50 protein-coding genes, 2 tRNA genes, 1 pseudogene and 1 CRISPR repeat array are annotated in these 49,472 nt (G+C 67.6%); of the genes and pseudogenes, 32 read left to right on the top strand and 21 right to left on the bottom strand.

Going from position 1 to position 49,472, the window contains the following annotated elements; all coding sequences use genetic code 11:
- Positions 1-62 precede the first annotated feature (62 nt).
- Positions 63-773 (bottom strand): response regulator transcription factor, encoded by a 711-nt coding sequence (locus FE811_RS11410; RefSeq protein ID WP_036757120.1) that lies wholly within the window; start codon positions 771-773, stop codon positions 63-65.
- 190 nt (positions 774-963) lie between these two features.
- On the opposite strand from FE811_RS11410, the gene FE811_RS11405 reads away from it, so the two are divergent.
- Genes FE811_RS11405 through FE811_RS11395 form a run of 3 tightly spaced genes read left to right on the top strand, consistent with a single transcriptional unit; the run spans position 964 to position 3,311 of the window.
- Positions 964-1,941 carry an ABC transporter substrate-binding protein gene (locus FE811_RS11405; RefSeq protein WP_116222014.1) on the top strand — a complete coding sequence of 326 codons (978 nt, stop codon included), beginning with the start codon at positions 964-966 and terminating at the stop codon, positions 1,939-1,941.
- Positions 1,942-1,948: 7 nt separating this feature from the next.
- Entirely contained in the window at positions 1,949-2,731 is a 783-nt protein-coding gene (locus tag FE811_RS11400) for an ABC transporter permease (protein ID WP_114535793.1), read from the top strand.
- Positions 2,721-3,311: an ATP-binding cassette domain-containing protein gene (locus tag FE811_RS11395; RefSeq protein ID WP_116222013.1), complete on the top strand. Its 591-nt coding sequence runs from the start codon at positions 2,721-2,723 to the stop codon at positions 3,309-3,311. Before FE811_RS11400 ends, FE811_RS11395 begins: the two co-directional genes overlap by 11 nt.
- Here FE811_RS11395 and FE811_RS11390 read toward each other — a convergent pair.
- The 6 genes from FE811_RS11390 to pqqA all read right to left on the bottom strand — a co-directional run bounded on the left by FE811_RS11390 (position 3,299) and on the right by pqqA (position 7,334).
- A complete protein-coding gene (locus tag FE811_RS11390; RefSeq protein WP_116222012.1) occupies positions 3,299-4,069 on the bottom strand; it encodes a quinoprotein dehydrogenase-associated SoxYZ-like carrier in 771 nt (256 codons plus the stop codon). The two genes, FE811_RS11395 and FE811_RS11390, sit on opposite strands and share 13 nt — an antisense overlap.
- Positions 4,066-5,202: a pyrroloquinoline quinone biosynthesis protein PqqE gene (gene pqqE, locus FE811_RS11385; RefSeq protein ID WP_052096009.1), complete on the bottom strand. Its 1,137-nt coding sequence runs from the start codon at positions 5,200-5,202 to the stop codon at positions 4,066-4,068. The genes FE811_RS11390 and pqqE overlap by 4 nt, the downstream gene beginning before the upstream one ends.
- The gene (gene pqqD / locus FE811_RS11380; RefSeq protein WP_036757092.1) at positions 5,199-5,498 is read right to left on the bottom strand and encodes a pyrroloquinoline quinone biosynthesis peptide chaperone PqqD; all 300 of its coding nucleotides are present in this window, start codon (positions 5,496-5,498) and stop codon (positions 5,199-5,201) included. Before pqqD ends, pqqE begins: the two co-directional genes overlap by 4 nt.
- Entirely contained in the window at positions 5,495-6,289 is a 795-nt protein-coding gene (gene pqqC, locus FE811_RS11375) for a pyrroloquinoline-quinone synthase PqqC (RefSeq protein WP_116222010.1), read from the bottom strand. Before pqqC ends, pqqD begins: the two co-directional genes overlap by 4 nt.
- On the bottom strand, positions 6,286-7,176 hold the full coding sequence (pqqB, locus tag FE811_RS11370; RefSeq protein ID WP_116222009.1) for a pyrroloquinoline quinone biosynthesis protein PqqB: 891 nt from the start codon (positions 7,174-7,176) through the stop codon (positions 6,286-6,288). The genes pqqC and pqqB overlap by 4 nt, the downstream gene beginning before the upstream one ends.
- Positions 7,177-7,241: 65 nt before the next feature.
- Entirely contained in the window at positions 7,242-7,334 is a 93-nt protein-coding gene (pqqA, locus tag FE811_RS11365; protein WP_036757082.1) for a pyrroloquinoline quinone precursor peptide PqqA, read from the bottom strand.
- Between the two features lie 138 nt (positions 7,335-7,472).
- On the opposite strand from pqqA, the gene FE811_RS11360 reads away from it, so the two are divergent.
- From FE811_RS11360 to FE811_RS11310, 11 genes are all read left to right on the top strand, one after another.
- Positions 7,473-8,528 carry a quinoprotein relay system zinc metallohydrolase 2 gene (locus FE811_RS11360; RefSeq protein ID WP_116222008.1) on the top strand — a complete coding sequence of 352 codons (1,056 nt, stop codon included), beginning with the start codon at positions 7,473-7,475 and terminating at the stop codon, positions 8,526-8,528.
- Between the two features lie 57 nt (positions 8,529-8,585).
- Positions 8,586-14,087 carry an alpha-2-macroglobulin family protein gene (locus FE811_RS11355; RefSeq protein WP_116222007.1) on the top strand — a complete coding sequence of 1,834 codons (5,502 nt, stop codon included), beginning with the start codon at positions 8,586-8,588 and terminating at the stop codon, positions 14,085-14,087.
- A 125-nt stretch (positions 14,088-14,212) separates the two neighbouring features.
- Positions 14,213-15,211, top strand: a complete 999-nt coding sequence (locus FE811_RS11350) for a GAF domain-containing protein (protein ID WP_036757076.1) — start codon at positions 14,213-14,215, stop codon at positions 15,209-15,211.
- A 106-nt stretch (positions 15,212-15,317) separates the two neighbouring features.
- Positions 15,318-16,844 (top strand): aldehyde dehydrogenase, encoded by a 1,527-nt coding sequence (adh, locus tag FE811_RS11345; RefSeq protein ID WP_072461760.1) that lies wholly within the window; start codon positions 15,318-15,320, stop codon positions 16,842-16,844.
- Positions 16,845-16,940: 96 nt separating this feature from the next.
- Complete coding sequence (adhP, locus tag FE811_RS11340) at positions 16,941-17,975, top strand: alcohol dehydrogenase AdhP (RefSeq protein WP_036757073.1); 1,035 nt, start codon at positions 16,941-16,943, stop codon at positions 17,973-17,975.
- Positions 17,976-17,977: 2 nt separating this feature from the next.
- Positions 17,978-18,334: a DUF779 domain-containing protein gene (locus FE811_RS11335; protein WP_116222006.1), complete on the top strand. Its 357-nt coding sequence runs from the start codon at positions 17,978-17,980 to the stop codon at positions 18,332-18,334.
- A gap of 663 nt (positions 18,335-18,997) precedes the next feature.
- Positions 18,998-19,855, top strand: coding sequence for a hypothetical protein (locus FE811_RS11330; protein ID WP_116222005.1), 858 nt, complete (start codon positions 18,998-19,000; stop codon positions 19,853-19,855).
- A gap of 172 nt (positions 19,856-20,027) precedes the next feature.
- Positions 20,028-21,209, top strand: coding sequence for a plasmid recombination protein (locus FE811_RS11325; protein WP_255469711.1), 1,182 nt, complete (start codon positions 20,028-20,030; stop codon positions 21,207-21,209).
- A gap of 104 nt (positions 21,210-21,313) precedes the next feature.
- On the top strand, positions 21,314-21,559 hold the full coding sequence (locus FE811_RS11320) for a type II toxin-antitoxin system ParD family antitoxin (protein ID WP_116222003.1): 246 nt from the start codon (positions 21,314-21,316) through the stop codon (positions 21,557-21,559).
- The gene (locus tag FE811_RS11315) at positions 21,556-21,843 is read left to right on the top strand and encodes a type II toxin-antitoxin system RelE/ParE family toxin (protein WP_116222002.1); all 288 of its coding nucleotides are present in this window, start codon (positions 21,556-21,558) and stop codon (positions 21,841-21,843) included. The genes FE811_RS11320 and FE811_RS11315 overlap by 4 nt, the downstream gene beginning before the upstream one ends.
- A 67-nt stretch (positions 21,844-21,910) precedes the next feature.
- On the top strand, positions 21,911-22,192 hold the full coding sequence (locus tag FE811_RS11310; protein WP_140847660.1) for a hypothetical protein: 282 nt from the start codon (positions 21,911-21,913) through the stop codon (positions 22,190-22,192).
- 219 nt (positions 22,193-22,411) lie between these two features.
- Here the strand turns inward: FE811_RS11310 and FE811_RS11305 are convergent, their stop codons facing one another.
- From FE811_RS11305 to FE811_RS11285, 5 genes are all read right to left on the bottom strand, one after another.
- The gene (locus FE811_RS11305; RefSeq protein WP_116222000.1) at positions 22,412-23,584 is read right to left on the bottom strand and encodes an ATP-binding protein; all 1,173 of its coding nucleotides are present in this window, start codon (positions 23,582-23,584) and stop codon (positions 22,412-22,414) included.
- A gap of 329 nt (positions 23,585-23,913) precedes the next feature.
- Positions 23,914-24,123 (bottom strand): hypothetical protein, encoded by a 210-nt coding sequence (locus tag FE811_RS11300; RefSeq protein WP_116221999.1) that lies wholly within the window; start codon positions 24,121-24,123, stop codon positions 23,914-23,916.
- Positions 24,123-24,629 carry a hypothetical protein gene (locus tag FE811_RS11295; protein WP_116221998.1) on the bottom strand — a complete coding sequence of 169 codons (507 nt, stop codon included), beginning with the start codon at positions 24,627-24,629 and terminating at the stop codon, positions 24,123-24,125. The genes FE811_RS11300 and FE811_RS11295 overlap by 1 nt, the downstream gene beginning before the upstream one ends.
- Complete coding sequence (locus FE811_RS11290; protein ID WP_116221997.1) at positions 24,626-24,808, bottom strand: hypothetical protein; 183 nt, start codon at positions 24,806-24,808, stop codon at positions 24,626-24,628. Before FE811_RS11290 ends, FE811_RS11295 begins: the two co-directional genes overlap by 4 nt.
- Positions 24,805-25,101: a zinc ribbon domain-containing protein gene (locus FE811_RS11285; RefSeq protein ID WP_244295167.1), complete on the bottom strand. Its 297-nt coding sequence runs from the start codon at positions 25,099-25,101 to the stop codon at positions 24,805-24,807. The genes FE811_RS11290 and FE811_RS11285 overlap by 4 nt, the downstream gene beginning before the upstream one ends.
- Before the next feature lie 133 nt (positions 25,102-25,234).
- Between FE811_RS11285 and FE811_RS11280 the strand changes: the two genes are divergently transcribed.
- The 11 genes and pseudogenes from FE811_RS11280 to FE811_RS11235 form a co-directional block, all read left to right on the top strand.
- Entirely contained in the window at positions 25,235-25,480 is a 246-nt protein-coding gene (locus FE811_RS11280; RefSeq protein WP_116221996.1) for a helix-turn-helix transcriptional regulator, read from the top strand.
- A gap of 43 nt (positions 25,481-25,523) precedes the next feature.
- Positions 25,524-25,712, top strand: a complete 189-nt coding sequence (locus tag FE811_RS11275; RefSeq protein ID WP_140847657.1) for a hypothetical protein — start codon at positions 25,524-25,526, stop codon at positions 25,710-25,712.
- Positions 25,713-25,846: 134 nt separating this feature from the next.
- Positions 25,847-25,999, top strand: coding sequence for a hypothetical protein (locus FE811_RS27435; RefSeq protein WP_166435531.1), 153 nt, complete (start codon positions 25,847-25,849; stop codon positions 25,997-25,999).
- Positions 26,000-26,049: 50 nt separating this feature from the next.
- Positions 26,050-28,278 carry a CRISPR-associated helicase Cas3' gene (gene cas3, locus FE811_RS11270; RefSeq protein ID WP_140847655.1) on the top strand — a complete coding sequence of 743 codons (2,229 nt, stop codon included), beginning with the start codon at positions 26,050-26,052 and terminating at the stop codon, positions 28,276-28,278.
- Positions 28,279-28,628: 350 nt separating this feature from the next.
- The gene (cas5c, locus tag FE811_RS11265) at positions 28,629-29,327 is read left to right on the top strand and encodes a type I-C CRISPR-associated protein Cas5c (protein ID WP_140847652.1); all 699 of its coding nucleotides are present in this window, start codon (positions 28,629-28,631) and stop codon (positions 29,325-29,327) included.
- A complete protein-coding gene (cas8c, locus tag FE811_RS11260; RefSeq protein WP_140847650.1) occupies positions 29,324-31,078 on the top strand; it encodes a type I-C CRISPR-associated protein Cas8c/Csd1 in 1,755 nt (584 codons plus the stop codon). The genes cas5c and cas8c overlap by 4 nt, the downstream gene beginning before the upstream one ends.
- Entirely contained in the window at positions 31,075-32,025 is a 951-nt protein-coding gene (gene cas7c, locus FE811_RS11255; RefSeq protein WP_140847647.1) for a type I-C CRISPR-associated protein Cas7/Csd2, read from the top strand. Before cas8c ends, cas7c begins: the two co-directional genes overlap by 4 nt.
- A gap of 2 nt (positions 32,026-32,027) precedes the next feature.
- On the top strand, positions 32,028-32,660 hold the full coding sequence (gene cas4 / locus FE811_RS11250; protein WP_140847644.1) for a CRISPR-associated protein Cas4: 633 nt from the start codon (positions 32,028-32,030) through the stop codon (positions 32,658-32,660).
- On the top strand, positions 32,657-33,691 hold the full coding sequence (gene cas1c, locus FE811_RS11245) for a type I-C CRISPR-associated endonuclease Cas1c (protein ID WP_140847641.1): 1,035 nt from the start codon (positions 32,657-32,659) through the stop codon (positions 33,689-33,691). The genes cas4 and cas1c overlap by 4 nt, the downstream gene beginning before the upstream one ends.
- Position 33,692: 1 nt before the next feature.
- Positions 33,693-33,983 carry a CRISPR-associated endonuclease Cas2 gene (cas2, locus tag FE811_RS11240; protein ID WP_140847637.1) on the top strand — a complete coding sequence of 97 codons (291 nt, stop codon included), beginning with the start codon at positions 33,693-33,695 and terminating at the stop codon, positions 33,981-33,983.
- A 189-nt stretch (positions 33,984-34,172) separates the two neighbouring features.
- A CRISPR array of direct repeats spans positions 34,173-37,071; the repeat unit is 32 nt; unit sequence GTCGCCCCCTTCGCGGGGGCGTGGATCGAAAC.
- A gap of 33 nt (positions 37,072-37,104) precedes the next feature.
- Positions 37,105-37,536, top strand: a pseudogene (locus FE811_RS11235) (IS5 family transposase); the annotation flags it as partial.
- 17 nt (positions 37,537-37,553) lie between these two features.
- Here the strand turns inward: FE811_RS11235 and FE811_RS11230 are convergent.
- Positions 37,554-38,342 carry a helix-turn-helix domain-containing protein gene (locus FE811_RS11230; protein ID WP_116221993.1) on the bottom strand — a complete coding sequence of 263 codons (789 nt, stop codon included), beginning with the start codon at positions 38,340-38,342 and terminating at the stop codon, positions 37,554-37,556.
- Between the two features lie 126 nt (positions 38,343-38,468).
- On the opposite strand from FE811_RS11230, the gene FE811_RS11225 reads away from it, so the two are divergent.
- Genes FE811_RS11225 through FE811_RS11215 form a run of 3 tightly spaced genes read left to right on the top strand, consistent with a single transcriptional unit; the run spans position 38,469 to position 40,072 of the window.
- Positions 38,469-38,711, top strand: a complete 243-nt coding sequence (locus FE811_RS11225) for a hypothetical protein (RefSeq protein ID WP_244295165.1) — start codon at positions 38,469-38,471, stop codon at positions 38,709-38,711.
- Between the two features lie 25 nt (positions 38,712-38,736).
- Positions 38,737-39,018, top strand: a complete 282-nt coding sequence (locus FE811_RS11220; protein WP_140847632.1) for a hypothetical protein — start codon at positions 38,737-38,739, stop codon at positions 39,016-39,018.
- On the top strand, positions 39,005-40,072 hold the full coding sequence (locus tag FE811_RS11215; RefSeq protein WP_244295163.1) for a tyrosine-type recombinase/integrase: 1,068 nt from the start codon (positions 39,005-39,007) through the stop codon (positions 40,070-40,072). Before FE811_RS11220 ends, FE811_RS11215 begins: the two co-directional genes overlap by 14 nt.
- A 74-nt stretch (positions 40,073-40,146) precedes the next feature.
- Here FE811_RS11215 and FE811_RS11210 read toward each other — a convergent pair.
- The 3 genes from FE811_RS11210 to FE811_RS11200 all read right to left on the bottom strand — a co-directional run bounded on the left by FE811_RS11210 (position 40,147) and on the right by FE811_RS11200 (position 41,933).
- Positions 40,147-40,220 (bottom strand) — tRNA-Cys (locus FE811_RS11210).
- Positions 40,221-40,321: 101 nt separating this feature from the next.
- Positions 40,322-41,584: a class I SAM-dependent methyltransferase gene (locus FE811_RS11205; RefSeq protein WP_116222428.1), complete on the bottom strand. Its 1,263-nt coding sequence runs from the start codon at positions 41,582-41,584 to the stop codon at positions 40,322-40,324.
- A gap of 274 nt (positions 41,585-41,858) precedes the next feature.
- Positions 41,859-41,933: transfer RNA gene (locus FE811_RS11200), tRNA-Gly, on the bottom strand.
- 199 nt (positions 41,934-42,132) lie between these two features.
- On the opposite strand from FE811_RS11200, the gene FE811_RS11195 reads away from it, so the two are divergent.
- Positions 42,133-42,753 carry a DUF5671 domain-containing protein gene (locus FE811_RS11195; RefSeq protein WP_116221990.1) on the top strand — a complete coding sequence of 207 codons (621 nt, stop codon included), beginning with the start codon at positions 42,133-42,135 and terminating at the stop codon, positions 42,751-42,753.
- Entirely contained in the window at positions 42,746-43,180 is a 435-nt protein-coding gene (locus FE811_RS11190; RefSeq protein ID WP_116221989.1) for a hypothetical protein, read from the top strand. The genes FE811_RS11195 and FE811_RS11190 overlap by 8 nt, the downstream gene beginning before the upstream one ends.
- On the opposite strand, the gene FE811_RS11185 is transcribed toward FE811_RS11190, so the two are convergent.
- Together FE811_RS11185 and FE811_RS11180 are read right to left on the bottom strand one after the other, a co-directional pair.
- Positions 43,177-43,632: a GNAT family N-acetyltransferase gene (locus FE811_RS11185; RefSeq protein WP_116221988.1), complete on the bottom strand. Its 456-nt coding sequence runs from the start codon at positions 43,630-43,632 to the stop codon at positions 43,177-43,179. The two genes, FE811_RS11190 and FE811_RS11185, sit on opposite strands and share 4 nt — an antisense overlap.
- Positions 43,633-43,690: 58 nt before the next feature.
- Positions 43,691-45,040 carry a condensation domain-containing protein gene (locus tag FE811_RS11180; RefSeq protein WP_116221987.1) on the bottom strand — a complete coding sequence of 450 codons (1,350 nt, stop codon included), beginning with the start codon at positions 45,038-45,040 and terminating at the stop codon, positions 43,691-43,693.
- 187 nt (positions 45,041-45,227) lie between these two features.
- On the opposite strand from FE811_RS11180, the gene FE811_RS11175 reads away from it, so the two are divergent.
- Complete coding sequence (locus FE811_RS11175) at positions 45,228-46,850, top strand: (2,3-dihydroxybenzoyl)adenylate synthase (RefSeq protein WP_116221986.1); 1,623 nt, start codon at positions 45,228-45,230, stop codon at positions 46,848-46,850.
- A gap of 8 nt (positions 46,851-46,858) precedes the next feature.
- Positions 46,859-47,104 carry a phosphopantetheine-binding protein gene (locus FE811_RS11170; protein ID WP_036757053.1) on the top strand — a complete coding sequence of 82 codons (246 nt, stop codon included), beginning with the start codon at positions 46,859-46,861 and terminating at the stop codon, positions 47,102-47,104.
- Here the strand turns inward: FE811_RS11170 and FE811_RS11165 are convergent.
- The 3 genes from FE811_RS11165 to FE811_RS11155 form a co-directional block, all read right to left on the bottom strand.
- Positions 47,101-47,871: an SDR family oxidoreductase gene (locus FE811_RS11165; RefSeq protein WP_072461732.1), complete on the bottom strand. Its 771-nt coding sequence runs from the start codon at positions 47,869-47,871 to the stop codon at positions 47,101-47,103. The two genes, FE811_RS11170 and FE811_RS11165, sit on opposite strands and share 4 nt — an antisense overlap.
- Entirely contained in the window at positions 47,862-48,518 is a 657-nt protein-coding gene (locus FE811_RS11160) for an isochorismatase family protein (RefSeq protein ID WP_116221985.1), read from the bottom strand. The genes FE811_RS11165 and FE811_RS11160 overlap by 10 nt, the downstream gene beginning before the upstream one ends.
- On the bottom strand, positions 48,518-49,472 hold a 955-nt coding region (locus FE811_RS11155; protein ID WP_140847627.1), incomplete at its 5' end, for an isochorismate synthase MenF. The genes FE811_RS11160 and FE811_RS11155, both read right to left, overlap by 1 nt.

Here is a 49,472-nt window from a genome sequence, read left to right as displayed (position 1 = left end):
CGGCGGCACGGCCGGCCGCGCCTCGGACCGCGCGCCGGGCCAGGGTTCGGGCGAGGCCGCGCTCATGCCGGTTCGAACAGCCTGACGCTATTGGCCAGCAGCACCGCCTGGGTGCGGCGGCGGGCGTTGATCTTGGACATGATCGCGGTGATGTGGGTCTTGACCGTCGCCTCGGCGATGGACAGCTCGTAGCTGATTTCCTTGTTCGCCTTGCCCTGGCAGATCAGCCGCAGGATCTTCATCTGCTGCGGCGTCAGCGTGGCGAAGCGGCGGGCCAGCTCGGCGCGGGCCGCGTCCTCGGCGCCGGCATGGTCGGGCTGGTAGCTGTCGGGCGTCACCCGCTCGCCCTCCCACATGCGGCGCAGGCTGTCCACCAGCGCCTCGCGGCCCAGCGACTTGCTGATATAGCCCTGCGCCCCCGCCGCCATCGCGGCCGAGATCATGGCGTTTTCCAGATCGGCCGAGATCATGGTGATCGGCACATCCGGGATCTGGCGGCGCAGCGTCACCAGCCCCTCGGCGCCCCTGGCATCGGGCAGGTTCAGGTCCAGGATCACCGCATCCGGCGCGCCCTGGTTGCGGATCTGTTCCAGCGCGGCGGCAAGGCTGCGGGCGGTGCGCACGTTCCTGAGCCCGAAGCTGATCTTCAGCGTCAGGGCCAGGGCGTCGCACATCAGCGGATGGTCGTCCACGATCAGGATCTCGCGGACGCGGTCGGCGGAAAGCCTTGGCGATGCGGCGCGGTCCTGCGACTGCATTTCGGCTGAGGCCATCGTTCTCCTCCCCAAGAAACGACAGGGGCCGGGGCCTTGGCGCTCCGGCCTTTATCCATCCATCTTAAGACCGCCGCCCGCCGGCGCAAGCCCGTTGGACGCCGGGGCGGGTTTCGGGCTACGACTTCGGTTGTATTGGCCGAAACCAAGGCACATGGCAATTTGACCGGGGCAAAGGGGGAAAATCACCATGCCGTTCAGCCGCAGAATCGCCCTGCTGGCGGGGGCCGCCGCCTTGGCCGGGCTGGCGCGGCCCGCCTTGGCCCAGACCCCCGCCATCCGCATCGGCACGCTGGAAAACGGCACCGTCACCTGGGAGATCGAGACGATCCGCAGGCGCGGCCTGGACACCGCCAACGGCTTTCGGCTGCAGCCGATGATCCTGGCCGGCAACCCCGCCACCCAGGTCGCCATGCAGGGGGCCGATGTCGATACCATCGTCTCGGACTGGCTGTGGGTGGCGCAGCAGCGGGCGCGCGGCACGGGCTTTCGCTTCCTGCCCTATTCCACCGCCGTGGGCGGCGTGATGGTGCCGGCGCAAAGCCCGGTGCGGGTGCTGGCCGACCTCAGGGGCAAGAAGATCGGCATCGCCGGCGGGCCGGTGGACAAGAGCTGGCTGATCCTGCGCGCCTGGTCGCGCGAGAAGCTGGGCGAGGATCTGGCCGACGTGACGCAGCAGGTCTTCGGCGCGCCGCCGATGATCCTGAACGCCGCCGAGACCGGCGAGGTCGATGCCGCGATCAACTTCTGGCATTTCCAGGCCCGGATGCAGGCGCGCGGCATGCGCGAGATCATCTCGGTCGAGACGGCGGCGGGCGACCTGGGCCTCGACCCCTCGACGCCGCTTCTGGGCTATGTGCTGCGCGACGACTGGATCGCGGCCAACCCGGCGCTGGCGGCGGGGCTGGCGCGCGCATCCCGCGCGGCCAAGGATCTGCTGGCCCAGGACGACGCCGCCTGGGACGAGCTGCGCCCGATCATGCAGGCCGGTGACGAGGCCGAGTTCCAGGCGCTGAAGGCCGGCTGGCGCGCCGGCATCCCCGCCCCCGGCCCGGTCGATGCCGCGAACGCGCAAAGGATGTTCGCCACCATGGCGGAACTGGGCGGCAACGAATTGACCGGCGGCCTTTCCGCCCTGCCCGAGGGCCTGTTCTGGTGGCCGGAGTAGCCCCGCCTTGACCGGAGCGCCGAAACCCCCTGCGTTGCGTCCGGGCCTGGTGCCGGGGGTGCTGTCGATCCTGGCCATGCTGCTGGTCTGGACCCTGGCCTCGCAGCTGACCGACCGGCCGCAGACCCTGCCCGCGCCCTGGGACGTCGCCGCGCGCATCATGCGCCTGGCCGCGACCGGAGAGCTGTGGTTCAACGCCGGGATGACGATGTTCCGCGTGGTCGCGAGCTTCGCGCTGGCCATGGCGGCGGGCATGGCGCTGGGGCTGTGGATGGGCCGCAGCCGCGGCGCCGACCAATGGCTGAACCCCGGCCTCATCATCCTGCTGAACGTGCCGGCGCTGGTGGTGATCGTGCTGTGCTATATCTGGATCGGGCTGAACGAGACCGCCGCCGTCCTGGCCGTCGCGCTGAACAAGATCCCGGTGGTCACGGTGATGATCCGCGAAGGCACGCGGGCGCTGCGCCCCGACCTGGACGACATGGCCCGCGCCTTTCGCATGCGGCCCTGGGCGCGGCTGCGCCATGTGGTGCTGCCGCAGCTGGCGCCGCATGTCGCCGCCTCGGCGCGGGCCGGGATCTCGCTGATCTGGAAGATCGTGCTGGTGGTCGAGTTCCTGGGTCGCTCGAACGGCGTCGGCTTCAAGATCCACCTGCTGTTTTCCAGCTTCGACGTGACCGGCGTGCTGGCCTGGGCGCTGGCCTTCGTCGCCGTCATGCTGGCCATCGACCTCATCCTGCTGCGGCCGTGGGAGAGCCGCGCCAACCGCTGGAGGCAGGATGCGGCTTGAGCTGGAGGCCAAGTCCTTCGGCCCGCGGCAGGTGCTGGGCCGGCTGGCGCTGTCGGTCGCGCGCGGCGAGCGGCTGGCGATCCTGGGCCCCTCGGGCATCGGCAAATCGACACTGCTGCGCATCCTGGCCGGGCTCGACGCGGACTATCGCGGCCGGCTGGAGGGCGCCGAGCGCCTTGCCGTGGTGTTCCAGGAGCCGGTGTTGCTGCCCTGGCGCGATGCGGTCGGCAACATCGCCATCCCGACCGGCTGCGACGCGGCCACGGCGCGGGACTGGCTGGCGCAGGTCGGGCTGGCGGGGCACGAGGCGAAGTTCCCGCGCCAGCTTTCGCTGGGCCAGCAGCGCCGGCTGGCGCTGGCCCGCGCCTTTGCCGCCGGGCCGGACATCCTGCTGATGGACGAGCCCTTCGCCTCGCTGGACGGGGACACGGCGGCGCGGATGCTGGCGCTGACCGATGCGCTGCTGGCCCGCACCGGCGCCGGGCTGGTGCTGGTCACGCATGACCCGGCCGAGGCAGCGGCGCTAGGCGCCCGCCCCCTGCATCTGGGCGGCGATCCGGCGCGGCTTCAGAAGGACTGATCCCAAACCCGGCCCTCGGTATCCTCGGCATGGACCGTCACCGGCCCCTCACCGGGCGCATGGGCAAAGCGGAATACCGGGTCTTCGGAAATCGAGATCCCGGCCTCCATGGTGAACAGCGGCGCCTCGCCCTGCCTGACCTCCAGCGTCTGGATGAACTCGGCCGGGATGGTCAGCAGCGTCACCTGGTCGCGTTGCAGGCCCGAGAAATTCGGGTGCCGGATCATCAGCGTGCCGACCTTTCTCCCGCCCTCCTCGGCCGCGCGAAAGCGCATCTCGCCCATGGTGGCGCGCACCTCGTCCATGCTTTTGCCGGCCGGGGCCGCGCAGCCGCCCGAGGCTTTCACGAAGCGGCCGGCCATGACCTTGCGCCCATCCGCCAGCGTGGCGATGGCGCGCAGGTCGGAATAATTGTCCACCCGCACCCGCACCTCGAAATCCAGCGGCATCAGCGCCTCGCCGAATGTGAACTCGGCCGCGACCGGCGCGGGATTGCCGTCCACCACCAGCGCCAGCGCCCGGATCGCCGGCGCGCCAGGCGGCTGGGTGATGCGCACCGGCACCAGCGCCGGGTTGTCGGCCCGCGGCGGCGCGTCGAGGTCGAAGACCGCCGGATCGACCGGCGGCTCCTCATCGGTGCCGATCACGGCAAGCCGCATGTCCTCCCACAGGGCCGAGGGCTGCATGGGATTGGCGACCTCGGCCGCCAGCGCCCCCGGCGCCAGCATCATCGCGGCAAGCAGGCAAGCCAGCCTCATCCCCGTTTCTCCCTTGTCATGCGGCGATAGACCAGCACGGTCGAATCGCTCGCCGCCTCGGCCTCGGCCGCCGCGCGCAACCGGGCGTGCAGGCTGGAGCGCGAACAGACCGGATCGGTCGCCCGCGCGTCGCCCGCCAGCGCCATCGCCTGGCAGCGGCAGCCGCCGAAGTCGATCTCGCGCCGCTCGCAGGAGGCGCAGGGCTCGGGCATCCAGCCGGTGCCGCGAAAGGCGTTGAAGGCCGCGCCGTCGTGCCAGATCCGGGCCAGCGGCACCGCGCGCACGTTCTCGAACGCCAGGCCCTTGATGGTCTGGGCGGCGTGGCAGGGCAGCACGGTGCCGTCGGGCGCCACGTTCAGCCCGGTCGAGCCCCAGCCGCCCATGCAGCTTTTCGGAAAGGCCGCCAGGTGGTCGGCGGGCACATAGTCGATGACCATGCGGCCTTGCAGGCGCAGGCGGGCGGCGTCCACCACCTCGCGCGCGCGGATCGCCTGGGCCTGGGTCGGCATCAGCGGCAGGCGGTTCAGCTCGGCCCAGCCGTGGAACTGCACCGTCGCCACCTCGATGCGGCGGCAGCCGAGCCGCTCGGCCAGGTCGATCATCTCGGGCAGGCGGTCCAGGTTCTGGCGATGCACCACCGCGTTCAGCGTCAGCGGAAAGCCGATGGCGCGGACCCATTCCGCCACCTGCATCTTGCGCGCGAAGCTGCCGCCATAGCCGCTGATCCAGTCGGCCATCTCGGCGTCGATGCCTTGCAGGGACAGCTGGACGTGATCGACCGCGCCGTCCAGCTCGCGCAGCCGCGACTCGGTCAGCCCGATGCCCGAGGTGATGAGGTTGACGTAAAGCCCGGCGTCGCGGGCCGCGGCGGCGATCTCGGCCAGGTCGCGGCGCGAGGCGGGCTCGCCGCCCGACAGATGCACCTGCAACACGCCCAGATCGGCGGCCTGGCGGAACACATCCGCCCATTCGGCCGCCTTCAGCTCGGCGCTGGCGCGGGTCAGCTCGACCGGGTTCGAGCAATAGGGGCAGGCCAGCGGGCAGCGATGCGTCAGTTCCGCCAGCATGGCCATGGGCAGGCCGACACGGACCGGGTTGCCGTCGATGTCGCGGGGGGCGGGATCGTCTCTCATGCCGCCTCCCCCTCCAGGAACACCATGCGCCGGTCGATCAGGCCGCGCAGGAACTCCTGCACGTCGCCTTCGATCTGCTCGGCCGGCGCGTCGTAGCGGGTGCAGAGCGTCTCGATCACCTCGGCCAGGCTGCGCCTGCCGTCCAGTTCCGACAGGATCGCATGGCCCACCGGGTCGAGCTGGATCACCCGCTCGGGCGCCAGCAGCACGCGGATGCCGCGCACGCGGTCGTCGTGAAGCCGCACCCCGCGCGGCAGATAGGGCACCGCGGCGCCGCTGATGCGATCCGCGCTCATGAGGCCCCCGCGGCCTCGGGGACCGGCTCGGGGATGGCCGCGTCCAGCAGCCCCTCGCCCGGACGCCAGGCGCCGGGGGGGATGTTGCCCTGCACATAGCCGTGCCACAGCGCATCGAGCTGCGCCCAAAGCACGTCGGTCTTGAAGACCAGCGCCGCCGCCGCCGCGTCCTGCCGTTCCAGCGTATCGGCACGGTCCAGCACGTAGTTCAGGCCGAACTCCACGTCCTTCGGCGCCTCGGCCAGCCGGTTGCGGAAATAGGCGAGGCTGGCGTCGTCGGCGAAATCGTAATGCTTCAGCAACCCCTCGATCCGCTCGGCGTGGATCCTGGGCGCGAACATCTCGGTCAGGCTGGCGGCCACGGCATCCAGCAGCGGCATGTCGCGCACGAAGCGGACATAGGCATCGACGGCAAAGCGGGTCGCCGGCATCACGCCCACGCCGCTGGCGACGTAATCGGGGTCGAGGCCGACGGCGCGGGCCAGCGCCAGCCAGCGCCGGATGCCGCCGCCCTGATCGACGCCGCCGTCGTGATCCTCGATGCGACTGCGCCAGATGCGGCGCAGCTGCGGGTCTTCGACGCGGGACAGGAAGGCCGCGTCCTTCATCGGGATGCGCGACTGGTATTGCCAGCGGTTGACGACCCAGGCCCGCACCTCGTCGGGCGTGCATTCCCCGCCGTGCAGGCGTTTGTGGAACGGGTGGCGGTCGTGATAGCGCTCGGCGCCGATGCGACGCAGGCGCTCGTGGAACTCGGCGCGGGTCTGGGCGCGGTGGTCGGCAAGTTTCATGGCGCGATCTCCATTCCGTCATGGCCGACCTGCCAGCCCGCCGCCTGCACCTGCGCACGCTCGGGGCTGGCCGGATCGACCAGCGGGTTCGAATTGTTCAGATGCACGTAGATGCGGGCACCCAGCGCCAGGTCGCGCAGCGCCTCCAGGCTGCCGCCGGGGCCCGAGACCGGCACATGGCCCATGCGCCGCCCGGTCTTGGCCCCAAGGCCCGCGCGCAGCATCTCGTCATCCGTCCACAGCGTGCCGTCGAAGAGCAGCGCATCCGCGCCGGCGATCCGGTCGCGCAGCCAGCCGGGGACCGAGGCGCAGCCGGGAATATAGAACACCCGCCGCCCGCCGGCGGCCAGTTCGACCCCCACGGTCTGCTCGCCCATCAGCTCGGTCTCGACCCGCTCGCCCTCCAGATAAAGCGGCACCTTGCCCGGCACGGCGAAAAGCCGCGCGACCAGGCCGGGCGCCAGGTCGAAGTCCTGCTCCAGCGCCACCGGGCGCCGGGCGACCAGCCGCGGGTCCAGCGCGGCCAGCATCGGGTTGGCGGCCAGCACGTCATGGATCGCGGGCGTGGCGAACAGGTCGAACCCCTGCCCCTCGCGCAGGGTCAGCAGACCGGCGACGTGGTCGATGTCGCCATTCGTCACCAGCACCGAGCGGATCGGTGAGCCGCGCAGCCCCCCAGGCCGCAGCGCCGGCGTCGCGGCCAGTTGCTGGCGCAGGTCGGGCGAGGCGTTGACCAGCGCCCAGTCCCGGCCATTCGCGGAAACGGCAATCCCGCTTTGGCTCATGGCGGGAATGCGTCCTGCGCGCGCGGCCTCGCAATTGCGGCAGCCACAGTTCCACTGCGGCACGCCGCCACCGGCGCCGCTGCCGAGAATCACGATACGCATGGGAAAGGCTCCGGCAGGCCCGGCCCCCGTCGGCCGGGGGCCGGGCCGGGGATATCGCCGGCGGGTTAGAACAGGACCGGCTCGTCCTCGGCCGGGGCATACATGTTGATTTCCATGCCGCAGGCGATTTCCCTCGGCGCGGGTTTGGTCCAGGCCATATAACCTCCTCCTCAAGACACCGCGGGAATGCGGCTGTTTCGATGCTAAGCCGACCGGGCCACCAGTCAACACGCCAAAGGTCGTAGATGGTCCCGGTCGCGGGCTTGTGTTAGCCTTGCGCCGCGAAAGGAAAGCGGATGTTCCATCTGGTCCTTGCCGCCTGCCTGGCGGCCCAGCCCGCCACCTGCCAGCCGCGCCTGCTGCCCGCCGGCGACGCCGCCACGCGCCAGGAATGCGAAGAGCGCGCCGCCCCCATCGCCCGCGACTGGCTGGCCCGGCATCCCGAACTGACGGGCGACGAGCCGCGCTGCGTCGAGACTGCCGAACTGCCCGCCCTGAGCGTGCAGGAGGTGGCGGCGGGCGTGCATGTGCATCAGGGCGCGATGGCGCAGATCTCAAGGCAGAACCGCGGGCGGATCGCCAACCTGTCCTTTGTCGTCGGCGATACCGTGGCGGTGATCGACGCCGGCGGCAGCCGCGCCGAGGCCGAGGCGCTTTACGCCACGATCCGCGGGATCACCGACAAGCCGGTCAGCCACCTGATCCTGACCCATATGCATCCCGACCACATCCTGGGTGCCGAGGTGTTTTCCGAGGCCGGCGCCACCATCGTCGCCGATGCCCGCCTGCCCGAGGCGGTGGCGCGGCGCGCGGAAAGCTGGATGCTGTCGACCCCGCGCCAGATCGGCGAGGATGCCTTTGCCGGCACGCGCATCGCCGGCGTGGACCAGACCGTCGCGGCGCCGCAGGTGCTGTCCTTGGGCGACCGGCAGCTGCGGCTGACGCCGGTGCCGCCGGCCCATACCGGCAGCGACATGACCGTGCTGGACGAGGAAACCGCCACGCTCTTCACCGGCGATCTGGTGTTTCTGGGCCTGACGCCCTCGCTCGACGGTTCGCTGGCCGGCTGGCTCGACTGGACCGGGCGCAAGCCCGACCCCGAGCCGGCGCTGATCGTGCCCGGCCATGGCCCGGTCGCGGAAAGCTGGGACGAGGCGGTGACGCCGACGCGGCAATACCTGACCGCGCTGCGCGACGCCACGCGCGAGGCGATCGGCGCCGGCCTGCCGCTGTCGCGGGCGATCCCGGCCATCGTCGCGGCGATGATGCCGGTATCCGAGGGCTGGGCCGATTTCCGCGACACCACGGCGCGCAATGCCGCCGCGGCCTATGCCGAGCTGGAATGGGAATAGATTGCCTCGCCCGCGCCCGGATGCCACAACTATGCCGAGCGCAGAAGGAGGAAGGCCATGGCACGTCCCGTCTGGCACGGTTTCATCGCGGCAGCCCTGGGCGGGCTTCTTATCGCGGGCGGCGCGCTGGCGCAGGACGACGCGCCCCTGCCCGAGCGGCGGCTGTCCCTGCAGGCCGATACCGACCTGCCCGGCGGCGACCTGGGCCCGATCTTCGACACCACGCTGCAAGCCTGCGTGCAGGCGTGCCTTGGCAACGACGACTGCCGCGCGCTGACCTATAACCAGCGCTCCCGCGCCTGCTTTCCCAAGGGCGGCGATGCGGGCGCGCCTTCGGCGTTCGCGGGCGCGATCTCGGGCCATGTCGCGACGGCTTCGGCCGAAACGCGGCTGCGCGCCGAATCGCGCGCCGCCGCCGCACCCTTCGTCAGCGCGCAGGACCGCGAGGCGGCCCGGACACAGGCGCGGCTGTTTCCCGCCATGCATCCGGCGCTGGGTCCGGGCGATGCTGGCGCCCAGGCCGCCGAGGCCGAACGGGCCGGCGACCTGGCCGGGGCGGCGCGGATCATGGCCTCGCTGGCGGCGCGCGACGACCGGGCCGAGGACTGGACCAACCTGGCGCGGCTGACGCTTTATGTCAGCGACCAGGACGACCGCGAGGCGTCGGCATCCATCGCCTCGATGGCGATCAACGGCTATCTGCGGGCGGGCGAGGATGCGGTGGCCGCCCGCGCGCTGTCCTGGCTGGCCATGGCGTGGGAACGGCTGGACCGCGGCCGCGACGCGCTGCCGGCGCTGCGGCTGGCGGCGCAGCTTTCGCCGGGCGACAATGCCATCGCCCAGGCGCTGGAGGAATCGCAGGCCCGCAACGGGCTGCGCGTCACCGACACCCAGGTCGAATCCGAAGGCCGGATGCCGCGGTTCTGCGCGGTGATGTCGCGCAGCCTGGCCGAGGGCACCGATTACGCGCAATTCCTGCGCCTGCCCGGCCGCGACCTGACCGTCGAGGCCGATGGCGACCGGCTGTGCGTGGCCGGGCTGACCCATGGGCAAGAGGTCGAGCTGACCCTGCGCGCCGGCCTGCCCTCGGCCGATGGCGAGACGCTGGCCCGCGACGTGACGCTGAAAGGCTATGTCCGCGACCGCGCGCCCTCGGTCCGCTTTCCCGGCCGCGCCTATGTGCTGCCCGCCTCGGGCGACCAGCGGCTGGCGATGGTCACGGTCAATGCCGAGATGATCGACCTGCGGCTCCTGCGGATTTCCGACCGCAACCTGATCCGCGCCATGGCCGAGGACATGTTCGCCAAGCCCCTGGACAGCTGGCAGGCCGATTATTTCGGCGACCGCATGGCGCGCGAGGTCTGGAAGGGCACGGCGCAGGTGGCACGGCCCATGGGGCAGGAGGTGCTGAACCAGGAACTGACCACCAGCCTTTCCATCCCGGCCGAGGCCGGCCCGCTGGAGCCCGGCATCTATATCGTCGAGGCCGGGATCCAGAACCAGGACATCTCGGATACCGGGCTGGCGACGCAATGGTTCGTGATCTCGGATTTCGGGATCTCGACCTTCTCGGGCGCGGACGGGCTGACCGTCGCGGTGCGCAGCCTGGCCGATACCGCCGCCAAGGCGGGGGCCGAGGTGGCGCTGGTCAGCCGCTCGAACGAGGTGCTGGCCAGGGCCGTGACCGACGACCAGGGCCTGGCGCATTTCGCGCCGGGGCTTGCCATGGGCCGCGACGGCGCGGCGCCGGCGCTGGTCACGGTGACGGAATGGCAGGGCGAGGGCGCCGAGCGCGCACCGCGCGACATGGCCTTCCTGTCGCTGTCGGACCCCGAGTTCGACCTGTCGGACCGCGGCGTCGAGGGCCAGCCCCCCGCGCCGCCCATCGACCTGTTCGTGACCACCGACCGCGGCGCCTATCGCGTGGGCGAGACGGTGAACGCCACCGTGCTGGCCCGCGATGCCGATGCCCGCGCGCTGGAAAACCTGCCGCTGACCGCGGTGATCCTGCGCCCCGACGGGGTCGAGGCCACCCGCATGCCCGCAAGGGACGCGGGCGCCGGCGGCAGCGTGGTCGCCTGGCAGATCCCCGGCAACGCCCCGCGCGGCACCTGGCGCCTGGAGCTGCGCGCCGAGGCCGACGGCCCGGCGCTGGCCACCGCGCGGATGCTGGTCGAGGATTTCCTGCCCGAACGCATCGACTTCACCCCGCGCCTGCCGGAAGGCCCGGCCCGCGCCGGCGCGACGCTGGAGCTGTCGCTTGACGCGCATTGGCTGTTCGGCGCCCCGGCCGCGAACCTGCCGGTCGAGGGGCAGTTGCGCCTGTCGCCGACCCGCAGCCTGAGCGGCTTCGACGGCTATGTCTTTGGCCGCCACGACGACGACAGCGCGCCGGTCACGGACAGCCTGCCCGCCGGCACAACCGATGCCCAGGGCCATTACCAGGCGCAGATCGACCTGCCGGAGGCCGCCCAGCTCGGCCCCCGTCCGGTCGAGGCCGAGGTGGTGCTGGACATCCGCGAAGGCGCCGGCCGCCCGGTCGAGCGCAGCGAGTCGCGCGTGGTCATGCCCGAGGCCCCGGTCGCGGGCATCCGCCCGCTGTTCGAGGGCGACACGGTATCCGAAAACAGCGAGGCGCGTTTCGCGCTGGTCGCGGTCGGCCCGGACCTGAAGCCGGCGGCCGAGCCGCTGCGCTGGGTGCTGAACCGCATCGACACCGATCACCAATGGTATTCGCTGGGCGGGCAATGGAACTGGGAGGTGATCACCAGCCGCACCCGCATCGCCGAAGGCGTGGCCGAGCCGGGCGAGGCCCCGGCCGAGATCGCCGCCCCGGTCGAATGGGGCCAATACGAGCTTGTGGCCGAGCCGGCATCGGGCCAGGGCGGGCAAAGCTCGGCGCAGTTCTATGCCGGCTGGGGCGCGGTCGCCAATGCGGGAACCGAGACGCCGGACCGGCTGCAGGTGGTGCTGGACAAGCCCGCCTATCGCAGCGGCGAGACGGCACGGGTCCGGGTCGAGGCGGCGAGCGACGGGCTGGGCCTGGTCTCGGTGCTGTCGAACCGGCTGGTCTCGATGCAGACCATGGCGCTGAAGGCGGGCGAGAACCAGATCGACCTGCCCGTGACCGACGATTGGGGCGCCGGGGTCTATGTCACCGTCAGCGCCATCCGCCCCCTGGGCGAGGCGCGGCCGGGCGACCGCCAGCCGGTGCGCGCCCTGGGCCTGGCCCATGCCGCCGTCGATCCCGGCGACCGCAAGCTGACGGCCAGCATCACAGCCCCGGCCGAAACCCGCCCGCGCGGCACCGTCCCGGTCACGCTGAAGGTCGAGGGCGCGGCGGGCGAGACGGTCCATGCCACCGTCGCCGCCGTCGACCAGGGTATCCTGAACCTCACCCGCTTCCAGCCGCCGGACCCGTCGCAGCATTACTTCGGCCAGCGCCGGCTGGGCGTGGCGCTGCGCGACCTTTACGGCCGGCTGATCCTGCCGACCGGGGCGCCGGACGGCGCGCTGCGCGAAGGGGGCGACGCCAGCCTTGCCGGCAATGCCGAGGCGCCGCCGCCGACCGAAAAGCTGATGAGCTGGTTTTCCGGCCCGGTGACGCTGGGCGCGGACGACACCGCCACCATCGAGGTGCCGGTGGGCGATTTCAACGGCGAGTTGCGGGTGATGGCCGTGGCCTGGTCGGAAAAGGGCGTGGGCCAGGCCGATGCCTCGGTGCTGGTGCGCGATCCGGTGGTGATGACCGTGACCGCCCCCGCCTTCCTTGCCCCGAACGACAGCGCCCGGCTGGGCCTGCGGCTGACCCATACCTCGGGGCCGGCCGGAGAGATGCGGCTGGCGCTGTCGCAGGTCGGCGGCGAGGGCGGGCTGACCTATTGGGTGGAGCCCCAGGTGCAGCTGGACGAAAAGGCCGAGGCGCAGGTGGACATCCCCGTCACCGCGACCGAGGCGCTTGGCACCGCCAACCTGCGGCTGGTGCTGACCACGCCCGATGGCGAGGAACTGACCAAGGACATCGCCGTCCCCGTCGCCCTGAACGAGGCCGACATCCAGCGCCAGGACCGGCTGGTCGTCGAGCCGGGGCAAAGCCTGGCCCTGCCCGCCAGCCTGACGCAGGGCCTGTTGCCCGGCGCCGAGGTGACGGCGGCGCTTGGCCCCTATGCCCGGCTGGACGTGGCCGGCGCGCTGATGCGGCTGGCGCGCTATCCCTATGGCTGCACCGAGCAGCTGGCCTCGGGCGCGATGCCGCTGATCTACCTGCCCGGCCTTGCCGCCGCCGAGGGGGTCGAGGGCGGCGATGCGGCCGAGCAGGTGGACAAGGCGATCACCCAGATCCTGACCCGGCAGGGCTCGAACGGCGGTTTCGGGCTGTGGTCGGCCGATTCGGGCGACCTGTGGCTGGAAGCCTATGTCACCGACTTCCTGTCGCGGGCGCGGGCGGCGGGGCACCAGGTACCCGAGACCGGCTTCCGCATGGCCATCGACAACCTGCGCAACCGCGCCAATTACGCCACCGAACCCGGCGCCGCCTCGGCCGAGGAAAACGCGGCGCTGGCCTATGCGCTGGCGGTGCTGGCGCGGGAGCGGGCAGCCACGGTGGGCGATTTGCGCTATTACGCCGATACCGCCGCCGGGTCGTTCTCGACGCCCATGGGCGCGGCCAGCCTGGGGGCGGCGCTGGCCTCATACGGCGACCAGGGGCGGGCGGACCGGATGTTTGCGCAGGCGCGCAACCTGCTGAACCTGGGCGCGCCCGAGCCCCATGCCTTCCGCGCCGATTACGGCACCCGGCTGCGCGACGCGACCGCCGTGCTGGCGCTGGCGGCCGAGGCGAGGACGCAGGCCGTCGATGCCACCGACCTGACCAGCCAGATCGCCGAGCGCATCGCGCAGGCCCAGCAGGACGGCCGCAGCCTGTCCACGCAGGAATCGGTCTGGACGGTGCTGGCGGCGCAGTCGCTGTTCGGCGCGGCCCCGCCCGCGACGCTGAACGGGGTGGCGCTGACCCAGCCGGTCGCCAGCCTGCCCGCCGATGCCAGCATCGCCAATACCGGCGAGGGCGCGCTGGAGGTAACGCTGACCGCGACCGGCAAGCCCTCGGGTCCGGTCGCGGCCGGGGGCAAGGGCTATGCCATCGCGCGGCGCTATTACAGCCTGCAGGGCGAGGCGCTGGACCCCGCGCAGCTGCCGCAGGGCACGCGCATGGTCGTGGTGCTGGAGATCGCGCCGCAATCCGAGGGCGGCGGCCGGCTGGTCGTCGCCGACCCGCTGCCCGCCGGGTGGGAGATCGACAACCCCAACCTGCTGCGCGCCGGCGACGTCTCGGCGCTGGACTGGCTGGAGGGCGAGACCGCGGCCGAGATGACCGAGTTCCGCGCCGACCGCTTTGCCGCGGCGCTGACCTGGACCTCGGCCGAAAGCTTCCGGCTGGCCTATATCGTCCGCGCGGTGACGCAGGGCGAGTTCCGCCACCCGGCCGCCAGCGTCGAGGACATGTATCGCCCCGAGTTCCGCGCCTGGTCGGACGGCGGCACCGTGACCGTCACGCCCTGAACCGTCGGCACCCCGGCCCCGAAGCGGCCGGGGTGTTTCGTCGCGGGCGCTTCACGAAAGCATTGCTTGCCCCGCAGCGCCGGGGCGGGCAATATCCCGCCATCGCGTAAGGAAGGGAGGACGCCTTGCCCGAGACCCGCCCGGCAACGCCCAGCGCAACCCGCCACGAAGATCGCGTGGTCCAGGCGTCGCAATCGCCCGGCGCCGTCACCCGGCTGGCGGCAAGCTGGCGCCGCTCGATGCTCAAGCACGGGCTGGACCCGACTCGCCCCCCCGACCCCCGCCGCCTGACCGAGCGCGAACTGTCCGAGCGGGTCGAGCGCATGGACCGCTTCATCGCCGTCGCCCGGCCGCAGCTGGACCAGCTGTTCCAGCTGGTCTGCCCGACCGGCTGCAACCTGCTGCTGACCGACGCGCAGGGCATCGTGCTGGAACACCGCGTGAGCCAGGGCGACGCCGCCACCTTCCGCGGCTGGGGGCTGTGGCGCGGCATGGACTGGTCCGAGGAGGTGCAGGGCACCAACGGCATCGGCACCTGCCTGGCCGAGGGGCGGCAGGTCACGATCCACCGCGACGAGCATTTCTATGCCCGCAACACCGGGCTGTCCTGCATGGACGCGCCGATCTGGGGCCCGGACGGGCGGCTGATCGCGGCGCTGGACATCAGCTCTGCCCGCGCCGACCATACCGAGCGGCTGAACGCGCTGATCGCGGCGCAGGTCGCGCATAGCGCGCGGGCGATCGAAGCCGCCTTCTTTCGCGTCTCGTTCCCCGGCGCGCGCATCGTCACCCCCGAGGCCGTGGGGACCGAGGACGGCACGCTCTTGCTCGCCGTGGACAAGGACGATCTGGCCATCGGCGCCAACCGCGCCGCCCGCCGCGCCTTCGGCCTTGAGAAAGAGGGGCAGTTGCGCCCGCGCCCGGCCTCGGACCTGCTGGGCCGGCAGGACGAGGCGACCGGCTTCGAGCGCGCCGAACGCGCCGCCGTGATTCGCGCCCTAGCCAGGGCCGAGGGCAATGTCTCGGCCGCCGCCCGCGCGCTGGGGGTGGGACGCGCCACGCTATACCGCCGCATGGCGCGGCTGGGCATCGACGAAAATCCCGGCAAACTGTCTCGCCCCTGAAACACATCGGCCCCGCGGCGCGAAACCCCGCGTTGACCCCAGGGGGCCTCAGGGCACAGGCTCTTGTGCAACCGGCTGGAGGAGCCGGGCTGACAGGAGGAACATCATGCCGAACGATCAGACGCATCCTTTCCGGGGCGTGAACGCGCTGCCCTTCGAGGAACGCTATGACAATTTCATCGGCGGCGAATGGGTGGCGCCCGTCTCGGGCAAGTATTTCACCAACACCACCCCGATCACCGGCGCCGAGATCGGCCAGATCGCGCGCTCGGAGGCCGGCGACATCGAACTGGCGCTGGACGCCGCCCATGCCGCCAAGGACAAATGGGGCGCGACCAGCCCGGCCGAGCGCGCCAACATCATGCTGAAGATCGCCGACCGGATGGAGCGGAACCTGGAGCTGCTGGCCACCGCCGAGACCTGGGACAACGGCAAGCCGATCCGCGAGACCATGGCCGCCGACCTGCCGCTGGCCATCGACCATTTCCGCTATTTCGCCGGCGTGCTGCGCGCGCAGGAAGGCTCGATCAGCCAGATCGACAACGACACCGTCGCCTATCACTTCCACGAGCCGCTGGGCGTGGTGGGCCAGATCATCCCCTGGAACTTCCCGCTGCTGATGGCCTGCTGGAAGCTGGCGCCCGCGATTGCCGCCGGCAATTGCGTGGTGCTGAAACCGGCCGAGCAGACCCCGGCCGGCATCATGGTCTGGGCCAACCTGATCGGCGACCTGCTGCCGCCGGGCGTGCTGAACATCGTCAACGGCTTCGGGCTCGAGGCCGGCAAGCCCCTGGCCTCCAGCAACCGCATCTCGAAGATCGCCTTCACCGGCGAGACGACGACCGGCCGCCTCATCATGCAATATGCCAGCGAGAACCTGATCCCGGTGACGCTGGAGCTGGGCGGCAAGTCGCCGAACATCTTCTTTGCCGACGTCGCGCGCGAGGATGACGATTTCTTCGACAAGGCGCTGGAAGGCTTTGCCATGTTCGCGCTGAACCAGGGCGAGGTCTGCACCTGCCCATCGCGCGTGCTGATCCAGGAATCGATCTATGACCGCTTCATGGAACGCGCCGTGCAGCGCGTGCAGGCGATCAAGCAGGGCGACCCGCGCGAAAGCGACACCATGATCGGCGCCCAGGCGTCGAGCGAGCAGAAGGAAAAGATCCTCAGCTATCTCGACATCGGCAGGAAGGAAGGCGCCGAGGTTCTGACCGGCGGCAAGGCGGCCGACCTGGGCGGCGAGCTGTCGGGCGGCTATTACATCGAGCCGACGATCTTCCGCGGCCACAACAAGATGCGCATCTTCCAGGAGGAAATCTTCGGCCCCGTGGTCTCGGTCACGACCTTCAAGGACGAGGCCGAGGCGCTGGAGATCGCCAACGACACGCTTTACGGCCTGGGCGCCGGGGTGTGGTCGCGCGACGCCAACACCTGCTACCGGATGGGCCGCGGCATCAAGGCCGGCCGGGTCTGGACCAACTGCTACCACGCCTATCCGGCCCATGCGGCCTTCGGCGGCTACAAGCAGTCGGGCATCGGGCGCGAGACGCACAAGATGATGCTGGACCACTATCAGCAGACCAAGAACATGCTGGTCAGCTATTCCCCCAAGAAGCTGGGCTTCTTCTGAGGGAATGGCCGGGCGCGAGTCACCCCGCGCCCGGCACACCCCTTTCCTTCCCCTCCCCTTTCCTCCCCCAAGAGCAACTGCAAGGAGTTCCCTCTCATGGCCAAGACCATGAAAGCCGCCGTCGTGCGCGCATTCGGCAAGCCGCTGACCATCGACGAGGTGCCGGTTCCCGAACCCGGACCCGGCATGATCCAGGTGAAGATCCAGGCATCCGGCGTCTGCCACACCGACCTGCACGCCGCCGAGGGCGACTGGCCGGTCAAGCCGAACCCGCCCTTCATTCCGGGGCACGAGGGCGTTGGCTTCGTCTCGGCCGTGGGCGCCGGGGTCAAGCACGTCAAGGAGGGCGACCGCGTCGGCGTGCCCTGGCTCTACACCGCCTGCGGCCATTGCCGCCATTGCCTGGGCGGCTGGGAGACGCTGTGCGAAAGCCAGCTCAACACCGGCTATTCGGTGAACGGCGGCTTTGCCGAATATGTCGTGGCCGATCCGAACTATGTCGGCCACCTGCCGAAGAACGTCGATTTCGTCGAGATCGCCCCGGTGCTTTGCGCGGGCGTCACGGTCTACAAGGGGCTGAAGGTCACCGATACCAAGCCCGGCGACTGGGTGGTGATCTCGGGCATCGGCGGGCTGGGCCACATGGCGGTGCAATATGCCAAGGCCATGGGGATGAACGTGGCCGCCGTGGACATCGACGACGAAAAGCTCGCGCTGGCTCGCAAGCTGGGCGCGACGGTGACGGTCAATGCCGCGACCGACCCCGACCCGGCCGCCGCGATCAAGCGCCAGACCGACGGCGGCGCACAGGGCGTGCTGGTCACCGCCGTGGGCCGCAAGGCGTTCGAGCAGGCCATCGGCATGGTCGCCCGCGGCGGCACCGTGGCGCTGAACGGCCTGCCGCCGGGCGACTTTCCGCTGGACATCTTCGGCATGGTGCTGAACGGCATCACCGTGCGCGGCTCGATCGTCGGCACCCGGCTGGACTTGCAGGAATCGCTGGATTTCGCCGGCGAGGGCAAGGTCAAGGCGACCGTGCATCGCGCCAAGCTCGAGGATATCAACGATATCTTCGGGCAGATGCACAAGGGCCAGATCGAGGGCCGCATGGTGCTGGACATGGCGGGCTGAACATGGAACCCGTCGCCAATCCCGAGGTGCTGGACCAGGTCGATGCCACCCCGGCCGCGCTGGCGCTTCTGGCCGAGATCGTCGCCGATCACGGGCCGGTGCTGTTCCACCAGTCCGGGGGCTGCTGCGACGGGTCTTCGCCCATGTGCTATCCGCAGGGCGATTTCCGCATCGGCCAGCATGACGTGAAGCTGGGCGAGATCGGCGGCATGCCGTTCTATATCTCGGCCAGCCAATACGAAACCTGGAAGCACACCCGCCTGGTCATCGACGTGGTGCCCGGCCGCGGCGGCATGTTCAGCCTGGACAACGGGCGCGAGCGGCGCTTCCTGGTGCGGTCCGAGATCTGCCGGCTCTGACCGCGGCGCGGGCGCACGGCCTCCCCCAAGCCGTCCGTGCGCCCGCCCTGCCCCCCTGCCGCTTGCGGCGAGGTCGGCAGCATGCAGGCACGCGCCCGCCCGTCCGGCGCCTGCGAATGTTCCATTCCTCCGGCCCAGGCCCGCCTTTTTCCGTCCCGGTCCCTGGGCGCTTGGCTGAAAGAAGGCGCGTTCGCGGCTGCGGAGGGGGCACCTTTCCGCAATGGCGGAAGGTGGCGCTTGCAGCAGCAAGAAAAACGCAAGAGCTTGAAAAGACTTGGAGGCGGGTACCGGAATCGAACCGGTCTTCACGGATTTGCAATCCTGCCCCGGTTGCTGAAAGCAAAGGCAATCCCTGTAAACGTATCTGCCTTGTTCACGGCCATGAATCAACGGCTTACGCTTTGACCGTAAACGGCCCGGCCGATGCAGCTGGCCGCAACCCTGTCTGTGATGGGGTGTCGGTATGAGCCACGAAGCGACGATCTGGGTGATCAGGGGCGCTACAATTGATGACGCGGGTGTCCCGCAGTTTTGCGGCTTGACCTCTGTGCAAAAGAAAACCGCCGGAGGAGCTGGCACTCCATCCGACGGCACTGTCAAAGGTCTTCTGTCCAAAGATTATGTTACAGCGCCTCGCCACGCAACCCCGTGGGGAGGTGCGGCATGAGCTGGAAGGTTGCGAATCTTTGCGCCGGGCGGCGCTTCGGCAGTCCGGTACGAAAGCAGATCATCATGTTTCTGGCCGACAAGGCCAGCGATGACGGGTCTGGCATCTGGTGTTCCAAGGGAACGATCCAGCGCCACACCGAGCTCGGCGAAACCACCGTCAAACGCACGATCAACGAGTTCCTGAACGAAGGCATCCTGATCGAGACCGGCCGCCGCGCCTGCAAGAACGGTTTCACCGTCGTCTATCGCATTTCCCTTGCCGCCGTCCGCACCCTGGAGGGCATTGCCGAACCCGATGATGAGACGGGGTCCACAGAGGACGGGGTCTTCCGTGAACCCGGAACGGGGTCCGCTGTGGACCCGGTACCCCGTCCACAGCGGACCCCAAACCATCCTGAAACCATCCATAAACCACCTTCGCGCGCGTGCGCGCGCGAGGCGGCGGCGGAATCTGTGGAGATATTGAAGGCCTATCCCGCCGACCGATGTCGCGACGAAACGGCCTGCCTGCATCACGTCGAGGCTGCGATGCAGGAGGTCGGGCATGAAAAGCTTCTCTCGGCTGTAAAGCGTTATGCGCTGGAGACCGCAGGCTATACGCGCTCAAAGGTCTGCTTCTCGGATAACTGGTTCAGGACGGGCCGCTGGCGCGATTACATCGAGGACGAGCCGGAACCGCCGCAGGTGCCCACTCCGGCGCATGCGGCAATAACTGCCGACTGGATCAAATCTCGTCATCCCCTGTGCCGGACCCTGAGCGTTGGACAAGTCCGCATAGCGCTGGACCTGGAGCTGGTTTCCCGCAGCGAAGTGCGCGCCGCAGGCTTCAGCGAGGGATTGCGTTATGTCTGATCGCTCAGGGAAGTCGATCTTCGCGCACAAGCAGACCTATTCGCGCAAGGGAAACAGCAAGAGCCGGTCCGTCAGCGAGATCTCGCATGAGGCAGAACGGCTGGCCGGGGCCTGCCCGCATGTCGGGAACCCGCAGCCGCCCTCCATCCTCGAAGGCATCCGGCCCTCGGAGGTGGTCGCCCTGATCGAACAGCGCATCGCCGAGCAGAACAAGCTGCTGCGTCAACTGCGCAAGGAGCAACCGGATCGCAAGGAGGCACTGCGGACCATCCGCTCGGACACGCATGTGATGATCGGCAGCGTGTTCAGCTTTCCCGATCCGGTCGAGGACATGGACCACGCTGAGTATCTGCGCTGGCGCAAAGACGTGATCGCCTTCGCCAAGGCCGATGCCGCGCGCAACGCGGCCGAGGTGCTGAGCATCGTCGAGCATCTCGATGAAGCCCACCCGCATGTGCATGTGCTGGCCGTGCCCCTATGTGCAGATGGCAATATGCGCATGGACGCCAAGCGCTGCCACGAGGGCCATCGCGAGCAGGCCCGGCACAAGGATCACGGCTGGTCCGGCTCGCCGTCTCGCAGCTACAAGCAGGCGATGCGCGGCTGGCAGGACCGCTATCATGCCGCGGTCGGCGCGAAGCATGGTCAGGCCCGGACGGGGCCGCGCCGCCGCCGTCTGGACCGCGCGGCGTGGAAGGCCGAACAAGAGCGGCTGAAGGCGCAGAAGGACGCAGAGATTGCCGTCGAACGTGCCGCAGAAGCCCGTCGCCTTGCCGATGAGGAAGAGCGCCGTCGCGACGCGGTCATGCAGGACACGGTCGCCAGCCGGCTTCAGGAGGCCGAGACGGTGCATGCCATCGCCACCGGCGGGCTGATCGCTGCCATCCGGCAGGTCGATCCCGACCCGGTGCTGATTGAGCGGCTGGAGACCCCCGGGCAGATGGGCAGCTGGACGAACCACGACGCGGATCGCAACCGCGAGATGTCCCTCGCGCTGGCGCCGGTGCTCAGCGACGGGTTGGAAGCCTTGCGCCGGCCACTGGCAGGACCGGGGTTGCTCGGAGGGCTCTCCGGCTTCCTGCGCGGCTTGGCCGGCTGGGTCAATCGCCTCGCCGATGCCAGTCCACGCTGGCTGACATGGCCGGAAACCGTGGCCTATGTGGCGCACGGTGCGAAGCAGGCGTTCGGCACGACTTACACGGCCTCGACCCTGGCGGAGGTGATCGAAGCCTCTCCGGCATGGCAATCCTTCACCGGCGAGGCGAGGGCGCGGCTGGACCAGGTGCGGGCGGTGCAAGCGCTGACGAATCCGCGCGACTCTCGACCAGACGCTTCATCGCAAAGGGGCATATGACAACATGCGCTTATGCCAATATGCCCATCCGGCAACCCAGAGCCGGCAATTGCGGCTGATACGATTTCTTGGTAATATCCGGTATCGACGCACAGGAGGCCCGCATGTCCCGCAACACTTCGGTTTCGCTTGGCGATCATTTCGTCAGCTTCATCGACGCGCAGGTGAAGGGCGGTCGCTATGGCTCGGCCAGCGACGTGGTGCGGGCGGGGCTGCGGCTTCTGGAGGAGCACGAGGCTAGGGTAAAGGCCCTCCAGGACGCCCTGATCGCCGGAGAGGACTCCGGCCGGGCGGAAGGCTTCGACCTCGAGCAGTTCATTGCTCGCAAGATGGCTGGTCGCAACGCATGAAGGCGCTGGCCTTCACCGTCGCGGCCACGGTCGATCTGGAGGAAGTCTGGGACTATACGGAACGCGAATGGGGCCTCACGCAAGCCCGGCGCTATGTGCAGGAGCTGCGCGACACCTGCCGCGCGTTGGCATCGGGTGAAAGGCGCGGCAGGAAAGTTGACGTTCGGCCGGGCTATCTGAAATGCCTGAGCGGATCGCATGCCATCTTCTTCCGGGATCTGGGCGATACGCTGGAGATCGTCCGCATCCTGCACGGCGCGCAGGATGCCGAGCGGCATTTGTAGCGGCGCAGGTGTCGATGAACGGATTGCAATATTGGCATATGCGCCTGTGGGCATGGAGGGCTTGGCGATGACCTATCGGCTCAGCGAATATCCGGTCCTGACCCGGCTCGCAGCCGGCAGGAGCAAGGCGACAAGTCTCGACGCCCGCGCTTGTCGCCGGCTTTACACGCTGGCGACGGCTGCTGACCTGCGTGCGATGGGGCCGGAAGAGCGCCGGTTCTACGACCGGCTGGCTTTGCTCGACTCCGGCGGGCCAATTGCAGCCCTTCAGGCGCATGTCCGGACCGCCGGCTTCCGCCGTATGCCTGACGAGCAGGCCTTTCTGGACGACCTATCCGGCGGCATTTGACCGAGGCAGAGGCGTGCCGCAACGCGGGATGGTCCACAGGCCAAGATGGGCAGCTTTTCGCGATTTCGCCAAATATTAGTGACTGACTATTATTTTGCGGTGCCCGGTGCAAAGCACCCCCCGCAAAATGTCGGACCAGGCGCTGCGCCCCGGTACCCAGCTTCCTTCGCCCAGGAAGAAGATCGCCCCCCAATACCGCCCAATGGGCGGCCATATCGCCTACAGATGAAGCGCCAGCAGATCCTGCCCGAACTGGTGCAGCGACATGACCTCGATGCCGTTCGGCAACGGGAAAGCCTCGTCCCCCGGATAGACCACGATCCGCCGCACAGGTTGGAGGTCTTCGCAGGCCGAGTGAAAGCCGCGCTCGACCTTCGGCGCAAGGTTGCGCTTGACCTCGACGGCCCAGACCGCGCCGCCGGGCAGCGTCAGCACCAGATCGACCTCGGCCCCCGCACCGCTGCGGTAGAACTGCGCTTGCGTCCCATCCGGCATCAGGGCATGGGCGGTCTCGATGATCAGACCTTCCCAACTGGCGCCCGCGACGGGGTGGCCGAGAACGTCGTCCAGCGTCGTCAGCCCCAGAAGGGCGTGCAGGATGCCGGTGTCGCGCACATAGATGCGGGGGGATTTCACCAGCCGCTTGCCGATATTCGCGTGCCAGGGCTCCAGGCGGCGCACCAGCATCAGGTCGACCAGCAGGTCGAGATAAGAGGCGACGGTCTTGGCATCGACCCCGAGCGCGCGGGCGAGCTCGGCGGCGTTCGACAGGCCGGATTGCCGATGCGCCAGCATGGTCCAGAAGCGGCGTAGCGTCTCGGCCGCGATGCGGGGGCCGAGTGCGGGAATGTCGCGCTCCAGATAGGTGCGGATGAAGTCGCGCCGCCAGCGCAGGCTGGCCTGATCGCCCTTGGCGAGGAAGCTGTCGGGAAAGCCGCCGCGCAGCCAGAGCCGGTCCAGGTCGGCGGCGGGAACCTCCAGCGCGTCGAGAGGGGCGAGTTCGGCATAGGCGATACGCCCGGCCAGCGTCTCGCCGGATTGCCGCAGCAGGTCGATGGAGGCCGACCCAAGCAGCAGGAACCGCCCCGTCCGCAGCCCCTTGCGCCGCCCCCGGTCGATCAGGCCGCGCAGGTTCTGGAACAGGTCCGGCACCCGCTGGACCTCATCGAGGATGACCAGCTTGTCCTCATGCGCCGACAGGTAGAGTTCGGGGTCCGAGAGTCTGGCCCGGTCGGCGCTGGATTCGAGATCGAGATAGAGCGAAGGCCGCTCTTCCCCCAACTCTTGTGCCAGCGTGGTCTTGCCCACCTGGCGCGGCCCCAGCAGGGCAACGGCGGGGCTGTCGTCCAGCAGGGACTTCACGGTGTCGGTGATGCGGCGCTCAATCAGCATCCTTGCAATTATGGAATTTTGTTCCCGATTTGCAAGGTTATTTTGAGAGCTGCTATTTCTATCCGCTGTCGGGCTGACTTCACTGTGTCCAGTTGTCGGAAGGCACACGGCATGTCTTCGGGCTTGTGCATGACAACCAACGGTGCAGAGCGAGCAAAGCCAGCCGGGTTGGAAATATGGGACTTCTGGTCGATGGCAGCTTGAAGGGTGCCACCCGATGGGCGGCCGCAAACCGCATTCCGCCCCAGCCTCGCGGGGGCGGTCAGCATGCGGTTTGCGCGCAGCCTGACCCCGGCCCGCTCGCATCACGACGGGCCGTAGGGACGGGGTCAGGCGAATTCGTTTTCCCAGCAGGCCATCATCCAGCGCTCATCGCTGTCGGGCACGTCGATGCCGTAGAATTCCAGTACTTGGGTCAGGTCGTAGATGCGCTCTTCCTGTTCCGGCTCGGCCAGCGTGGCCCACCAGTTGCGTGCCTTGACCTCATCCGGCTGGAAGATCGATGCAGGCAGTGCGCCTTTGAACGGTTGCGGGGGCATTATTTGTCTCCTGTCATCCATGGCCGGATCGCGTCCAGCGCCGCCGCCGACCCGGCGAGGCTGAAGCGGTGGCGCTTGCCGCCGAAGCCGATCTCGACCCATTCCGCCCGCCGGACGTTGTGGACGAAGAGGTTGGTCGCGCCCATCCCGGCCATGTCGAAATTGCTCAGCAGGATATCGCCGTCGGCAGCCACGAAATCCAGCTTCTCGCCATTCGAGAACCGGATGCTGACGCGATCACCTGCTTCGGCGCCGCGGCCGTCCAGCGTCACGCTGACGCGGCAGTTGTTGAAGTCGCAGGTGCCGTTGGCGTCGAGTTCGTTCATCTGATCGGTGCGGGTGATCCAGATCTCGTTGCCGCGCACCCGGCGCGGGCTGACCTCACCGGTCTCGTTGGTGAAGGTCCAGTATTCGGCGCCGCCCTCGACGGAGGCCTCGAAATACCAGCCGGCGGCGATGGCAGGGCTGGCGAGGCCGATCAGCGCGGCGGTAAACAGGTGTTTCATGCTTCCAGATCCTCCGGGGGAATGTCGATGCCGGCATCGGCCAGCGCCAGCGTGACCAACTGGCTCATGGTGATGTCGCGCCGCAGCGCCTCGATCCGCAGGGACCTGTGCGCCTCGGCGCTGAGGCAGATCGAGGTGCGCTTCGGCCCGGCGGTCGGCTTCCGCTTCGCGGCTCTCATCGATACCAGCCCTCCTGCATCCGGGGGATCACATAGCGCAGGAACAGGCCGACACCGCCGGCGAACAGCATGAAGGGCGACAGGAACAGGAAGGCGATCATTCCGTCGAACCAGGTCGTCGAGTAATCCGACGCCACCCAGGTGCCGAAAGCTATGCCGGCCAGGGCAAAGAATGCGGCCACGCCGAGCATGAAGGTCGATGCCTGGCGCCAGCTTTCGACCGAGCGGCCCCACACCCCGCGGATCGCCCCGCAGGCTGGGCAGGTGGAGGCTTCGGCGTGAATCTCGGTCATGCAATGCGGACATTGTTGGGGCATCGGTTGGTCCTGAAAATAAAGATGCAAACACGTCCGGCACGGAATAACCCAAAATGGGATATCGTTCAAGTACCACTATCCGAATTCCGGATTTATCTGGAGTTCAAGGATGGGCCGAACCCTGCGCAGCCCTGGTCATCTGGCCTTGATGGTTGCCCTCAAGCAGGCCCGCTTGGATGCAGGGCTGACGCAGACCGAGCTGGCAGAGCGCCTGAAGCGGCCGCAGTCCTTCGTGGCAAAATACGAGAATGGCGAGCGGCGGATCGAGGTTGTGGAACTGGTCGAGATTGCGACAGCGATGGGATCAGACCCTCGCGATATCGTTCAGATCGTGCGAGATGCTGAGGGGCGTTGAGGCCCGTGAACTGGAACTGCGGGAATGTTTTTTGGGGATATCCATGAAAATCGCTGCCATGATTGCGTGGACCGTGGGGATGCTGGGCGTCTTGGCCGCTGCTTCCACCCCCGCCATCGGGCTGGAGGACGTCCGGGAAAATACCGCGAACATGCCTAGGCGTGCCGCTATGGGCGATATTGATTCGATGTGTGGTGGGCGCCTCACGGCATCGCATCTGCGTATCTCGTGAGCGCCACCGTTCGTCCATAACGAAGCGACCTGCGAGGGTGACTGTTGCAAACGAGCGAGAGCGGACTGATAATAGCGTAAAGAGCGGCGAATCCGTCGACAATACATAATATGGCGATCCTGCAGGATATTGGGATGCTGGGCAAGATCGTGTTTGGTCTTCGGATTATGAAACGCGGTGGATTTCGATTTCTCGGTATCGTAATTCTCCACCTTGTCCATTCGGATCGCCCGAATCCTAAGAAAGCACTGGTTTGCGGGTTGGAGCAGCTCTGCCCAAAACGCTGATAATACTCGTTGCTCGAATCATTGCCAGTCAATAGTCTGCGGCTGGAGGAATGAAGATTTTGAAATACTATGCGCATACGGGTATTCGTGAGGATCGAAGCGATTGGCAATTGCTGGCCGACCATCTCGAAAATACGGCTGCTCTGGCTGCCGAGCGAGCTGCACCCCTCGGGTTGCGGGCGGCGGCGTATATGGCTGGCCTTTTCCATGACTTTGGCAAATATGATCCCGCCTTTGATCGCATCCTGTCCGGCGAAAAATTGCGTGTGGATCATTCGACCGCTGGGGCTGCCCTGCTACATGCCCGGACGCCTGCCGGTTTGCGACCAATTTCTGAAGTGATCGGCTATGCCATCCTGGGCCATCACGCCGGGTTGCCTGATCGCCATGGCGCCGACAGCAGTATGGAGCGCCGGCTTGAGACCTTCCGCGACCCGATCGCGCCGGAAATCTCGGCCGCGACCAGCCCAGATTTTGGCCCGGTCGCCAGGGAACTGGCTAAGCTGATGCGCCCGGCATCTTGCGGCTTCGACCTGTCGGTCGCGGCGCGCATGGTGTTTTCCTGTCTGGTTGACGCGGATTTCCGTGACACCGAGGCATTCTATGCCGGACTGAACGGTACGCGGCCGGATCGCGACTGGCCGGCCCTGGCCGATCTGTTGCCGGAATGGAGAGACGCCTTCGATGCGCATATGGCGGGATTTCGCCAGAATGGCCGCATCAACCGCCTGCGCGCCGAGATCCTGATCCATGTCCAGCAGGCTGCGGCGATGACGCCGGGGCTTTTCACGCTGACCGTGCCCACCGGCGGCGGCAAGACGCTGGCTTCACTGGGCTTTGCACTGGACCACGCGGCACGTTATGGGCATCGCAGGGTTATCTTCGCGATCCCCTATACCTCGATCATCGACCAGACCGCGGCCATTTTCCGCGGCCTTTTCGGCGATGCGGTGTTGGAGCATCATTCGGCCATCGACGACGAAAGGACCGACCCGGAGCGCAAGGACAAGCTGCGCCTTGCCATGGAGGACTGGGCCGCGCCTCTGGTCGTCACGACCAATGTGCAGTTCTTCGAAAGCCTTTTCGCGGCGCGTCCTTCGCGCTGCCGCAAGTTGCACAATATCGCCGGTTCGGTGATCGTGCTGGACGAGGCGCAGGCCCTGCCGCGCAAGCTGCTGATGCCCGCGCTGCGGATGATCGACACGCTCTGCGCGCATTACGGCTGTTCGGTGGTGCTTTGCACGGCGACGCAACCTGCGTTCGACAGCCGCCAGCTGAAGCAGGGCGGCTTGCCGCTGGAGGGCCGTGAACTGGCGCCCGATCCGGTGCGGCTCGCCCGCGAATTGCGCCGCGCCCGCATCGTGCAGGGCGGCGAGATGGACGACAACGCCCTCATTGAGGCATTGCGCGATACGCCGCAAGGGATGGTCATCGTCAACAGCCGTGCCCATGCATTGGAACTGTTCAATGCGGCCAAGGCCGAGGAACTCGAGGGGCTGGTCCATCTGACCACGCGGCAATATCCTGTGCATCGGCGGGCTATTCTGGAGGACATCCGTGCGCGCCTGAAATCCGATGCGCCCTGCCGCCTGATCGCGACCAGCCTGATCGAGGCAGGCGTGGATCTGTCGTTTCCCAAGGGCTGGCGGGCCGAGGCGGGGCTGGATAGCTGCGTACAGGCCGCAGGCAGGGTGTCCCGAAACGGCGAATGGCCGGTCGAGGACAGCACGCTGACAGTTTTCTCGGCCCCGGGTCGTCCGATGCCAAATGAGGTTCGAAAGCTCGCCGAAGCGATGCGCAGCATCGCCGGACGGCATGACGACCTCCTGTCCCCCGCCGCGATTCGCGACTGGTTCGAACATGTCTATTGGCAGGCCGGGTCCGCGCGGCTGGGGCAGCCGATGGTCGATCAGATGATCCTTGGTCGTAGCGGCACGGATTTCCCCTTCCGCAGCATGGCCGAGGATTTCCGCATGATCGAAACCACCATGGTACCGGTCATCATTCCCGGCGATGCGGCGGCGGTCGAAGCGATCCGGCAACTGGCCTTTGAGAATATCCCCTCCGGCAAGCTGGCACGGGCATTGCAGGTCTATATTGTCCAGGTGCCCGCCAAGGCGCGCGCGCTGCTGGTCGAGGCCGGCCATGCGTCCTTTCACCAGACTGCGTTGCGGGGGGATCAATTCTGCGTGCTGGACAATGCGTCCATCTATCATTCCGAGACGGGATTATGGTGGGAGCATGCCGAATATTTGTCTGAGGAGGCATGGTTGCTGTGAAGGAGACTTAGTGCCCTTCGGCTAAGCGGCTAAGCTTTCCGAGGGGCACCGTAGTTCGAGCATTAACCTGAACCAGAATGTTTCAATCCACACGGAGTTCCGTGACCATTCGATGAAGACGCTATGGCGGCTCATCGATGGTCACGACTATCGCTGCGCAAGCTAGAAGGCCCAGCAGGCTTCGTCGTGACAACATGTTTGCTCCCTTTGCCGAAGGTTGAACCCACAGGGTCTACTCATGAGGCGAAGATGTCAATAAAACTCTTAACATGAACTAGAATGAACAAGAAAAAGTTTATTCTTGCATAGAGTTGCTGATCGGCTACCTTGGTCGAAGCTAAGAGGATGATATGTCATACGGAATCCGCCTACATGTCTGGGGCCAGCATGCCTTGTTCACGCGCCCTGAGCTGAAGGTTGAGCGCATGTCCTATGACGTGATGACGCCCTCGGCGGCGCGCGGCATACTCGAAGCCATCCACTGGAAGCCCGCGATCCGCTGGGTCATCGACCGCATCCATGTGCTGGAACCGATCCGTTTCCAGTCCATCCGCCGCAACGAAGTGGGTCACAAGGCCCCAGCCGGCAAGATCAAACAGGCGATGAAGCGCGGCGACCTGGAGGGTTTGCAGCTTCTGGTCGATGAGGACCGCCAGCAACGCGCCTCGACCGTGCTGGCCGCGCCCCGCTATGTGATCGAGGCGCATTTCGACATGACGGGCAAGGCTGGCCCCGACGATAGCGAGGGCAAGCATCTGGACATCTTCAATCGCCGTGCCGCGCGGGGGCAGTGCTTTCATCAGCCCTGTCTTGGCACCCGTGAATTCACCGCGCATTTCGACCTGATTCCGCCGGAGGCGCCGCTGCCCACCCGCAACCCCGAGGCGGAAACCGCCGAGCATGGTTTCGGCGCGCCACGCGATCTTGGTTTCATGCTGTGGGACATCGACCACGGGAAACCGGGCCGGCCCTCGCTGTTTTTCCGTGCCGCGCTGCGCGACGGCGTACTGGAGGTGCCGCAACCCGGCAGCGCAGAGGTGAAGGGATGAGCATGCTTGCCTCGTTGGTGCGGGCCTATGATCGGCTGCCCGATGCACCGCCCTTCGGCTTCTCGACCGAGAAGATCGGCTTTTGCGTACTGCTGAACGCGGACGGATCGGTTGCCAGTGTCGAGGATCTGCGCGGCGACGACAGGAAACGTAGCCCCAGGATGCTGCTGGTGCCGCAGGCCGTAAAGCGGACCGCCGGCATTGCCCCCAACTTCCTGTGGGACAAGTCGGCCTATGTGCTGGGTGTGACCGCTGGTGAAGGCAAAAGGACGGCGGAGGAACATGCCGCCTTCCGCGCTCGCCACGCGGAATGGCTTGCGGAAACCGACGATCCTGGCGTGCTGGCTTTCCTGCGCTTCCTGGACGGCTGGAGCCCGGATGCCTTCGCTCCACCCCTCTGGCTCGATGAGATGCGCGACCAGAACATCGTCTTCGCCCTGGCCGAGGAATATCGCGAGCGTTTCCTGCATGAACGCCCGGCTGCGCGCGCGTTGTGGCGGCGCCTCGGGGCCGAGGGCGCCTCGGACCCGCAGATCTGCCTGGTGACGGGCGAACCCGGTTCGGTGGCGCGGCTGCATCCCTCGATCAAGGGGGTCTGGGGGGCGCAATCCTCGGGTGCGAGCCTGGTGTCCTTCAACCTCGACGCCTTCACGTCCTACGGTCACGATCAAGGTGACAACGCCCCTGTCTCCGAGGCAGCGGCCTTTGCCTATGGCACGGTGCTGAACCGCTACCTCGACAAGGATAGCGGCCATCGCATCCAGATCGGCGATGCCTCGACGGTGTTCTGGGCGGATTGCAGCGATATGAAGCTGGCCGCGGAGGCGGAGGTCTTCTTTGCGGCGTTGCTGGACCCCGCTTCCGAGGAGAAGCTGGTTGCCGAGGATGAGAGGTTGGAAACCGCCAAAATCCATTCCCGCCTCGACGCCATCCGCAATGGTCAGCGCCTGTCGCGGGTCGCGCCGGAACTGGCCGAGGGGGTGCGCTTTCATGTCCTAGGGCTGGCCCCCAATGCCGCCCGGCTTTCGGTGCGCTTCTACTGGCAGGACGATTTCGGCAGGCTGACCGCGAATTTTCAGCGCTACCTTGAGGATACGGCGATAGATCCGCCGCCGCGCGACGGCTGGCCGGCGCTCTGGCGCTATCTCTTGGAACTGGCCTCGCAAGGCAAGCGCGAGAACGTGCCGCCGCTGATCGCCGGGGAGTGGTTGCGCGCGATCCTGACCGGCACGGCCTATCCGCTGACCCTGCTTTCTACGGCGCTGATGCGCATGCGCGCCGATGGCGAGATCAACGCCCTGCGATGCGCCATGCTGAAATCCATTCTGATCCGCAACCTGAAGATGGAGGCTCCCGTGGCGCTTGATCCCGCCAATACCAACAAGGGCTATGTCCTTGGGCGGCTGTTCGCCGTCTACGAAGAGGTGCAGCGCGCCGCACTTGGCGGCATCAATGCCACAATCAAGGACAAGTTCTATGGCGCGGCATCGGCGAGTCCGCAAAAGGTGTTCCGCACGCTGGATTCCGGCTCGGCCAACCATTTCGGCAAGCTGCGCAAGACCAACCCCGGCCGGGCGGTGAACCTTGAGAAGCTGCTGACCTCGATCACCGATCTGATGGACCCGGCCGGGGACCCGATCCCTGCCTCGCTGAATGCAGCAGAGCAGGCGCTGTTCGGCATCGGCTATTACCACCAGCGTTCCGATTTCTTTCGCAAGCACGATGACAAGACCCCCGAGGTATCCCAATGACCACGCTTTCCCGCCGCCATGATTTCGTGCTGATCTTCGACGTGACGAACGGCAATCCCAACGGCGACCCCGATGCGGGCAACCTGCCGCGGCTTGATCCCGAGACAAATCACGGCCTGGTCAGCGATGTCAGCCTGAAGCGGAAGATCCGCAATTACGTCGAGCTCGCGCGCGAGGGAACGGAAGGGCACCATATCTATGTCCAGGAAGGCGCGATCCTGAACGAAAAGCACCGTCAGGCCTATGTTGCATTGCGGGGCGACGAGAAGTCGAAAAAGGATGCCAAGCTGAACCCAAAGGACGACGCCGAGGCAAGGGAACTGCGCGACTTCATGTGCCGCAATTTCTTCGACGTGCGGACATTCGGTGCCGTCATGTCTACCGGGATCAATTGCGGTCAGGTCAAGGGCCCGGTGCAGATGACCTTCGCCAATTCGGTCGAGCCGGTTCTGCCGGTCGAGATTTCGATCACCCGCATGGCGGCCACCAACGAGGCCGAGCAGAAGAAGCGGGCCGAAGGGGACGATGGCGATTTGCGCACCGACAACCGTACGATGGGCCGCAAGCATATCGTGCCCTATGGCCTCTATGTCGCGCATGGCTTCGTCTCGGCCAAGTTCGCCGAACGTACGGGCTTTTCCGAAGCCGATCTGGACCTGCTGTTCGAGGCGCTGGCGAACATGTTCGAGCATGACCGCGCGGCCGCGCGGGGCGAGATGACTTCGCGCAAGCTGATCGTCTTCCGCCATGCGAATGCGCTTGGCAATGCGCCGGCACACCGGCTGTTCGACCTGGTTCAGATCGGCCGCAACGTGGATGGCGAATTCCGTGCGCTGGACGACCGCGGTCTTGGCAACCTGCCGCCAGCGCGGAAATTCGCGGATTACACCGTCGCCATCGACCGCGAGGGGCTGCCCGAAGGCGTTGAAATCCTCGAACTCCTCTGATCATGGCCAGCGTCGAGGAACCCATTCCCCTCTCGGCGCTGCAACATGCGGTCTATTGCCTGCGCCAAGCCGCTCTGATCCATCTGGAGCGGCTTTGGGCCGAGAACCGCTTTACCGCCGAGGGCGATGTCCTGCACGCCGTCGCTGACAAGGGCGGCAGTCGCAAGGCGCGTGGCGTGCGGCGGGTGATGGCCTTGCCACTGGCGTGCCATCGATTGAACCTGACCGGCACCGCCGACCTGGTCGAGTTCCTCCCCGGTCCGGCTGGCGAGACCGCTTTCCCCATCGAATACAAGCGCGGCAAGCCCAAGATGCACCGCGCCGATGAGGTGCAGCTTTGCGCGCAGGCGCTCTGCCTCGAAGAGATGACCGGCCGCCCGGTGGCACAGGGTGCACTGTTCTACGGTCAGACCAAACGCCGGGTCACCGTGCCCTTCGATGCCGATCTGCGTGCGCTGACCGAAAGCACCGCTGCCGAACTGGCCGCAGTCCTGGCCAGTCGCCGCACGCCGCCCCCGACGCTGCATCGCAGCCGCTGCCGGGCCTGTTCGCTTTTGGATCTGTGCCGGCCCGAGGCGATACGCCGTCCCGTGCGGCAATGGCGCGATCGTATGCTGGCAAGGGCGCTGGAATGAAGAAGCTGCTGAACACCGTCTATGTCACGACCGAGGGGACCGCCCTGAAGAAGGATGGCGAGAACCTGGTGGCCGAAATCGAGGGGGCTGAAAAGGCGCGTGTACCCTTGCATATGCTGGCCTCGGTCGTCGCCTTCGGGCCGATCCTGCTGTCTCCGGCGCTGATCGGCATCTGTGCCGAGCGCGGCATCACGTTGGTGCTTCTGGATCGCGCCGGGCGGTTCCAGGCCCGGGTCGAGGGGCCGGTCGCGGGGAATGTTCTGCTACGGCGTGCACAATATCAGGCGGCCGACGACGCGACGGATGTGGTGCGCGGCATCGTCATGGGCAAGATCGCCAACCAGCGCGCGGTGATCCGGCGCGCGCTGCGCGATTACGGCGGCGAGATGACGACCGAGGCGCGTAATGGGCTCGAGCGGGCAACGGATCGCATGGCCATGATCCTGCGCCGCGTGCAGTTGTCCGACGATAGCGTGGATCTGTTGCGCGGCTCCGAAGGCGAGGCGGCGACGCTGTATTTCGGCGTCTTCGATCACCTGATCCGCTCACCCGATCCCGAGCTTCGCTGGACGGGCCGCTCGCGCCGCCCGCCGCTCGATCCGATGAATGCGGTACTGTCCTTTCTCTATACCCTGCTGACCCATGATTGCCGTTCGGCCTGCGAGGCGGTCGGGCTGGATCCCGCCGTTGGCTTCCTGCACCGCGACCGCCCCGGCCGGCCCAGCCTCGCGCTGGACCTGATGGAAGAGCTTCGCGCGCCCTTGGCGGATCGTCTGGCGCTGTCCCTGGTGAATCGCCGCCAGTTGCGCGCGGGGGACTTTCGCCGCATGGACGGCGGTGCGGTGCTGCTGACCGACGACGCTCGCCGCACCGTCCTGACCGCCTGGCAGGAGCGCAAGAAGGAAGAGCGCCAGCATCCCTTCCTACAGGAAAAGGCGCCGTTCGGCCTGGTGCCCTATCTTCAGGCGCAGATGCTGGCGCGTCATCTGCGCGGCGATCTGGACGCCTATCCGCCCTGGTTCTGGAGTTGAGATGCTTGTCCTGGTCACCTATGACGTGAATACGCTGGACACCGGCGGCAAGAAGCGTTTGCGTCAGGTTGCCCGAGCGTGCGAGGATTACGGCCAGCGGGTGCAATTGTCGGTCTTCGAGATCGAGGTGGACCCGGCGCAATGGACCCGGCTGAAGGCGCGCCTGGAAGGGATCATCCGCCCCGAGGTCGACAGCCTGCGCTATTACTACCTTGGTTCGAACTGGTCGCGCCGGGTCGAGCATGTCGGTGCAAAACCCGCGATGAATCTTAACGGCCCGCTGATTCTATAGTTTTCTTGTCCCTGCGAACATGAAGCGTGCCGACTTTTGCGCTGAGGTTCGCATCGGGGCGGCTTTTTTGAAATCGTTGGATTTTCTTTTCCTGTCCGTCATATCGGCTGACTTAGGACGAGCGCAACTGCCCCTTTCGCATTCGCAAGGAAGATTGCGGCATAACAACAGCGCGGTATAGGGAGGGTGGTCGCCCCCTTCGCGGGGGCGTGGATCGAAACCCCTCCCCCGGAGGACTCGCGATGAGTGACGATCGTCGCCCCCTTCGCGGGGGCGTGGATCGAAACGGATGCGATGCTGCTGTGCGGCGGCATCGTCGCTCGTCGCCCCCTTCGCGGGGGCGTGGATCGAAACACCGCCATGCCGCCGGGGGTCGTGACCTCGTCGAACGTCGCCCCCTTCGCGGGGGCGTGGATCGAAACTACAAAGCCCTCTGCTGACAACCAAGCCTTGACAGTCGCCCCCTTCGCGGGGGCGTGGATCGAAACGAGCGCTTCGCCGCCACAGCAGCCGGCGATGGGATGTCGCCCCCTTCGCGGGGGCGTGGATCGAAACTTGAGGCGCTCGGCGATGCGGTCGGCCTCGGGCCGTCGCCCCCTTCGCGGGGGCGTGGATCGAAACGAGGTGATCGGAACACTACCGACGCCGGAAAGCGTCGTCGCCCCCTTCGCGGGGGCGTGGATCGAAACGTGGGTTTCTCCACGATGGCATGCAGGACGCGCGTCGCCCCCTTCGCGGGGGCGTGGATCGAAACGGAAACTTGTCTGGGCGTCCAGCCCTCGGCCAAAAGTCGCCCCCTTCGCGGGGGCGTGGATCGAAACCCCCTGACTGTGACGATCACGCAGGGGGCCGCGCGTCGCCCCCTTCGCGGGGGCGTGGATCGAAACAAAATCATCAACATCATCCCCCATCGCTACCTCCCGTCGCCCCCTTCGCGGGGGCGTGGATCGAAACGCTGCCCATGACAAGCAGGTGCGGAGGCAACCAAGTCGCCCCCTTCGCGGGGGCGTGGATCGAAACGGCAACAAACTCGTTGACCACGCGAATAATAGTTGTCGCCCCCTTCGCGGGGGCGTGGATCGAAACACCCTCACGCCGACGCAGGCCTTGGTTGACAAGATCGTCGCCCCCTTCGCGGGGGCGTGGATCGAAACTTGCCCTGGCGACAAAGGCCAATGGCTGACCTGCGCGTCGCCCCCTTCGCGGGGGCGTGGATCGAAACCAGCTAGAGGACAAGACGTGGCCCGAGTTGGCGAAGTCGCCCCCTTCGCGGGGGCGTGGATCGAAACCCGCCGCCGGTAAGGCCGTTGCCAGCGGTCAGCGTCGTCGCCCCCTTCGCGGGGGCGTGGATCGAAACCCGACCAGGAACGGTTCCGAGGCCGAGCGCAGCACGTCGCCCCCTTCGCGGGGGCGTGGATCGAAACATCAAATCGTAGCTGTCCACGCCGGCCAGGGTCGTCGCCCCCTTCGCGGGGGCGTGGATCGAAACAAGGAGCAATTGGCCGCTGAGGTCAAGCTAGCAAGTCGCCCCCTTCGCGGGGGCGTGGATCGAAACTCGGTATCGACATAGCCGATGGGCGCGCCCTTGGTCGCCCCCTTCGCGGGGGCGTGGATCGAAACCCGATCCACCGCGGTCAGCGCCAAGGCTGTATCCAGACGTCGCCCCCTTCGCGGGGGCGTGGATCGAAACCGGTCGCAGCGCCGGATGCCTTTGCGCGCACCAGCGGTCGCCCCCTTCGCGGGGGCGTGGATCGAAACGATCCGGAGCGGCGCCGATCACCTCGCGCTTGCCGGTCGCCCCCTTCGCGGGGGCGTGGATCGAAACAGCCATTCCCGCACCATGTCGGCGCGCGCCACGTGTCGCCCCCTTCGCGGGGGCGTGGATCGAAACGGGGTCGATATAGGTGAAGTTTATGTCGAGGCCGTCGCCCCCTTCGCGGGGGCGTGGATCGAAACAGCAAGGCCAAGGGCGGCGCGCCCCGCGACCGCAAGTCGCCCCCTTCGCGGGGGCGTGGATCGAAACCCCATCGACAAAAGGTTCTCATCGTCCATCGCCCGTCGCCCCCTTCGCGGGGGCGTGGATCGAAACTGTCGGGGTGGGGGGCCGGGCGGACAGAGCGTGGCCGTCGCCCCCTTCGCGGGGGCGTGGATCGAAACGCGACGATTGGGATTACGGCAAGCGCAAGGGCGTGTCGCCCCCTTCGCGGGGGCGTGGATCGAAACATCCAGAACGCGGTGGCGTGATGGCACCCCGTGGCAGTCGCCCCCTTCGCGGGGGCGTGGATCGAAACCCTGCGGTGCCGGGCGTCTCGACACCCTCGGCCGGTCGCCCCCTTCGCGGGGGCGTGGATCGAAACAGTCCGTGATCGCCGCCCATCCCGACGCCGTGGTGTCGCCCCCTTCGCGGGGGTGTGGATCGAAACGCAGCATGGGCAGCGAGTCAGGTCGTCACTCATCGTCGCCCCCTTCGCGGGGGCGTGGATCGAAACCGCATCCTGTCGATCAACCCGGATCCCGAGAACGGTCGCCCCCTTCGCGGGGGCGTGGATCGAAACACGGGCGTCACCTCGGGCAGCGCGGCTTGGACGAGTCGCCCCCTTCGCGGGGGCGTGGATCGAAACACCTGCCGCGATCCAGCCGCGACGCGTGGCTTGCGTCGCCCCCTTCGCGGGGGGCGTGGATCGAAACAGTGGTTCTCCGACAATTGGCCGGATGCTGACCTCGTCGCCCCCTTCGCGGGGGCGTGGATCGAAACATGATCCTCACCGCTATGCGAACTGATCCATGCGGTCGCCCCCTTCGCGGGGGCGTGGATCGAAACGCGGCGCTGGTGCGCGTCCGGAAGGCATGCGGCCGGTCGCCCCCTTCGCGGGGGCGTGGATCGAAACCCGCAAGAGGATCGGCTCGTCCGTACCGACAGCAAGTCGCCCCCTTCGCGGGGGCGTGGATCGAAACCTTGCCCGCGCGTCATCAGCGACACGATGGACCCGTCGCCCCCTTCGCGGGGGCGTGGATCGAAACCAAGACGGCACCAGCGCCGCCCAATAGCGATTGGCGTCGCCCCCTTCGCGGGGGCGTGGATCGAAACACCGGCAAGAACGTCACCTTCGAGCCCTGTTCAAAAGGGGGGCGCGGACGGCTGATCGGGCGCACGAAGGGCGGGCTGAACTCGAAGCTGTATGTGGTGGCGGACGCGAAGGGCCGTCCGATCCGGATATTCCTGTCGGCGGGGCAGACCTCCGACTACATTGGCGCGCGGGCGCTGCTGTCCTCGATCCCCTCGGCCGGGGCGTTGCTTGCAGACCGAGGTTATGATGCCGACTGGTTCCGCAACGCGCTGATCGAGATGGGGATTTCACCGTGTATCCCGTCCCGCATCGGTCGCAAAGCCTCGGTCCCGCACGACACCGAACTCTACCGCCTGAGCCACAGGATTGAGAACATGTTCGCACGCCTCAAGGACTGGCGCCGTATTGCAACCCGCTACGACCGATGCCCCATTCTGTTCCTCTCCGCCTGCGCCCTGGCTGCGACCATCATATATTGGTTGTAAGTCCTGACTCTAAGCGATCAATTTTCAGGAGACCTTTTGGGTTTGGTGGATAACCATTCAGAATAGAGAGTGCGCTCGTCGCTTGTTAGCGTCGCCTCGATCTGGCAGCGCAGTTCTAAGTACCGGCGGTACTCTGCCATATCCTGAAACCTAGGAACCACATACATTGCTGGGCAGGGGAAGGGCGCAAAGCCATGATATTCTGGATCGTTGTCGCGGGCCCATTCCCATCCCGCGTCCTTGTAAAAGTCCGTATGCGTCGCGACTGTTTCCAGGATATCATTCTTGGTTAGCTCCGGATATGGATCGATTTCATAGTAACGCCGATATTCCCTATCAGATAATAATGCCTTGATGACATCGCGAAGCTCCTCCGGCGACAGGCAAGTATTCATACCATAGAGCTTGCCATCTGGTCGTTGGCAGAGGTCCCAGACAGTTTTCTGAAGGGCGTACACCTCATCCAGAATGGTAACATAGTCGAGAGACGGACTGCGCCCAGTCAGCAGATGAGCGGCGGCGATGCCAGTGTGATCAGCCAGCCGCTGAAGGGCGGGAGCGGGGACGTTCTGCACGCGTCCGCGTTCGTAGTTGTTGTAATTGCGGCCTGTTACCTTCATCAAATCGCCCATCTGGTCTTGAGTCAGTCCCAGGTTCAGCCGCACTTTTTTCAGCAGGTGGCCCAAAGGACGCGATGGCGGTTGCCATGGATGAACACCATGAGGGTCACCCACGGACAGATACGAATCATCCGGAGCCTCGTCGTCGTCGCAAAAATCAAAAGTTGAGCTCTCATCCTGTTTCATTGCGATCCGTTTCGGGCGTTTCGATGCAAAAAGGGAAAGATCTTTCCGGAAACTTAGCAAATATTTACAATATGTTGACTGGTCAGTCTGGCTATGGCTTCCATCCTACCAGAAAGGAGAATAGCCATGTCGAAAATTTTTGACCTGGGGCACACCCCCGAGGAATGGTCGGCCAAGCTTCGTCCACGCGGCGTTGAACTCTCACCGCGGACCCTGCGCTCGAAGGCGCGGGCGCATGGGCAGTACTTTGCAATCGGTCGCGCCATCTTCATCACTCCAGACCAGATGGACGAAATCCTGCTGCGCGAAGCAAAGCAACTCGCAGGTGCGGGCGATCCGCCCTCCGCTCCGCGCCCAAGTGTGCGATGAAAGGTATAAGCCGTGGAGGGGCTACATGTCAGCCTTACCGTCTCACTTCACCCAGATGATTGGCCTGATCCGTGCCGAGGATCTGGCCGAGGAATGGGGCTATGCCGGCGCGAATAGTGCCTTTCGCAATTTCTGCGCAAAGCTCGGCCTGCGGCATGTTCCAGGCCGTCCCGGATGGTTCGATCCCAAGCATGTTCGTCAGCGCCTCGATGCGGCCCAAGGTATGGATATCCTGACGCCGTCGCGGGGCTCAGATGGTGCCGCGTCGCTGGTGGCGCAACGGAGGGCGCGCAATGCTTCGATCTAACCGGCCGAAGGGCGTTCATTGCGTTCGGCGCGTCACCAAGGCGGGCGCGAAGTTTCATTTCTATGCTTGGCGCGGTGGGCCCAAGTTCTGGGAGGACAGCGCCCGCTTTCCGAGTGATCCGGCTTTCTTCGTGGCATTCGCCGAGGCAACCGCCCGCCCCAAGCCGGCGCATTACATGACCGAGCAAATGGTCGATGACTTTCTGTCGAGCGCAGAGATGCCCAAGGGCGAGCGCACCCGGCAGGATTATCGCCTCTGGGCGCTACGCTTCGCGGCGGCGTTCAAGGACGACCCTGCCGCGATGTTCGAGGAACCCGAGGCGCGCGGCGAGGTCAATGAATGGCGCAAGCAATGGGCGCATTCGCCGCGCCAGTACGACTATGCCGGAACCGTGGTGACGCGGATCCTCAATTGGGCCTGGAAGGACGCCGGCAAGATCCGGATGCACTACTGCGGCGACTTTCGGAAGGTCTATGAGGTGGATCGTTCGGAAATCGTGTGGACTCCGGCGCAGCGTGAAGCTGTTTGCGCCATCGCGCCGGAGTGGGTGCAGCGCATCCTTACTGCCGGCTGTGAAACCGGGCTGCGGCCGGCCGACCTGGTGCGCCTGCATCGCAACCAGATCGAGAAGACGCCGCAGGGGCGCCGCATCCGCATCAGGACGAACAAGCGCAAGCGCACCGCCACAATCCCCGTCACTCCGGCCATGGCCGCGTTGATCGACGCCACGCCGGCCGACCGCATGTTGATCCTGATCAGTGATCGCGGGCGGGCCATGACTGGGCGCCACGCCTCGGACAGCCTGCGCTACTGGCGGAACAAGGCGGGGCTGACACCCGAGGTTCTGGGGTATGATTTGCGGCTCCAGGATACGCGTGGGACCGCTGCTACACGTCTGCTGAATGCGGGGCTTGAACTGGCGCATATCGCCTCGCACATGGGCTGGTCGGTGCGTTACGCGGCAGCCGTAATCGAGCATTACGCTCGCGTCTCGCCGGATGAATCGGATGGCATTCTGGTCAAGCTTGCCCAAGCGAAAGGGGGCGCAAAGTGAACGAAACTGTAAACGCTACTGTAAACGCTGGAATGAGGGGAAAGCCCGATATGGCACAAGCTCTTGAAAATACTTGGAGGCGGGTACCGGAATCGAACCGGTCTTCACGGATTTGCAATCCGCTGCGTAACCTCTCCGCCAACCCGCCGGAGCCTTGCGTTTGCTAGGGTTTCCAAGGCGCGGGGTCAAGGGGGTTATTGCTGCGGCCGCCGCTTTCCCCCTTCGCCTGCGACCGGGTGACGGCCGGGATCAGCGATAGACATGGTCCCGGCGGAAGGGATAGGCGGATTGCGCCCCAGGCAGGTCCGGCGTCGCCAGCGCCGGGTCGGGATGGATCAGCAGGATCTGGTAAAGCGCCACCCAGCCCTGCTCGAAGGCCAGCGCGCAGCCTGCCAGATACAGCCGGTAGGCCTGCAACACCTCGGCCGCGCGATCGGGCGGCATCGAGCGCGCCAGCACTTGCTCGGCCTCGGGCAACTGCGCCTCCAGCGCGTCGGACCAGGCCCAGAGCGTGCGGGCGTAATGCGGGCGCAGGTTCTCGGTATCGACCATCTCCAGCCCGGATTGCGACAGGCTGCGGATGGCCTGGCTGACATGGACCAGCTCGCCGCCGGGAAAGATGTATTTCTCGATGAAATCGCCCAGGCCGCCGCCCACCATCGCGTCGTCCAAGCCCGAGGCGGCGATGCCGTGGTTCAGCGCCAGCCCGCCCGGCCGCAGCAGCCGGCGCAGCGTGTCGCAATAGGTGCCCATCCGGGCGCGGCCGACATGTTCGAACATGCCCACCGACGCCATCTTGTCGAAGGGCTGGTCGGGCACGAGGTCGCGATAGTCGCACAGCCGGATGCGCACCCGGTCGCCCAGGCCCTCCTCGGCGATGATCCGGCTGACATGGTCGAACTGGTTCTGCGACAGGGTGATGCCGGTGGCATCGACGCCGTAATGGCGCGCGGCATGCAGCAAGAGCCCGCCCCAGCCGGCGCCGATGTCGACGAAGCGCTCGCCGGGGCGCAGGTCCAGCTTGCGGCAGATCAGGTCCAGCTTGGCCTCTTGCGCCTGCGCCAGCGTCATCTGCGGCTCGGCGAAATAGGCGCAGGAATAGACCCGCCGCGGGTCGAGCCAGAGCGCATAGAACTCGTCCGAGACATCGTAATGCGCGCGGATCTGCCTTGCATCGCGGTCGCGGCTGTGGCGCAGCAGCGAATGCACGTGATAGAGCAGCCGCTGCCAGGGCTTGGGCTGGATCGGCTGGCCGTCGCTGGGCACCAGCGCCGCCACGATCCGCATCAGGTCGCGCATCGAGCCCTCGATCCGGGCGCGGCCGCGGACGATCTCGTCCCCCAGCCGGCCCAGCCGGGCCGAGGCCAGCGGCGCCAGCGCGCCCATGTCCTTGAAGGCGATGGTCACGCGCGCATCGGGCGGGCCCAGTTGCCGCCCCGAGGGCAGGCGGACCGCCAGCGGCACCGAGAGCTGTTGCAGTTTCCGTTCGATCAGAGCTTCCAGAGCCGGCATGATCACCTCACGCTTGGGCTGGCCGCGGTTCGGGGGATGCGTGGTTGCGAGGCGCGGCAGCTTGTTCCTGACGACTGTCCCGGACCTGGCTGCCGGGGCAACTCCGGTTGCCATACTAGCGCCGATTCGCCGAAAATGGCCAGAGGCAGGGTAAAGGGTCTGCCGCAGGTTGATCGCGCAGGGCCTTGGCCGGGCAAAGCTTTGGCCCGAAAAGCCGCCCGAAAAGCCGAAAGCGGCCCTAAGGCCGCTTTTCGCTGTTCCCGAAGGAAGATTTTGGAGCGGGCGATGAGATTCGAACTCACGACCCTAACCTTGGCAAGGTTATGCTCTACCCCTGAGCTACGCCCGCGCTCCGTCCCGATGGCGCTTCGCCTTCGGTGAGGCGTCATTTATGGGAGCGCGCCGGGGGGTGCAAGGGGAAAAATCGCGCCGCCGGGAAAATTTTCGCCGACGCGGCCCGGCGGGGAAAATTGCGCCCGGCTGCGGCCTTGGCGGGCTTGACCGCGCCGCCGGCTTGCCGAAACCTGCCGGCCAGACAGGGGGTGCCGATGAAACCGTCCGACCAGCTTTCCGAATATGTCCGCCGCGCCCTGGCACAGGGCGGCGAGCGCGAGGGCATCGCCCAGGCGCTGGCCCATGCCGGCTGGTCCGCGCCCGAGATCGACGAGGCGCTGGGGGGCTGGGAAACCGCGCCGGGCCTGCCGCCGGTGCCGCGGCCCCGCCCCTATGCCTCGGCGCAGGAGGCGCTGCTTTACGGCCTGCTGTTCCTGTCGCTGGGCATGATCGGCTGGCATGTCTGCGAATTGGGCATGGTGCTGATCGAGCGGCTGATCCCCGACCCGGCCGACAGCCGCTATTACGGACCGGGCAGCTCGACGCGCTGGTCCATCGCCTCGCTGATCGCCTTCGTGCCGCTGTTCGTGTTCCTCAACCGCAAGGTGTCGCGGATGAGCCTGGGCGACGGCGGCCGACGGCGGTCGCTGGTGCGCAAGTGGTTCGCCTCGGTGACTTTGCTGGTGGTGGCGCTGGTGTTCCTGGCGGACGGGATCTATGTCATCTACACGCTGCTCAACGGCGAGCTGACGGCGCGTTTCGCCGCCAAGGCGGCGCTGGTCGCCGGGGTCGCGGGACTGGTCTTTGCCTATTACCGGGACGAGCTGAATGATTAAGGGCTGGGCCACCATCGCCATCGCGCTGCTGGCCGCGGCGGCGGTCGTCGCCGGGCTGGCGCTGACCGGCGGCCCCGGCCATGCCCGCAAGGAGCGCCGCGACCGCGAGCGGGAAAGCGACCTGGCCAACCTGGCCCGGCTGGTGGTCTGCCTGGCGCGCGAGAACGGCGACCGCCTGCCCGAGACGCTGGCGACCACGCCGCAATGCGACTGGCAGGTGCGGCTGGCCGATCCCTTTACCGGCGCGCCCTATCGCTACGAGGTCACGGGGCCGCGCAGCTATCGGCTCTGCGCCGGGTTCGAACTGCCGCGGCCCCCGCGGTCCGGTCCTTGGGATCGCGATGCGGCGGGTTGCAGCACGCGCAGCTTCATCCCGACCGGGTCGCAGCGGCCGGGGGCCGAGGCGACGATTCCCTATCGCGACTAGGCCAGCGGCTTTTCCATATAGATGCGGTGCAGCCCGGCTTCGATCACCCGGCGGGTCTCGGCATAGCCGAGCCGGGCATAGATCGCCTGATTCTCGACCATGGCCACATGGGTGTAAAGCCGCAGCCGGGGCAGGCCAGCCGCGCAGGCACGGGTTTCGGCGAAATCCATCAGCCGCCGGCCAAGCCCCAGCCCCTGCGCGGCGGGCGAGACGGCGACATTCTCGACCAGCAGCGCATCGGGCTGAGGGATCAGCACGATCAGGCCCAGCATCGCGCCATCCCGTTCCAGCAGATGCGTCTGCCCGGCCGCGATGCGCGCGGCATGGTCGTCCAGCATCGGTCCCGGCTTGCGGCCGATGCGGGCGGTGTAATGCGCATAGGCGCTGTTCACCACTTCCTCGACCACGGCCAGGTCGCCGGCCGTGGCAAGGCGTATCACGTCGCTGTCCATCCCGTCCCCTCCTGTCCGGCGCAGGTTGCGCCGGGGGAAAGGGGCCGGCAAGGGCATGTCAGCCCGGCAGGTCCGACAGCGGGCGCGACAGGTTCTCGGGCGCCATCGCCGCGGCCAGGAAAAGCGGCAGGCCCCGGGCCAGCGCGGCAAAATCCTCGGGCGGAGTCAGGGTCGGGTCGGCCTCGACCAGTAGCTCCAGCCCGCGGGCCTCGCCATCGCCGCGGATGGTGATGTTGAACCCGTCGCCCGGCCCGTTCGACAGCACGTGCCGCGTCGTCTCGCAGCCGGCGAATCGCGCCTCGTCAAAGGGCAGCACGTTGATCAGCGGCGAGAAGAAGAAGCGGCTGCGCGGCTCCATGCCGTAATCCTCGGCGATCTGCTCGATGCGGTAGCGGCCATGGCGGCGCAGCTGGCGCAGCCGCCCGCCGAGCCGGGCCAGCGCCTCGCCCAGCGGCTCGCCCGGATGCAGCGTCACGTCCAGCGGCAGGATGTTCACCACCAGCGCCGGGACCGAGACGGCGACGCTGCCCATGCGGCTCATGTAGGGCAGCCAGACCGGCATCGCGATCCGGCCGCGATCGTCGCACAGATGCGCGGCCGAGCCGTCGCGCAGATGCAAGGCCGCCCAGGCCGCGCAGATCACGGTCAGCAGGTCCGGCCAGCCCATGCCCGCCGCCTGCGCCTGCCGCATCAGCGCCGGGCGCAGGGCGGCAAGGTCGTGGGCGGCGCAAAGCGCCTCGGCCGGATAGTCCTCGGACCCCTTGCGCAGCACGCGCGGGCGGGGTTCGGCCGCCAGCACCCCGGCCCAATGGCGCGCGTCGGCGGCATGGCGCGGGCTGGCGCGATAGTCGGTTTCCTCGTTCAGATAGGCGGCCAGCGGGCGCAGCGGCTGGCCGGGATCGGCGCCCTCGGCCAGCGCGGCGTAAAGCTGGGCGCAGCGGCGTTCGACCAGGCCCATGGCATAGCCGTCCAGCGCGATGTGATGGCCGCGGTTGAACCACAGGTAATGCCCCTCGGCCAGCCGGACCAGCCATTGCGCCGCGATGGGCTGCTCCAGCAGGTCCAGCGCCGCATCGACATCCGCCTGCATCAGCGCAAAGGCATGTGCGCGCGCATCCGTGCGGTCCGACAGGTCGATGCGGCGCAGCGCGGGCCGCTCAGCGGGATCGACCCGCTGCACCGGCCGGCCGTCGGCGCCAAGGCCGAAGCGCAGCGCCATGATGTCGGTTTCGGCGATGGTGGCCTTTATGGCGCGGGCCAGCGCCTCGGGATCGGCAAGGCCGCGCAATTCGATGGCATGGGCGACGGTCGAGACCGCCTCGCCGGGATGGAACCGGAACTCTTCCCAGAAATCCAGCTGGGCCAGCGTCAGGGGCAGCCACAACCCCTCGGCTTGATGATGCGTCATGAAATCCTTGTCCCTGTCGCAGGGTCTGGCATTCTGAACGAGAGAGGGCTGGCTTGGTTGCATCCGGCAAGGGACGCGGCTGGCTTGCTTCGAGAGAGAAAGCGGGATAAAAATACTCAACTATTGCCATCCGTCAAGGTGCCGCAAGCGCCTTGGGCGGCTCATTGCCGTAAAAGCAGGTATCCGCATGATTGAATTCAGCCCTTGGCCGCAAGACCTCGCCCGACGCTATCGCGAGGCCGGTTACTGGATCGACCAGCCGCTGACGCATATCCTGGACGCGCAGCTGGCCGCCAACCCCGAGGCCGAGGCGCTGGTCTGCGGTTCGCGCCGCTTCAGCTATGGCGACCTGGACCGGCTGTCGCGCAACCTGGCCGCGCGCCTGGCGCGGCAGGGGCTGGGCCATGGCGATACGGCGGTGGTGCAGTTGCCCAACGTGGCCGAGTTCTTCATCGCCTTCTTCGCGCTGTTGCGAATCGGGGTGGCGCCGGTGAACGCGCTCTACAGCCATCGCCGGCTGGAGCTGACCGAATATGTCCGCCAGATCGCGCCGCGGGTGGTCATCGCCGCGCGCGACCACGAACTGTTCCGCGACGACGCCTTTGCCGACGCGCTGCGCGCCGGCGGCGTCGCGCATCTGCTGCTTCTGGGCGAGGACGATCCCGCCCGCAGCCTGGCCCATTGGCTGACACCGGACGGCGACCTGCCCGAGGGCGCCGGGCCGACGCCTGCCGACCAGGTCGCCTTCTTCCAGCTGTCGGGCGGCAGCACCGGCACGCCCAAGCTGATCCCGCGCACGCATAACGATTACGACTACAGCATCCGCGCCAGCGTCCAGATCAGCGGCGTGACCTCGGCCACGCGCTTCCTGTGCGCCCTGCCGGCGGGGCACAACTTCACCATGAGTTCGCCCGGCACGCTGGGGGTGTTCCATGCCGGCGGCACCGTGGTCATGGCCCCCAGCCCCGAGCCCCTGGGCTGTTTCCAGATCGTCGCGCGCGAGCGGATCACCATGGCGCCGCTGGTGCCGCCCGCCGTGGCCCTGTGGCTGCGCGCAGTCGAAGAAGATCCCGCCCGCCGCGCCATGCTGGACAGCCTGGAGCTGATGCTGGTCGGCGGCGCCAGCTTTGCCGAGGCGACCGCGCGGCGCGTGCCGGAACTGCTGGGCTGCCGCTTGCAACAGGTCTTCGGCATGGCCGAGGGGCTGGTGAACTATACCCGGCTGGACGATCCCCCCGAGGTGGTCTTCACCACCCAGGGCCGGCCGATCAGCCCCGACGACGAGGTGCGCATCATCGACGAGGACGGCAACGACGTTCCCGACAGCACGCCCGGCGCGCTGGCGACGCGCGGCCCCTATACCTTCCGCGGCTATTACCGCAGCCCGGAACACAATGCGAAAGCCTTCGACGCCGAGGGGTTCTATTACTCGGGCGACGTGGTGGTGCGGCAGGGCGGCAACCTGCGCGTCGTGGGCCGCATCAAGGACCAGATCAACCGGGGCGGCGAAAAGATCGCCGCCGAGGAGATCGAGAACCTGCTGGTGCGCCATCCCGACATCACCCATGCCGCGCTGGTCGCCGCGCCGGACGCCCATCTGGGCGAGAAAAGCTGCGCCTTCCTGGTGCTGCGCGAGGGGGCGGGCAAGCTTTCGCCGCCGGCGCTGCGCCGGCACCTGCTGGAACTGGGCGTGGCCGAATACAAGCTGCCCGACCGCTTCCGCTTCGTGCCCGAACTGCCCTTGACGGCGGTGGGCAAGATCGACAAGCGCCGCCTGCGCGACAGCCTCGTGGCCGAAACCGCCGCCTGAAAGGACGAATGATGGATATTGCCGAAAAGACCGATCTCAGCCCCGAATGGCTGGCCGCCCGCGTGCGGAAGATGATCGAGGACGATTGCGAGATCGAGCCCGCCGAGAACCTCGTCCTCTACGGGCTCGACTCGATCGCGGTGATGACCTTTTCGTCCGAGCTGAAGCAGATGGGCGTCGAGGCCAGTTTCGAGGAACTGGCCCGCGAGCCGACGCTGGACAATTGGTGGGCGCTGATCGCGTCCCGGATCTAGGCGCGCAGCGTCGCGCCGCCGTCGACGTAAAGGTCGGCCATGGTGACATGGCCCGCCTGGTCGGACAACATGAACATCACCGCGCCGGCGATGTCCTCGGGCGTCGCCAGCTTCTTCAGCGGGATGCCGGTGCGATAGGCGTCCAGGCTGCCCTCGATCACCGCGCGCTCGCCGGCGCCGCCGTCCTCGGTCCACATGCCGGTCTGCATCGGCGTCAGGGTCGAGCCGGGGGCGACGATGTTGCAGCGCACGCCCTGCGCGGCAAGCTCCAGCCCCAGGCAGCGCACCAGCATGGTCGCCGCCGCCTTGGAGGCGGCATAGGCGCCCATGTTCAGCCGCGGAATCCCCGCCGCGTTCGAACTGACCGCGACGATGGCGCCGCCTGCGTTCCGCACCATGGCGCGGCCGAAAGCGCGGGTGACGTTGAAGGTGCCGCGGGCGTTGACGCCGATCACCCGCTCCCATTCCTCGGGCGCGAGGTCCAGCAGCGGCCCGATGGCCAGCACGCCGGCCGTATGGACGCCAAGGCCCAGCGGGCCATGCATCGCCTCGACCTCGGCCACCAGCGCCTCGACGGCATCGCCGTCGCGCACGTCCAGCACCCGGTTCTCGGCCCCCGCGACGGGGTTGCCGGCCAGCGCGGATTCGGTGTCGGTGGCGACGACCCTGGCCCCCGCCTCCAGCAGCGCGGCGACCACGGCGCGGCCGATGCCGCCCGCCGCGCCGGTGACGATGGCGGTCCGGTCGCGGAATCCGGTCAGGCGCATGATTTCATCTCCTGCCCGCCAAGCGCCGCCAGCGCCTGCCGGGTGGACAGGGCCACGCCGCAGGTGGCGGCGATCCAGCCCATGGCCATGTCCTGCTTCTCGCGCGAGAAATCGGCCTGCGCATCGGCCACGGCAAAGGCCTCGATGTCGCGCTGGAACGCCTCGACGGCAGTGGCGAGGCAGCCGATATGGGCATAGACGCCGCAGATCATCAGCTGGTCGCGGCCGCGCGCCCGCATCAGATGCTCGAGGTTCGAGCGCTGGAAGGCGCTGTAGCGATGCTTCAGCAGCACGATGTCGCCCGTCGCCGGGGCCAGCTCGGGCAGGATCTCCTCGTGCTCGGGGATGGCGCTCATCCCCGGCCCCCACAGGTCGGCCTGAAGCCCGCGATCCGGGCGGAACTGGTCGCCCTTCTGCGCGGTGTAAAAGACCGGAACGCCCGCCGCCCGCGCCGCGCCGATCAGCCGCGCGATGTTGCCGACCACCGGCGCCAGGGGCGCGCCCTCGGGATAGATGCGGCAGAAATAGCGCTGCATGTCGTGGACCAGCAGCGCCAGCCGGTCGCGGCGGGGCTGCCAGGGGCCCCGCGCCTTGGGCAGCTCAGCCTCGGTCGGGGGGACATAGGGGGCGATGCCGGGCAGGGCCATCAGGTCTCTCCGTTGCAGGGCACGCCCTGCAGGGCCGCATCCTGCGGCAAGCCAAGGGCGGCCAGAAGCGCGCCGAACTTGGCGCCGGTCTCGGCGGTCTCGGCCATCGGGTCCGAGCCGGGGACGATCCCCGCGCCCGCGTATAGCCGCGCCCGCCGGCCGCTGATCTCGGCGCAGCGGATGGCGACATGCCAGGCGCCGTCCCCGCTTGCGTCGCACCAGCCGACCGCGCCGGCATAGAAATCCCGCGCCACGGGTTCAAGGGCCTTGATGAAGCCGGCCGCCCGCGCCATCGGCACGCCGCAGACCGCCGGCGTCGGATGCAGCGCCGAGGCCAGCACGACCGAGGGCGTGTCCTCGTCCTTCAGCCGCCCCTCGATCCGGGTGCCCAGGTGCCACATGCTGCGGGTCGAGGTGATGCAGGTGCCCTCGGGGCAGCCCAGCTCGCGGCAATAGGGGGCCAGGATGTCCAGGATCGACTCGACCACCAGCGCATGTTCGCGGTGGTCCTTGGCCGAGCCGGACAGGGCCTGGGCGGCGGCGCGGTCGGCGGCCGCATCGGCCAGCCGCCGGGCCGAGCCCGCCAGCGGATGCGAGGCGATGCGCCGGCCGCGCTTCTCGACCAGCAGCTCGGGCGTGGCGCCGCAAAGCGCGCGGCCCTGCGGATGCTCGGGCCCGGCGGGCAGCGCCACGCGAAAAGCGGTCACGCTGCGGTCGGCATGCAGCCGCGCCATCAGCGCCTCGACCGGGATCGGCGCGGTGGATTCGACCAGCAGCGTGCGGGCCAGCACGATCTTTTCCAGCGCGTCGCGGCTGCCGGCCTCCTCGGCCATGATGCCAAGCGCGCGGGCGACGGCGCCGGCATAGTCCCGCGCGGCAGGCTCGGCCGTCAGGCGCCAGTCCGGCAGCGGCAGGCCCTGCGGCGCGGCGCCGCCGGACGCGGGCGCATCGCTG

The sequence above is a fragment of the Paracoccus sp. FO-3 genome, from assembly GCF_006386455.1.
GTDB lineage: Bacteria > Pseudomonadota > Alphaproteobacteria > Rhodobacterales > Rhodobacteraceae > Paracoccus > Paracoccus versutus.
This window is presented reverse-complemented; position numbering and strand designations above follow the sequence as displayed.

Bases quoted from the DNA above. Each gene is read 5' to 3' on its own strand.
- FE811_RS11300 (WP_116221999.1), bottom strand. From the start codon at position 24,123: ATGCCCCCGCAACCGTTCAAAGGCGCACTGCCTGCATCGATCTTCCAG.
- FE811_RS11220 (WP_140847632.1), top strand. From the start codon at position 38,737: ATGTCAGCCTTACCGTCTCACTTCACCCAGATGATTGGCCTGATCCGT.
- pqqD (WP_036757092.1), bottom strand. From the start codon at position 5,498: ATGAGCGCGGATCGCATCAGCGGCGCCGCGGTGCCCTATCTGCCGCGC.
- FE811_RS11280 (WP_116221996.1), top strand. From the start codon at position 25,235: ATGGGCCGAACCCTGCGCAGCCCTGGTCATCTGGCCTTGATGGTTGCC.
- FE811_RS11160 (WP_116221985.1), bottom strand. From the start codon at position 48,518: ATGGCCCTGCCCGGCATCGCCCCCTATGTCCCCCCGACCGAGGCTGAG.
- FE811_RS11330 (WP_116222005.1), top strand. From the start codon at position 18,998: ATGAGCTGGAAGGTTGCGAATCTTTGCGCCGGGCGGCGCTTCGGCAGT.
- FE811_RS11390 (WP_116222012.1), bottom strand. From the start codon at position 4,069: ATGAGGCTGGCTTGCCTGCTTGCCGCGATGATGCTGGCGCCGGGGGCG.
- FE811_RS11285 (WP_244295167.1), bottom strand. From the start codon at position 25,101: ATGACCGAGATTCACGCCGAAGCCTCCACCTGCCCAGCCTGCGGGGCG.
- FE811_RS11290 (WP_116221997.1), bottom strand. From the start codon at position 24,808: ATGAGAGCCGCGAAGCGGAAGCCGACCGCCGGGCCGAAGCGCACCTCG.
- FE811_RS11175 (WP_116221986.1), top strand. From the start codon at position 45,228: ATGATTGAATTCAGCCCTTGGCCGCAAGACCTCGCCCGACGCTATCGC.
- FE811_RS11395 (WP_116222013.1), top strand. From the start codon at position 2,721: ATGCGGCTTGAGCTGGAGGCCAAGTCCTTCGGCCCGCGGCAGGTGCTG.
- FE811_RS11355 (WP_116222007.1), top strand. From the start codon at position 8,586: ATGGCACGTCCCGTCTGGCACGGTTTCATCGCGGCAGCCCTGGGCGGG.
- pqqA (WP_036757082.1), bottom strand. From the start codon at position 7,334: ATGGCCTGGACCAAACCCGCGCCGAGGGAAATCGCCTGCGGCATGGAA.
- FE811_RS11185 (WP_116221988.1), bottom strand. From the start codon at position 43,632: ATGGACAGCGACGTGATACGCCTTGCCACGGCCGGCGACCTGGCCGTG.
- adh (WP_072461760.1), top strand. From the start codon at position 15,318: ATGCCGAACGATCAGACGCATCCTTTCCGGGGCGTGAACGCGCTGCCC.
- FE811_RS11335 (WP_116222006.1), top strand. From the start codon at position 17,978: ATGGAACCCGTCGCCAATCCCGAGGTGCTGGACCAGGTCGATGCCACC.
- FE811_RS11225 (WP_244295165.1), top strand. From the start codon at position 38,469: ATGTCGAAAATTTTTGACCTGGGGCACACCCCCGAGGAATGGTCGGCC.
- pqqB (WP_116222009.1), bottom strand. From the start codon at position 7,176: ATGCGTATCGTGATTCTCGGCAGCGGCGCCGGTGGCGGCGTGCCGCAG.
- pqqC (WP_116222010.1), bottom strand. From the start codon at position 6,289: ATGAAACTTGCCGACCACCGCGCCCAGACCCGCGCCGAGTTCCACGAG.
- cas2 (WP_140847637.1), top strand. From the start codon at position 33,693: ATGCTTGTCCTGGTCACCTATGACGTGAATACGCTGGACACCGGCGGC.
- FE811_RS11275 (WP_140847657.1), top strand. From the start codon at position 25,524: ATGAAAATCGCTGCCATGATTGCGTGGACCGTGGGGATGCTGGGCGTC.
- FE811_RS11170 (WP_036757053.1), top strand. From the start codon at position 46,859: ATGATGGATATTGCCGAAAAGACCGATCTCAGCCCCGAATGGCTGGCC.
- cas7c (WP_140847647.1), top strand. From the start codon at position 31,075: ATGACCACGCTTTCCCGCCGCCATGATTTCGTGCTGATCTTCGACGTG.
- FE811_RS11195 (WP_116221990.1), top strand. From the start codon at position 42,133: ATGAAACCGTCCGACCAGCTTTCCGAATATGTCCGCCGCGCCCTGGCA.
- FE811_RS11360 (WP_116222008.1), top strand. From the start codon at position 7,473: ATGTTCCATCTGGTCCTTGCCGCCTGCCTGGCGGCCCAGCCCGCCACC.
- FE811_RS11230 (WP_116221993.1), bottom strand. From the start codon at position 38,342: ATGAAACAGGATGAGAGCTCAACTTTTGATTTTTGCGACGACGACGAG.
- FE811_RS11215 (WP_244295163.1), top strand. From the start codon at position 39,005: ATGCTTCGATCTAACCGGCCGAAGGGCGTTCATTGCGTTCGGCGCGTC.
- FE811_RS11320 (WP_116222003.1), top strand. From the start codon at position 21,314: ATGTCCCGCAACACTTCGGTTTCGCTTGGCGATCATTTCGTCAGCTTC.
- FE811_RS11405 (WP_116222014.1), top strand. From the start codon at position 964: ATGCCGTTCAGCCGCAGAATCGCCCTGCTGGCGGGGGCCGCCGCCTTG.
- FE811_RS11180 (WP_116221987.1), bottom strand. From the start codon at position 45,040: ATGACGCATCATCAAGCCGAGGGGTTGTGGCTGCCCCTGACGCTGGCC.
- FE811_RS11315 (WP_116222002.1), top strand. From the start codon at position 21,556: ATGAAGGCGCTGGCCTTCACCGTCGCGGCCACGGTCGATCTGGAGGAA.
- pqqE (WP_052096009.1), bottom strand. From the start codon at position 5,202: ATGAGAGACGATCCCGCCCCCCGCGACATCGACGGCAACCCGGTCCGT.
- FE811_RS11165 (WP_072461732.1), bottom strand. From the start codon at position 47,871: ATGCGCCTGACCGGATTCCGCGACCGGACCGCCATCGTCACCGGCGCG.
- cas3 (WP_140847655.1), top strand. From the start codon at position 26,050: ATGAAGATTTTGAAATACTATGCGCATACGGGTATTCGTGAGGATCGA.
- FE811_RS11310 (WP_140847660.1), top strand. From the start codon at position 21,911: ATGACCTATCGGCTCAGCGAATATCCGGTCCTGACCCGGCTCGCAGCC.
- FE811_RS11205 (WP_116222428.1), bottom strand. From the start codon at position 41,584: ATGCCGGCTCTGGAAGCTCTGATCGAACGGAAACTGCAACAGCTCTCG.
- adhP (WP_036757073.1), top strand. From the start codon at position 16,941: ATGGCCAAGACCATGAAAGCCGCCGTCGTGCGCGCATTCGGCAAGCCG.
- cas4 (WP_140847644.1), top strand. From the start codon at position 32,028: ATGGCCAGCGTCGAGGAACCCATTCCCCTCTCGGCGCTGCAACATGCG.
- cas5c (WP_140847652.1), top strand. From the start codon at position 28,629: ATGTCATACGGAATCCGCCTACATGTCTGGGGCCAGCATGCCTTGTTC.
- FE811_RS11295 (WP_116221998.1), bottom strand. From the start codon at position 24,629: ATGAAACACCTGTTTACCGCCGCGCTGATCGGCCTCGCCAGCCCTGCC.
- cas8c (WP_140847650.1), top strand. From the start codon at position 29,324: ATGAGCATGCTTGCCTCGTTGGTGCGGGCCTATGATCGGCTGCCCGAT.
- FE811_RS27435 (WP_166435531.1), top strand. From the start codon at position 25,847: ATGCTGGGCAAGATCGTGTTTGGTCTTCGGATTATGAAACGCGGTGGA.
- FE811_RS11305 (WP_116222000.1), bottom strand. From the start codon at position 23,584: ATGCTGATTGAGCGCCGCATCACCGACACCGTGAAGTCCCTGCTGGAC.
- FE811_RS11410 (WP_036757120.1), bottom strand. From the start codon at position 773: ATGGCCTCAGCCGAAATGCAGTCGCAGGACCGCGCCGCATCGCCAAGG.
- FE811_RS11190 (WP_116221989.1), top strand. From the start codon at position 42,746: ATGATTAAGGGCTGGGCCACCATCGCCATCGCGCTGCTGGCCGCGGCG.
- cas1c (WP_140847641.1), top strand. From the start codon at position 32,657: ATGAAGAAGCTGCTGAACACCGTCTATGTCACGACCGAGGGGACCGCC.